The sequence below is a fragment of the Hydrogenophaga sp. 2FB genome (genome assembly GCF_005503365.1).
GTDB lineage: Bacteria > Pseudomonadota > Gammaproteobacteria > Burkholderiales > Burkholderiaceae_C > Hydrogenophaga.
The window spans coordinates 1-55,921 of sequence record NZ_SCML01000030.1; the positions used below are offsets into that span (position 1 = coordinate 1).

57 protein-coding genes (1 of these 57 cut by a window edge) are annotated in these 55,921 nt (G+C 64.2%); 33 read left to right on the forward strand and 24 right to left on the reverse strand.

Annotated elements, in window-relative coordinates:
* Positions 1 to 252: 252 nt before the first annotated feature.
* From xdhC to FFS09_RS17790, 7 genes are all read left to right on the forward strand, one after another.
* Positions 253 to 1,092 (forward strand): xanthine dehydrogenase accessory protein XdhC, encoded by an 840-nt coding sequence (gene xdhC, locus FFS09_RS17760; protein WP_137920232.1) that lies wholly within the window; start codon positions 253 to 255, stop codon positions 1,090 to 1,092.
* Between the two features lie 147 nt (positions 1,093 to 1,239).
* Positions 1,240 to 2,436 (forward strand): urate hydroxylase PuuD, encoded by a 1,197-nt coding sequence (locus tag FFS09_RS17765; RefSeq protein WP_137920233.1) that lies wholly within the window; start codon positions 1,240 to 1,242, stop codon positions 2,434 to 2,436.
* Between the two features lie 79 nt (positions 2,437 to 2,515).
* Positions 2,516 to 3,622 carry an S-(hydroxymethyl)glutathione dehydrogenase/class III alcohol dehydrogenase gene (locus tag FFS09_RS17770; protein WP_137920234.1) on the forward strand — a complete coding sequence of 369 codons (1,107 nt, stop codon included), beginning with the start codon at positions 2,516 to 2,518 and terminating at the stop codon, positions 3,620 to 3,622.
* Positions 3,622 to 4,464: an S-formylglutathione hydrolase gene (fghA, locus tag FFS09_RS17775; RefSeq protein ID WP_137920235.1), complete on the forward strand. Its 843-nt coding sequence runs from the start codon at positions 3,622 to 3,624 to the stop codon at positions 4,462 to 4,464. The genes FFS09_RS17770 and fghA overlap by 1 nt, the downstream gene beginning before the upstream one ends.
* 3 nt (positions 4,465 to 4,467) lie before the next feature.
* Complete coding sequence (locus FFS09_RS17780; RefSeq protein ID WP_137920236.1) at positions 4,468 to 5,127, forward strand: HAD family hydrolase; 660 nt, start codon at positions 4,468 to 4,470, stop codon at positions 5,125 to 5,127.
* Positions 5,128 to 5,133: 6 nt separating this feature from the next.
* Positions 5,134 to 5,514, forward strand: coding sequence for a Rieske (2Fe-2S) protein (locus FFS09_RS17785; RefSeq protein ID WP_137920237.1), 381 nt, complete (start codon positions 5,134 to 5,136; stop codon positions 5,512 to 5,514).
* A gap of 14 nt (positions 5,515 to 5,528) precedes the next feature.
* Positions 5,529 to 6,497, forward strand: coding sequence for a S49 family peptidase (locus FFS09_RS17790; protein ID WP_137920238.1), 969 nt, complete (start codon positions 5,529 to 5,531; stop codon positions 6,495 to 6,497).
* Between the two features lie 24 nt (positions 6,498 to 6,521).
* On the opposite strand, the gene galE is transcribed toward FFS09_RS17790, so the two are convergent.
* Both galE and FFS09_RS17800 read right to left on the reverse strand, forming a co-directional pair.
* Positions 6,522 to 7,553 (reverse strand): UDP-glucose 4-epimerase GalE, encoded by a 1,032-nt coding sequence (gene galE / locus FFS09_RS17795; RefSeq protein WP_137920239.1) that lies wholly within the window; start codon positions 7,551 to 7,553, stop codon positions 6,522 to 6,524.
* A gap of 10 nt (positions 7,554 to 7,563) precedes the next feature.
* Complete coding sequence (locus FFS09_RS17800) at positions 7,564 to 9,003, reverse strand: mannose-1-phosphate guanylyltransferase/mannose-6-phosphate isomerase (RefSeq protein ID WP_137920240.1); 1,440 nt, start codon at positions 9,001 to 9,003, stop codon at positions 7,564 to 7,566.
* 134 nt (positions 9,004 to 9,137) lie between these two features.
* Between FFS09_RS17800 and galU the strand changes: the two genes are divergently transcribed.
* Entirely contained in the window at positions 9,138 to 10,031 is an 894-nt protein-coding gene (gene galU, locus FFS09_RS17805) for a UTP--glucose-1-phosphate uridylyltransferase GalU (RefSeq protein ID WP_137920241.1), read from the forward strand.
* Positions 10,032 to 10,043: 12 nt separating this feature from the next.
* Here the strand turns inward: galU and FFS09_RS17810 are convergent, their stop codons facing one another.
* Together FFS09_RS17810 and FFS09_RS17815 are read right to left on the reverse strand one after the other, a co-directional pair.
* Positions 10,044 to 10,781: an SAM-dependent methyltransferase gene (locus tag FFS09_RS17810; protein ID WP_137920302.1), complete on the reverse strand. Its 738-nt coding sequence runs from the start codon at positions 10,779 to 10,781 to the stop codon at positions 10,044 to 10,046.
* 59 nt (positions 10,782 to 10,840) lie between these two features.
* Positions 10,841 to 11,455 carry a Maf family nucleotide pyrophosphatase gene (locus tag FFS09_RS17815; RefSeq protein ID WP_137920242.1) on the reverse strand — a complete coding sequence of 205 codons (615 nt, stop codon included), beginning with the start codon at positions 11,453 to 11,455 and terminating at the stop codon, positions 10,841 to 10,843.
* A gap of 1,019 nt (positions 11,456 to 12,474) precedes the next feature.
* Here FFS09_RS17815 and ltrA point away from each other — a divergent pair.
* The 23 genes from ltrA (at position 12,475) to nagZ (ending at position 33,935) form a co-directional block, all read left to right on the forward strand.
* A complete protein-coding gene (gene ltrA, locus FFS09_RS17820; protein ID WP_137920243.1) occupies positions 12,475 to 14,181 on the forward strand; it encodes a group II intron reverse transcriptase/maturase in 1,707 nt (568 codons plus the stop codon).
* 122 nt (positions 14,182 to 14,303) lie between these two features.
* Complete coding sequence (locus FFS09_RS17825) at positions 14,304 to 14,873, forward strand: YceD family protein (protein WP_137920244.1); 570 nt, start codon at positions 14,304 to 14,306, stop codon at positions 14,871 to 14,873.
* A 168-nt stretch (positions 14,874 to 15,041) separates the two neighbouring features.
* Positions 15,042 to 15,224: a 50S ribosomal protein L32 gene (gene rpmF / locus FFS09_RS17830; protein WP_005794249.1), complete on the forward strand. Its 183-nt coding sequence runs from the start codon at positions 15,042 to 15,044 to the stop codon at positions 15,222 to 15,224.
* 133 nt (positions 15,225 to 15,357) lie between these two features.
* Entirely contained in the window at positions 15,358 to 16,419 is a 1,062-nt protein-coding gene (gene plsX, locus FFS09_RS17835) for a phosphate acyltransferase PlsX (RefSeq protein WP_137920245.1), read from the forward strand.
* An 18-nt stretch (positions 16,420 to 16,437) separates the two neighbouring features.
* Complete coding sequence (locus FFS09_RS17840; RefSeq protein WP_137920246.1) at positions 16,438 to 17,415, forward strand: beta-ketoacyl-ACP synthase III; 978 nt, start codon at positions 16,438 to 16,440, stop codon at positions 17,413 to 17,415.
* A 44-nt stretch (positions 17,416 to 17,459) separates the two neighbouring features.
* Positions 17,460 to 18,410 carry an ACP S-malonyltransferase gene (gene fabD, locus FFS09_RS17845; RefSeq protein ID WP_137920247.1) on the forward strand — a complete coding sequence of 317 codons (951 nt, stop codon included), beginning with the start codon at positions 17,460 to 17,462 and terminating at the stop codon, positions 18,408 to 18,410.
* A 14-nt stretch (positions 18,411 to 18,424) separates the two neighbouring features.
* Positions 18,425 to 19,186 carry a 3-oxoacyl-ACP reductase FabG gene (fabG, locus tag FFS09_RS17850; RefSeq protein WP_137920248.1) on the forward strand — a complete coding sequence of 254 codons (762 nt, stop codon included), beginning with the start codon at positions 18,425 to 18,427 and terminating at the stop codon, positions 19,184 to 19,186.
* A gap of 118 nt (positions 19,187 to 19,304) precedes the next feature.
* On the forward strand, positions 19,305 to 19,544 hold the full coding sequence (gene acpP, locus FFS09_RS17855; protein WP_137920249.1) for an acyl carrier protein: 240 nt from the start codon (positions 19,305 to 19,307) through the stop codon (positions 19,542 to 19,544).
* Positions 19,545 to 19,551: 7 nt separating this feature from the next.
* On the forward strand, positions 19,552 to 20,796 hold the full coding sequence (fabF, locus tag FFS09_RS17860) for a beta-ketoacyl-ACP synthase II (protein ID WP_137920250.1): 1,245 nt from the start codon (positions 19,552 to 19,554) through the stop codon (positions 20,794 to 20,796).
* Positions 20,797 to 20,831: 35 nt separating this feature from the next.
* Positions 20,832 to 21,290 carry a hypothetical protein gene (locus FFS09_RS17865; RefSeq protein WP_137920251.1) on the forward strand — a complete coding sequence of 153 codons (459 nt, stop codon included), beginning with the start codon at positions 20,832 to 20,834 and terminating at the stop codon, positions 21,288 to 21,290.
* Between the two features lie 34 nt (positions 21,291 to 21,324).
* Complete coding sequence (gene rpoE, locus FFS09_RS17870) at positions 21,325 to 21,966, forward strand: RNA polymerase sigma factor RpoE (RefSeq protein ID WP_137920252.1); 642 nt, start codon at positions 21,325 to 21,327, stop codon at positions 21,964 to 21,966.
* Between the two features lie 70 nt (positions 21,967 to 22,036).
* Positions 22,037 to 22,699, forward strand: coding sequence for a sigma-E factor negative regulatory protein (locus FFS09_RS17875; RefSeq protein ID WP_137920253.1), 663 nt, complete (start codon positions 22,037 to 22,039; stop codon positions 22,697 to 22,699).
* 6 nt (positions 22,700 to 22,705) lie between these two features.
* Positions 22,706 to 23,800 carry a MucB/RseB C-terminal domain-containing protein gene (locus FFS09_RS17880; RefSeq protein ID WP_137920254.1) on the forward strand — a complete coding sequence of 365 codons (1,095 nt, stop codon included), beginning with the start codon at positions 22,706 to 22,708 and terminating at the stop codon, positions 23,798 to 23,800.
* A gap of 59 nt (positions 23,801 to 23,859) precedes the next feature.
* Positions 23,860 to 25,350: a DegQ family serine endoprotease gene (locus FFS09_RS17885; protein WP_137920255.1), complete on the forward strand. Its 1,491-nt coding sequence runs from the start codon at positions 23,860 to 23,862 to the stop codon at positions 25,348 to 25,350.
* A gap of 507 nt (positions 25,351 to 25,857) precedes the next feature.
* Positions 25,858 to 27,666 (forward strand): translation elongation factor 4, encoded by a 1,809-nt coding sequence (gene lepA / locus FFS09_RS17890; RefSeq protein ID WP_137920256.1) that lies wholly within the window; start codon positions 25,858 to 25,860, stop codon positions 27,664 to 27,666.
* Positions 27,667 to 27,677: 11 nt separating this feature from the next.
* A complete protein-coding gene (gene lepB / locus FFS09_RS17895) occupies positions 27,678 to 28,643 on the forward strand; it encodes a signal peptidase I (RefSeq protein WP_252374414.1) in 966 nt (321 codons plus the stop codon).
* 22 nt (positions 28,644 to 28,665) lie between these two features.
* Positions 28,666 to 29,019, forward strand: a complete 354-nt coding sequence (locus FFS09_RS17900) for a DUF4845 domain-containing protein (protein ID WP_502703742.1) — start codon at positions 28,666 to 28,668, stop codon at positions 29,017 to 29,019.
* A 43-nt stretch (positions 29,020 to 29,062) separates the two neighbouring features.
* Positions 29,063 to 29,785: a ribonuclease III gene (gene rnc, locus FFS09_RS17905; protein ID WP_137920258.1), complete on the forward strand. Its 723-nt coding sequence runs from the start codon at positions 29,063 to 29,065 to the stop codon at positions 29,783 to 29,785.
* Positions 29,786 to 29,789: 4 nt separating this feature from the next.
* The gene (era, locus tag FFS09_RS17910; RefSeq protein WP_137920259.1) at positions 29,790 to 30,815 is read left to right on the forward strand and encodes a GTPase Era; all 1,026 of its coding nucleotides are present in this window, start codon (positions 29,790 to 29,792) and stop codon (positions 30,813 to 30,815) included.
* 36 nt (positions 30,816 to 30,851) lie between these two features.
* Positions 30,852 to 31,670 (forward strand): DNA repair protein RecO, encoded by an 819-nt coding sequence (gene recO / locus FFS09_RS17915; protein WP_137920260.1) that lies wholly within the window; start codon positions 30,852 to 30,854, stop codon positions 31,668 to 31,670.
* Entirely contained in the window at positions 31,667 to 32,437 is a 771-nt protein-coding gene (locus FFS09_RS17920; protein ID WP_137920261.1) for a pyridoxine 5'-phosphate synthase, read from the forward strand. Before recO ends, FFS09_RS17920 begins: the two co-directional genes overlap by 4 nt.
* Positions 32,434 to 32,826, forward strand: coding sequence for a holo-ACP synthase (gene acpS, locus FFS09_RS17925; protein WP_137920262.1), 393 nt, complete (start codon positions 32,434 to 32,436; stop codon positions 32,824 to 32,826). Before FFS09_RS17920 ends, acpS begins: the two co-directional genes overlap by 4 nt.
* A 14-nt stretch (positions 32,827 to 32,840) precedes the next feature.
* Complete coding sequence (gene nagZ, locus FFS09_RS17930) at positions 32,841 to 33,935, forward strand: beta-N-acetylhexosaminidase (protein ID WP_137920263.1); 1,095 nt, start codon at positions 32,841 to 32,843, stop codon at positions 33,933 to 33,935.
* Between the two features lie 31 nt (positions 33,936 to 33,966).
* On the opposite strand, the gene FFS09_RS17935 is transcribed toward nagZ, so the two are convergent.
* The 20 genes from FFS09_RS17935 to FFS09_RS18030 form a co-directional block, all read right to left on the reverse strand.
* Entirely contained in the window at positions 33,967 to 34,653 is a 687-nt protein-coding gene (locus FFS09_RS17935) for an LON peptidase substrate-binding domain-containing protein (RefSeq protein ID WP_137920264.1), read from the reverse strand.
* Entirely contained in the window at positions 34,650 to 35,528 is an 879-nt protein-coding gene (gene accD / locus FFS09_RS17940) for an acetyl-CoA carboxylase, carboxyltransferase subunit beta (protein WP_137920265.1), read from the reverse strand. Before accD ends, FFS09_RS17935 begins: the two co-directional genes overlap by 4 nt.
* Positions 35,529 to 35,570: 42 nt before the next feature.
* Positions 35,571 to 36,380: a tryptophan synthase subunit alpha gene (trpA, locus tag FFS09_RS17945; protein WP_137920266.1), complete on the reverse strand. Its 810-nt coding sequence runs from the start codon at positions 36,378 to 36,380 to the stop codon at positions 35,571 to 35,573.
* Positions 36,377 to 37,645 (reverse strand): tryptophan synthase subunit beta, encoded by a 1,269-nt coding sequence (gene trpB, locus FFS09_RS17950; RefSeq protein ID WP_137920267.1) that lies wholly within the window; start codon positions 37,643 to 37,645, stop codon positions 36,377 to 36,379. The genes trpA and trpB overlap by 4 nt, the downstream gene beginning before the upstream one ends.
* A 45-nt stretch (positions 37,646 to 37,690) precedes the next feature.
* Positions 37,691 to 38,368: a phosphoribosylanthranilate isomerase gene (locus FFS09_RS17955; RefSeq protein ID WP_137920268.1), complete on the reverse strand. Its 678-nt coding sequence runs from the start codon at positions 38,366 to 38,368 to the stop codon at positions 37,691 to 37,693.
* The gene (gene truA / locus FFS09_RS17960) at positions 38,365 to 39,186 is read right to left on the reverse strand and encodes a tRNA pseudouridine(38-40) synthase TruA (protein ID WP_137920269.1); all 822 of its coding nucleotides are present in this window, start codon (positions 39,184 to 39,186) and stop codon (positions 38,365 to 38,367) included. The genes FFS09_RS17955 and truA overlap by 4 nt, the downstream gene beginning before the upstream one ends.
* A gap of 26 nt (positions 39,187 to 39,212) precedes the next feature.
* On the reverse strand, positions 39,213 to 41,837 hold the full coding sequence (locus FFS09_RS17965; protein WP_252374416.1) for a FimV/HubP family polar landmark protein: 2,625 nt from the start codon (positions 41,835 to 41,837) through the stop codon (positions 39,213 to 39,215).
* 299 nt (positions 41,838 to 42,136) lie between these two features.
* Positions 42,137 to 43,264, reverse strand: a complete 1,128-nt coding sequence (gene asd / locus FFS09_RS17970; protein WP_137920271.1) for an aspartate-semialdehyde dehydrogenase — start codon at positions 43,262 to 43,264, stop codon at positions 42,137 to 42,139.
* A 78-nt stretch (positions 43,265 to 43,342) separates the two neighbouring features.
* Entirely contained in the window at positions 43,343 to 44,431 is a 1,089-nt protein-coding gene (leuB, locus tag FFS09_RS17975; protein ID WP_137920272.1) for a 3-isopropylmalate dehydrogenase, read from the reverse strand.
* Between the two features lie 32 nt (positions 44,432 to 44,463).
* Entirely contained in the window at positions 44,464 to 45,114 is a 651-nt protein-coding gene (gene leuD / locus FFS09_RS17980; RefSeq protein WP_137920273.1) for a 3-isopropylmalate dehydratase small subunit, read from the reverse strand.
* Positions 45,115 to 45,128: 14 nt separating this feature from the next.
* A complete protein-coding gene (locus tag FFS09_RS17985; protein ID WP_137920274.1) occupies positions 45,129 to 45,290 on the reverse strand; it encodes an entericidin EcnAB in 162 nt (53 codons plus the stop codon).
* Between the two features lie 40 nt (positions 45,291 to 45,330).
* Entirely contained in the window at positions 45,331 to 46,752 is a 1,422-nt protein-coding gene (leuC, locus tag FFS09_RS17990) for a 3-isopropylmalate dehydratase large subunit (RefSeq protein ID WP_137920275.1), read from the reverse strand.
* A 29-nt stretch (positions 46,753 to 46,781) separates the two neighbouring features.
* A complete protein-coding gene (locus tag FFS09_RS17995) occupies positions 46,782 to 47,708 on the reverse strand; it encodes a LysR family transcriptional regulator (RefSeq protein WP_137920276.1) in 927 nt (308 codons plus the stop codon).
* Between the two features lie 173 nt (positions 47,709 to 47,881).
* Positions 47,882 to 49,177 carry a citrate synthase gene (gene gltA / locus FFS09_RS18000; protein WP_137920277.1) on the reverse strand — a complete coding sequence of 432 codons (1,296 nt, stop codon included), beginning with the start codon at positions 49,175 to 49,177 and terminating at the stop codon, positions 47,882 to 47,884.
* On the reverse strand, positions 49,174 to 49,488 hold the full coding sequence (locus FFS09_RS18005; protein ID WP_137920278.1) for an FAD assembly factor SdhE: 315 nt from the start codon (positions 49,486 to 49,488) through the stop codon (positions 49,174 to 49,176). The genes gltA and FFS09_RS18005 overlap by 4 nt, the downstream gene beginning before the upstream one ends.
* A 22-nt stretch (positions 49,489 to 49,510) precedes the next feature.
* Complete coding sequence (locus FFS09_RS18010; RefSeq protein ID WP_137920279.1) at positions 49,511 to 50,215, reverse strand: succinate dehydrogenase iron-sulfur subunit; 705 nt, start codon at positions 50,213 to 50,215, stop codon at positions 49,511 to 49,513.
* Between the two features lie 43 nt (positions 50,216 to 50,258).
* Positions 50,259 to 52,064, reverse strand: a complete 1,806-nt coding sequence (gene sdhA, locus FFS09_RS18015; protein ID WP_137920280.1) for a succinate dehydrogenase flavoprotein subunit — start codon at positions 52,062 to 52,064, stop codon at positions 50,259 to 50,261.
* A 4-nt stretch (positions 52,065 to 52,068) separates the two neighbouring features.
* Positions 52,069 to 52,434 (reverse strand): succinate dehydrogenase, hydrophobic membrane anchor protein, encoded by a 366-nt coding sequence (gene sdhD, locus FFS09_RS18020; protein WP_137920281.1) that lies wholly within the window; start codon positions 52,432 to 52,434, stop codon positions 52,069 to 52,071.
* 51 nt (positions 52,435 to 52,485) lie between these two features.
* Positions 52,486 to 52,917 (reverse strand): succinate dehydrogenase, cytochrome b556 subunit, encoded by a 432-nt coding sequence (gene sdhC / locus FFS09_RS18025; protein WP_137920282.1) that lies wholly within the window; start codon positions 52,915 to 52,917, stop codon positions 52,486 to 52,488.
* 153 nt (positions 52,918 to 53,070) lie between these two features.
* Positions 53,071 to 53,871, reverse strand: coding sequence for a GntR family transcriptional regulator (locus FFS09_RS18030; protein WP_137920283.1), 801 nt, complete (start codon positions 53,869 to 53,871; stop codon positions 53,071 to 53,073).
* A gap of 215 nt (positions 53,872 to 54,086) precedes the next feature.
* Here FFS09_RS18030 and FFS09_RS18035 point away from each other — a divergent pair, with 215 nt between their 5' ends.
* Positions 54,087 to 55,073, forward strand: a complete 987-nt coding sequence (locus FFS09_RS18035) for a malate dehydrogenase (protein WP_137920284.1) — start codon at positions 54,087 to 54,089, stop codon at positions 55,071 to 55,073.
* A 17-nt stretch (positions 55,074 to 55,090) separates the two neighbouring features.
* On the forward strand, positions 55,091 to 55,921 hold the 5' portion of the coding sequence (locus FFS09_RS18040) for an HpcH/HpaI aldolase/citrate lyase family protein (RefSeq protein ID WP_252374417.1). 171 nt of this gene lie beyond the right edge of the window; only the first 831 of its 1,002 coding nucleotides appear in the window; it begins with the start codon at positions 55,091 to 55,093; its stop codon lies off the right edge, out of view.

The window sequence follows — 55,921 nt, forward strand, 5'->3', positions numbered from 1 at the left end:
GTGCAGAGGCCCAGCCAGCCCCAGGTGGAGCGGGTTTTGGCCGGGCGGGGAGCGGATGCGGTTTGTCTCATGTGGGCGAACTTATGGGGCAGAACGGGCGTCGCGGCAAGGTCTTCGATGGGTGGACCATATGGCGAGGCGGATGGAGTCTATCGGCGGTTTCATCAAGGCCTCGGTACAGTAACGGCGGATACTCCTCCGTCTATACGGTGATTACGTATCCATACATATTTTTTGACGTTCACGCCACACATGTTTGCCGACCTTAATGCCTTTCTATTGCATCTGGCGACGCAGCGCGCCGTGCTGGTGACGGTTGGCGTCACGAAAGGTTCGGTGCCGCGCGAGTCGGGCGCGTGGATGGCGGTGTTTCCAGGCGCCGCCGACAGCCCCATCGGGACCATCGGCGGCGGCCATCTGGAGTGGGACGCGATGCGCCAGGCGCGCGACGCGCTGGCGCGGGCGCCGGCCGATGCGCCACCCGCGTGGGAGCAGTCCGTGGTGCTCGGCCCCAGCCTGGGGCAGTGTTGCGGCGGCGCGCTGGTCTTGCGGTTCGAGCTGGTCGATGCTTCGCACATCGCCGAGCTGCGCGAGCGGCTGAGCGCGGGACAAACGCCACTGGCCTTGTTCGGCGGCGGGCATGTGGGGCGTGCGATCGTGCAGGCGCTGGCGCCGTTGCCGTTCGACGTCACCTGGATCGACAGCCGCGACGAGGTGTTTCCGCAAGACCTGCCGGCCCACGTGCGCGCCGAGCACTCCGATCCGGTGCAGTCCGCGGTGCGCGACCTCACACCCGGTTCCTGCGTGCTCATCATGAGCTTCTCGCACGCCGAAGACCTCGACATCGTCGCCACCTGCCTGCAGCGCCTGCGCGAGCGCGCCGACCTGGGCTTCATCGGCCTCATCGGCAGCGCCACCAAATGGGCCACCTTCCGCAGCCGCTTGCGCCACCGCGGGTTCAGCGACGCCGAGCTGGCGCGCATCACCTGCCCGATCGGTCTGCCCGGCATTGGCGGCAAACAACCGGCGGTGATTGCGGTGTCGGTTGTGGCGCAGTTGTTGCTCGAAACTGCGGAAAACCCCAAGACGTGAACGCTTGAATGTTTCCAAAAACTGTATACACTTTGGCGACCGGTCGCAGCGGAGCAGGTGTTCCCACAACACCCAATCGCGGCCCTCAGACGACTCAGAGCGCCCGCGGTGGTGAGTCGCAAGTGTTGACCTTGCATTGAGGTGCTCATGGAAACGTATCTGCTCGACTGGGCCAATCTGCTGCTGCGCTGGCTGCACGTCATCGTCGCGATCGCCTGGATTGGCTCTTCCTTCTACTTCGTCTTTCTCGACAGCAGCCTCACGCCGCCCGAGGACGAGCAACTCAAGAAGGACGGCGTCAGCGGCGAACTCTGGGCCGTGCACGGCGGCGGGTTCTACCACCCGGTGAAGTTCGCGGTGTCGCCACCCAAGTTGCCGGATCACCTGCACTGGTTCTACTGGGAGAGTTATTCGACCTGGCTCTCGGGCTTTGCACTGTTCCTCATTTCCTACTTGTGGAGCCCGAGCGTCTACCTGATCGACCCCAAGGTGATGGATTGGAGCCCGGCCGCCGCGATCTCGGCGGCGCTGGCCTTCCTGGTGGTGTTCTGGTTGTTGTACGACGCGATCTGCCGCACGCTGGGCCAGACGAAGAACGGCGACGCCAAGGTGGGCGCGCTGGTGCTGGTGCTGGTCTGTGTGGCGGCCTGGCTGGCCACACAACTCTTCGCCGGGCGCGCGGCCTTCCTGCTGGTGGGCGCGATGATCGCCACGGCCATGAGCGCCAACGTGTTCTTCTGGATCATCCCCGGCCAACGCACCGTGGTGGCCGATCTCAAGGCCGGCCGCCCGGTCGACCCGATCCATGGCCAGCGCGGCAAGCAGCGCAGCGTGCACAACACCTACTTCACGCTGCCGGTGTTGTTCGCGATGCTGAGCAACCACTACAGCTTCACCTACACGCACGCCTACAACTGGCTGATCCTGATCGGCATGATGTTCGCGGGCGCTGCCATCCGCCAGTTCTTCGTCATGCGCCACGGTTTCAAGCTGGGCCGCAACAAGCACCCCTGGCCGTATGCCGCGGTCGGCGTGGTGGTGTTGATCGCGCTGATCGTCTGGCTCAAACCCGCGCCGGTGCAGGCCGTGGCCGTCCCCCAGACGGTGAGCTATGCGCAGCTCAAGCCGATCCTCGACCAGCGCTGCGTGATGTGCCATGGCGATGCGCTGCAGTCCAAGAACGTGCGCCTGGACACGCCCGACGCGGTCAAGCTGCACGCACAAGCGGTGTACCAGCAGGCGGTGGTCACGCGCGTGATGCCGATGAACAACGCGACCGGCGTGACCGAGGAAGAGCGTGCCCTGATCGGGCAGTGGTTCAAAGGTGGCGCACGGACGGATTGACACCGCCGCGGTGCGCGCCGGGGTATGTGATCTGCGGTAACCTCGTGACCGATTTCACCACTCCCGAGCAGAGCACACCATGAAGACGCAAGCCGCCGTGGCCTGGACAGCAGGCCAACCTCTCACCATCGAAACCGTGGACCTGCAAGGTCCGAAGTTCGGCGAAGTGCTGGTGGAGATCAAGGCCACCGGCATCTGCCACACCGACTACTACACGCTCTCGGGCGCGGACCCCGAAGGCATCTTCCCGGCCATCCTGGGCCACGAAGGCGCGGGCATCGTGGTCGACGTGGGCCCGGGCGTGACCACGCTCAAGAAGGGCGACCATGTCATCCCGCTCTACACCCCCGAATGCCGCCAGTGCAAGTTCTGCCTGAGCCGCAAGACCAACCTGTGCCAGCTCATCCGCGGCACCCAGGGCAAGGGCCTGATGCCTGACGCCACCAGCCGCTTCAGCCTGGACGGCAAGCCCATCTTCCACTACATGGGCACCAGCACCTTCAGCAACTACACCGTCGCACCCGAGATCTCGCTGGCCAAGATCCGCGAGGACGCACCGTTCGACAAGGTCTGCTACATCGGCTGTGGCGTCACCACCGGCATCGGCGCGGTGATCTTCACCGCCAAGGTGGAGGCGGGTGCGAACGTGGTCGTGTTTGGCCTGGGCGGCATCGGCCTGAACGTGATCCAGGGCGCGAAGATGGTGGGCGCGGACAAGATCATCGGCGTCGATCTGAACCCCGAGCGCGAAGCCATGGCGCGCAAGTTCGGCATGACGCACTTCATCAACCCGAAGAACACCGAGAACGTGGTCGATGCCATCGTGCAGCTCACCGACGGTGGGGCGGACTACAGCTTCGAGTGCATCGGCAACACCAAGGTGATGCGCGACGCGCTGGAGTGCACGCACAAGGGGTGGGGGCGCAGCATCATCATCGGCGTGGCCGAGGCCGGCGCCGAGATCAGCACGCGCCCGTTCCAGCTCGTCACCGGCCGCAAGTGGGAGGGCTCGGCCTTCGGTGGCGCGCGCGGCCGCACCGATGTGCCGAAGATCGTGGACTGGTACATGGAAGGCAAGATCAACATCGACGACCTGATCACGCACAAGCTCAAGCTGGCCGATATCAACGAAGGCTTTGCCCTCATGAAACGCGGCGAATCCATCCGCGCTGTTGTGGAGTTTTGATGAACCTGGAAACGCTTAGCGAGCACCACTGCTTCGGCGGTGTGCAGGGGTTTTACCGCCACGCCTCGACCGAGGTCGGTTTGCCGATGAAGTTCGGCGTGTTCGTGCCGGCACAGGCCGCGAAGGGTCCGGTGCCGGTGCTCTTCTACCTGGCCGGCCTCACCTGCAGCGAAGAAACCTTTGCCATCAAGGCCGGTGCGCAACGGATGGCGGCCGAACTCGGCCTCATGCTCGTGACGCCCGACACCAGCCCGCGCGAGACCGGCATCGCGGGTGCCAGCGCGGCCTGGGATTTCGGCTATGGCGCCGGCTTCTATCTGGACGCGACGCAGGGACCCTGGTCGAAGCACTTCCGCATGGAAAGCTGGATCACGAAGGAACTGCGCGCGCTGGTGCTCGCGCAGTTCCCGGCGCGCGCTGACCGCGTCGGCCTGTTCGGCCATTCCATGGGCGGGCACGGCGCGCTCACGCTGGCCTTGCGCCACCCGGGGCTGTACCAGAGCGTCTCGGCCTTCGCGCCCATCGCCGCGCCCATGCAATGTCCCTGGGGCGAGAAAGCCTTCACCGGCTATCTGGGCGCGGACCGCGCGGCCTGGGCCGCGCACGACGCCACGGAACTCGTGAAGGCCGGCCACAAGGCACCGCCCTTGCTGATCGACCAGGGTCTGGCCGACAACTTCCTGCCGACGCAGTTGCACCCGCACCTGTTCGAAGCCGCGTGCGCGCAGGCCGGCCAGGCGCTCACGCTGCGTCGGCATGAAGGCTACGACCACGGCTATTACTTCATCGCCAGCTTCATCGAAGACCACTTGCGCCACCACGCGCAAACCCTAGCCGCCTGACCCATGCGCCCGCGCCAATTCGACCTGATCGCCTTCGACTGGGACGGCACCCTGTTCGACTCCACCGCGCTGATCGCGCGCTGCATCCAGGCGGCCGTGATCGACGTGGGCGGCAACCCGCCCACGCGCGAAGCCGCCACCTACGTGATCGGCATGGGTCTCATGCAGGCCCTGGAGCACGCTGCGCCGGACGTGCCGCGCGAGAAATACCCCTTGCTGGGCCAGCGCTACCGCCACCACTACACGGCAGCGCAGAACGACCTGAGCCTGTTCGAGGGCGTTCTGCCCATGCTGACCGAACTCAAGCAACGCCACCACTGGCTGGCCGTGGCCACCGGCAAGAGCCGCAGGGGCCTGGACGAGGTGCTGGACACGGTGGAGTTGAAGGGCGTGTTCGATGGCTCGCGCACGGCCGATGAAACCGCGGGCAAACCGAGCCCGCTCATGCTGCACGAACTGATGCGCGAATTCGGCGTGCAGGCCGAGCGCACCTTGATGATCGGCGACACCACGCACGACCTGCAGATGGCCATCAACGCGGGCTGCGCGAGCGTGGGCGTGAGCTACGGCGCGCACGAGCCGGCCACGTTTGCGGAGCTCAATCCCTTGCATGTGGCGCACTCGGTGCGCGGGCTGCACGACTGGCTGAACCTGAACGCCTGAGCTGTCATGAACACACCCGCCGACGATCCGGTTTACGCGCTGTGCAACAGCCAGGACCTGGTCGACGGAGGGCGGGCCGTGTCGTTCGACGTGGTGTATGCCGGCCAGACCTGCCGCGCCTTCGCCATCCGCTACCAGGGCCAGCCACACGCGTACCTGAACCGCTGCGCCCACGTCGCCATGGAGATGGACTGGCAGCCCGACCAGTTCTTCGACGACAGCGGCCGCTGGTTGCTCTGCGCCACGCACGGCGCGGTGTACGACCCCGATACCGGCGCGTGCCGGGGCGGGCCGTGTCGAGGTGGGTTGGTGAAGATCGAGCTGGTGGAGCACGACGGGGTGGTCCACTGGCGGTCACAATACCACCTCAAACCTCTTGAATTCTGAGAACGCTTGACACCATGAACGACGATCCCTTGGGCCTGCCCGGTTCCAGCAACCCCGACCGTGGCTGGGAGCGCGCCACGATCGAAAAACTCGTTTTCGCGACCATCCGCGAGCAGCAGTCCGCGCGCCGCTGGAAGATCTTCAACCGGCTGTTCTGGCTGGTCCTCATCGGCGCGATCGTCTGGCTGGTCTACACCACCAACAACACGGCGGCCGTCAGCACGCCGCACACCGCGGTGGTCGACATCAAGGGCGAGATCGCCAGCGGTGCCGAGGCCAGCGCCGAGAACGTGGTGGCCTCGCTGCGCACGGCGTTCGAGGACGAGGGCGCGCAGGCCGTGGTCCTGCTGATCAACTCGCCAGGCGGCAGCCCGGTGCAGGCCGGCATCATCAACGACGAGATCACGCGCCTGAAGGGTTTGCACGAAAAGAAGGTGTACGCGGTGGTCGAAGAAACCTGCGCGTCGGCGGCTTACTACATCGCCGCCGCGGCGGACGACATCTATGTGGACAAAGCCAGTCTGGTGGGCAGCATTGGCGTGCTCATGGATGGCTTCGGGTTCACCGGCCTGATGGAAAAGCTCGGCGTCGAACGCCGCCTCATGACCGCGGGTGCCAACAAGGGCATGCTCGATCCCTTCAGCCCGCTGGACGACAACCAGCGCGCCTACATGCAGCAGATGCTGGGCGAGATCCACACCCAGTTCATCGACGTGGTGAAGAAGGGCCGCGGCGATCGCTTGAAGGAAAACGGCGACACCTTCAGCGGCCTGGTGTGGAACGGTCAGCAGGCCGTGAAACTGGGCCTGGCTGATGGCATGGGCAACCTTGACTACGTGGCGCGAGAAATCGTCAAGGCCGAAGAAATCGTGGACTACACACAGCGCGAAAACGTGGGCCTGCGCCTGGCCAAACGTTTCGGGGCGAGTATGGGTGAGGGCGTGTTCCACGCCGCTCGCGCCGCTGGTGTATCTCTGAGGTAACCCCCGCGCCGCCTTCGGCGGCGCTCAGCTTCTATAGCCGTTCGGGTTGCCGCTCTGCCAGCGCCAGGCGTCGGTGCACATTTCCTGCAGCGTGCGTTGCGCCTGCCAGCCGAGCAGGCGCCTGGCCAGCGCCGGATCGGCCCAGCACTGGGCCACATCCCCCGCCCGCCGGGCGGCGATCTGATAGGGCACGGGGCGACCGCTGGCCTGCTCGAACGCCCGCACCACTTCCAGCACGCTGTGGCCCCGGCCGGTGCCCAGGTTCACGGTGAAGCTTTCACCGCGCCCGAGCAGGGCCTTCATCGCGGCAACGTGGCCAGCGGCGAGGTCTTGCACATGGATGTAGTCGCGCACACCGGTGCCGTCGGGCGTGGGGTAATCGCCCCCGAACACATTGAGGTGCTCGCGCTGGCCCACGGCCACCTGCGCCACATAGGGCATGAGGTTGTTCGGAATGCCGGCCGGGTCTTCGCCGATCAGGCCACTGGGGTGCGCGCCCACCGGGTTGAAGTACCGCAGCGTGCCCACGCGCCACGCCGGGCGGGCCGCCACAAGTGCGCTGAGCATGTCCTCGATCACCAGCTTGCTGTGACCGTAGGGATTCGTGTGACTGCGCGGAAAGTCCTCAGTGATCGGCACCGTGGCAGGGTCACCGTACACCGTGGCGCTGCTGGAGAACACCAGCGTGGGAGCCCTGTCCGGGTCTTCCGCGTGCAGCGTTTCCATGGCGCGCAGCAGGCTGACCGCGCCGCCAATGTTGTTGTGGAAGTACTTCAGGGGCAGCGCCACGCTTTCGCCCACCGCCTTGTCACCGGCGAAGTGCACCACGCCGGTGGGGCGGTGGCGGCGCAACACGTCTTCCAGCCAGGGCGTGTCGAGTACGTCGCCGCGTTCCAGCGGCACCGCACGGCCAGTGATTTGCGCCAGCCGCTCCATCACTACCGGGTGGCTGTTGGCGAAGTTGTCCAGCACCACCGGCTCAAACCCGGCTTCGATGAGCGCCACGGCGGTGTGGCTTCCGATATAGCCGGCGCCGCCGGTGAGCAGAACTTTCATGGCTGCGAACTCACTTTTTCGGGGTGGCGTCGGACTGGCGGCCGTACACGTCCTCCAGTCGCACGATGTCGTCTTCGCCGAGGTAGCTGCCCGATTGCACCTCGATCATCTCCAGCGTCATCTTGCCGGGGTTGTGCAGGCGGTGCACCTCGCCAATAGGGATGTACGTGGACTGGTTTTCGGACAGCAGGTACACCTCCTGGCCGCGCGTGATCTCGGCCGTGCCCTTGACGATGATCCAGTGCTCGGCGCGGTGGTGGTGCTTTTGCAGGCTGAGCGACGCGCCCGGCTTCACGCCGATGCGCTTGACCTGGAAACGCTCGCCCATGTCGACGCTGTCGTACCAACCCCAGGGACGTGCCACGCGGCGGTGCATGGCGGCCTGTGGAATCTTGCGTTGCGAGAGGTGTGCGACCACGTCTTTGACTTGCTCGGCATGGTCGCGTTGGGCGACCAGCAAGGCATCGGGCGTGTCGATGATCAACAGATCCTGCGTGCCCAGGGCCACCACGGTGCGACCCGGCGCGTGAATGAAGGTGTTGCGCGCGTTCAGGGCATGGCCTTGGCCCGTGATGCGGTTGCCAGCGTCGTCGGCGGCGCTGAGCTCGGCCACGGCATTCCAGCTGCCCACGTCGCTCCACTGGCCCTGGAAGGGCACCACCGCCACGTTGTCGTGCGGCTCCATCACGGCGTAGTCGATGCTCTGGGAGCGGCAGGCGAGGAAGGACTCGGCTTGCGGGCGCACGAAATGGATCTGCCCGACGGTGTCCTGTTGGGGGGTGGCCATGGCCTTTTCGCAAGACTGCAGGATGTCGGGTGCGTGTTGCTTCAGTGCTGCAAGCAAGGTGCTGGCCCGGGTCAGGAAGATGCCGGCATTCCACAGCACGTTGCCCTGCAGCAGCAGCGCCTGTGCGGCGTCGGGCGCGGGCTTCTCGATGAAACGGGCCACCTTGCGGCTGCCATCGCTGCGGTCATCGCCTTGCTGGATGTAACCGTATGCGCTGCTGGGAAAGCTGGGCATCACGCCAAAGGTGACGATGGCGCCGCCTTCGGCTGCGGGCACACCCTGTCGGACGGTCTGGGCGAACGCGGCCGCATCGGGGATGTGGTGGTCCGAAGGGCAGAACAGCAACAGCGGATCGGCGTTGGCGGCGGAGCGCGCCAGCAACGCGGCCAGGGCCATGGCCGCCGCGGTGTTGCGCGCGGCTGGCTCCAGCAACACCTGCCCCGGGACGTGCTCCGCTTCGATGGCATCGGCCACCAGAAAGCGGTGGTCTTCGGCCGCCACGCAGATCACGGTGTTGTCGCACCAGGCCAGGCGATCGAGTGTGAGTTGCAGCAGGCTTTTGTCGCCCACGAGCGGTACAAACTGTTTCGGAAAACTTTGACGACTCAATGGCCACAGACGTGTGCCAGATCCGCCGCAGAGGATGACAGGAGTGATGCTCATGCGAGAGGGGCAGAAGGGTTGAAGGCCATGTCACACATGGTTGCGGGATGCGCGACCCAGTGTAGCGGCTGCGTACAAGCGATCGTTATTATGGACAGCTGTTTCACCTTCGCTGTTTCGGAGTTACCGCACATATGAAGACCATTCGAAAAGCCGTGTTCCCAGTGGGAGGGCTCGGCACCCGCTTTCTGCCCGCCACCAAGGCCATCCCCAAAGAGATGTTGCCGGTGGTGGACAAGCCGCTGATGCAGTACGCCGTGGAAGAGGCCTATGCGGCCGGTATCCGCGAAATGATTTTTGTGACCGGTCGTCACAAGCGCGCCATCGAAGACCATTTCGACACCGCCTACGAACTGGAGATGGAGCTCGAGGCCGCGGGCAAGAGCGCGCTGCTGGACCTGGTGCACTCGATCAAGCCCGACGACATGGACTGTGTCTATGTGCGCCAGCCGCGCGCGCTGGGGCTGGGCCATGCCGTGCTGTGCGCCGAGCGACTGGTGGGCGACGAGCCTTTTGCGGTGCTGCTGGCCGACGATTTGATGATGGGCAAGGACCAGGCAACCGGTGGCGCGACCGTGCTGCAACAGATGGTGCAGGCCTACGAATCCAGCCCGGGCACGGTGCTCGCGGTGCAGGATGTGCCGCGCGCCGAAACCCGCCGTTACGGCGTCGTGGACGTGCACGGCGCAGCACAGGCACTGGCCGAGGTGTTTGCCATGGTGGAGAAGCCCGCGCCCGATGTGGCGCCGTCGACGCTGGCGGTGGCGGGGCGCTACATCCTCACGCCCGCGGTGTTCGAGAGCATTCGCCAGCAGCCGCGTGGCGCCGGTGGCGAAATCCAGCTCACCGACGGCATCGCTGCCCTCATCGGCAAGGAAAAGGTGCAGGCCTTCCGCTACGAAGGCAAGCGCTACGACTGCGGCAGCAAGGAAGGCTTTCTCGAGGCCACGATCGACCTGGCGCTGGCCAATGCCGAACTCAGCGGCTCGGTGCGCGCCCACCTCAAGCGCTTGGCGCTGTCCTCCTGATCGCCTCTGCCTCTAACGCCCGAGCAGGAACACGCTCGGTGCGTCCAGGGGGAGGGACTCCTGCAGCCGCTTGTCCCGCTTCCACTCGCCGACCAATCCGCTGCGGCACACCTGCTGCGGCAACGTGAGCGCGCTGCATACCGCCAGGCGTGTGTGCGGGTGCAGCGTTTGCAATGCCGCCTGCAGCAAGGCGACGTTGCGGTAGGGCGTTTCGATGAACATCTGCGTCTGCCCGGTTTTCAGCGCCACCGCCTCCAGCTCGCGCAGGCGCTTGGCCCGCTCGGTGGTTTCTTGCGGCACGTAGCCGACGAAGGCGAAGTTCTGCCCGTTGAGCCCGCTGGCCGCCAGCGCCAACATGAGCGAGATCGGGCCGGTGAGCGGCACCACGCGCAAACCCATCGCATGCGCAGCCCGCACGATGGAGCTGCCCGGGTCGGCGATGGCAGGCATGCCGGCTTCGCTGACCAGGCCCACGTCGTGCCCGAGCAAGGCGGGCGCCAGGAGTGCCTGGGCTTCGGCGTCGTTGCCGGCTTGCGGTGCGTGGTCGCCCTTCTTGTGCGCCGCTCGCGGCAGTTCGGCGATCTGTTGCGCTTGCAGAGGCGCGGCCAAGCCGGACACCGCCTCCACCCGCTTGAGGAAGGCGCGCGTGCTTTTGGCGTTTTCGGTGATCCAGTGCGTGAGGCGGCTGGTCACCGCCATGGTTTCGGCCGGCAACCACTCGCCAGGCGGCATGGGCGTGTCCTGCGCCATGCCGAAATCCAGCGGCGTTGGCACCAGATAGAGGGCTCCCCGCTTGTCAGAGTGGGTGCTCACAATATCTGCACTCCAGCCGCGCGGACCATGCGGCAGGTGCGGATCAGCGGCAAGCCGACCAGGGCGGTGGGGTCGTCGTTGTCGATGCGCTCCAGCAAGGCAATGCCCAGGCCTTCGCTCTTGGCGCTGCCGGCGCAGTCGTAGGGCTGCTCCTTTCGGAGGTAGTGCTCGATTTCGTCGTCGCTCAGATCGCGAAACACCACGCGAACGGCGGCGATGTCGTGCTGCTCGAACCCGGTGGCCTGGCATACCACGGCCAACGCCGTCTGAAAAACCACCGTTTGGCCCCGCATGCGCCGCAACTGGGCAACGGCGCGCTCATGGGTGCCCGGCTTGCCCAGGGGCTCGCCGTGCAGGTCGGCCACCTGGTCACTGCCGATCACCACCGCCTGTGGGTGGCGTTGCGCCACGTTGCGCGCCTTCTCAATGGCCAGCCGCAAAGCCAGGGCGGCAGGTGCCTCGCCGGGGTGGGGGGTTTCGTCCACCTGGGGCGCAACGGCTTCGAATGGCAGCCCCAACCGGGAAAGCAGTTCGTGGCGGTAGCGCGAGGTCGAGCCGAGGATGAGTGCGCGCGTGGAAGGCGGCGGTAGCGTGTCGGAAGCTGGTGTCATCCCGGTATTTTCGGTGCAATCTTTTACACTGCCCGCATGGTGCGACTCGAAGTCGCCTCATAGTCGTCTACACGACGACATACAACGATAGCCCGTTTTCTCTATGGAGGACACGGGAAACGTCCTCTGAAATGGGGGCGAATTTGTGCAGCCGAAAGGCCCTCTCTCGGCTGCAACAGACGGACCCCCACAAGGGCATCCGAACGTTCGATCGGGCTCCTCCGGGACCTGATTCGTAGCCGAAAAGAGACACAAATCTCTGCTCGGAGGTTAAGTTGCGCGCGTTTTACAAACGGTTGCAATTTGCCCAACAGCAGAACTATCTATGAGCGGCACCGCTCAAGGTGTCTTGTTCTCAACCGAACCGCGTCTGGAACGACGCGTCCTCGTCCGCACATGCGTCTGGAGTAATCCGGGGGTGTGAAGCTGCGGGTAAAACATCCTGCGCCGCAAGGCACACAGGTCACGCGTGAGCGGGGCCGACCTTCGAAGCAAGTCAGAAGGAGGATGTCGAGGAAAAGGGTATGGGAAACGTAATGTGAACTCACGTCTGAACCGTCGCGAGCAGTAGTCAGCTTACGCTTGTGTCTCATCCCTAGGGATGGGGAGCTGCGGCCAAAAGGCACGATGCTGGGAGTCGGGTGTCATACAACTCGACTCGTTCCACACCTAGCATCCGGCGGATAGTGAGTCCCTAACCCCATCTGTCGGTCTGCCGACCGCCAGGGCATCTTGGGAAACGAGGTAAACCCGACGCACCGCCACAGCCCACCCGGGTCGTGGCAACCCAAGCGCAAGCGAGGGCCATGGTGTAGCGGGCAGAGGAAGTTGCAAAAAGCGAATGGTCGTCTGTAATGGGCGGCATAGGGGTTCAAGATTTGCCCCGGGGTGAAAGCCCGCTGACTTGCAACAGGTGCGACGGCGCGAGCCGTGAGCGTCTTTCAACAACCGACCCGGAGGGCATCTGTCCCTCCGGGGATGGGTGCCTTCAACCGGGTCCTAACCGAACCGGAGAAGGTATGGATTACATCGAGAGCGATTTCGATGCTGCGTCCCCGGACGAGGTGAGCGAGTGGCACTCCATTGACTGGAAGGCTGTTCAATACTTCGTAGGGAAAGCGCAATCGAGAATCGCGCAGGCAGAACTGGCGAAGGATTTCCGCAGGGTCAAACGACTTCAGCGGAGCCTGACCCGATCCTGGCAAGCCAAGGCATTGGCGGTCAGGAAAGTTACCGAGAACCAAGGGAAGCGGACCAGTGGCGTGGACCGCGAACTTTGGGATACGCCGCAGAAGAAATGGAACGCAGTCAGTCGATTGAGCGCCAACGGATACCGGGCCCTGCCGCTAAAGCGGGTCTGGATACCAAAGGCCGATGGAAAGGAACGCCCCCTGGGCATCCCGACCATGCGGGACCGTGCGATGCAAGCCCTGTGCTTGTTGGCCATGGAGCCCGCCGCAGAGTGTCATGCCGACCCGAACTCGTATGGGTTCAGAAAAGGTCGGTCCACGCACGACGCGCGGCAGCAATTGTTCCTGTCCCTCGCCAAGAAAGCCTCGGCTCGCTGGGTGTTGGATGCGGACATCACGGGGTTCTTCGACAACATCAACCACGACTGGTTGCTCGCCAACGTTCGTATGAACAAGCGGGTGCTGGGGGAGTGGTTGCGCTGCGGAGTGGTGGACAAACAGCAGCTCCAGAAAACGGAAGCGGGAACGCCCCAAGGGGGGATCATCTCGCCGCTGCTGGCGAACCTGACGCTGGACGGGCTCGAAGCGGGTCTCATGCGGTTCTTGCAGAACCAAATGGGAATCGCCAAAGCCAGAAAAACCAAGGTCAACTTGGTGCGGTATGCCGATGACTTCGTGGTGACGGGCGACTCGAAAGAGGTGCTTGAAACCGTGGTCCGACCGTGGGTGGAAGCATTCTTGCGCGAGCGAGGATTGCAACTGCACGCGGGGAAGACACGCATCGTGCATATCGACGAAGGGTTTGACTTCCTCGGGTGGAATTTCCGAAAGTACTCGGAGAAACTGCTCATCAAGCCAAGCCAGAAGAACGTGAAAGCGTTCTATGGCAAGGTCAGGGACGTCATTGCACAACACCTCTCGACACCAAAGAAGGTACTCATCGCGAAGCTAAACCCAATCCTTCGGGGCTGGGCTCGATACCATCAAGGTGCAGTGGCCAAGGCGACGTTCTCCAAGCTCGACCACCAGATTCTCTGGAGGTTGTGGCGATGGGGGATGCGCCGCCACCCCCGGTGGACACGAGGCAAAGTATTTCAGCACTACTGGAATCACGACTCGGGTCGCTGGGAATTTGAGGCCACAGCACTAAACAGATGGAACGAGGAAATGCGGCTGCGGCTGTACCTTCTCGCGGACACGAAAATTGTCCGCCACAAGAAGGTCAAGGGGGAGTACAACCCCTTTGACCCTGCATGGGAAGCCTACGGAGAACGCCTCAAACGCGACAGAATGGTGCAAGCCATCTGGAGCGGACAGCGGCTGGAACTGTGGATGAACCAGAACGGCAAATGTGCGCACTGTGGAACAGAGATGGACCACGAAGATAGCGGGCTCGACAACCACCACATCGTCCCAGTACGGTTGGGTGGCACGGACAGCCTACAGAATCGTGTGTTGCTACACCCATGGTGTCACCGGCGTATCCACGCCCTAGGTTTGGAGGTAGCCAAGCCGGTCCCAGCACGGGGACTTTAATCTGAAGTAAATGGGGTAGAGCTATGCAGCTCGCCGACCCCGTGGAAGCAGTGGTCGTGCATGAGCCGTATGCGTTGAAAGGCGCACGTACGGTTCTTCGGGGGGGATATAGTAGAAATACTATGTCCCTACCCTCCAAAACGAACCCCAAGACAGCCTGGAACCCGGATCGGCTGGATGTGCGCGCCTTCGCCCTGGCGGGCGCCCGCCTGGAGGCCGAGGTGCCGCTGCCCGCGTTCGAGCGGCTGTATGCCGAGGCGGCGCCGGCTGATGGCGCGCCTGCCTCGGTGCATTGGCAGGCGCAAGGTGAGATGCGGCCGGCCGCATCGGGCGGTGCTCCGGCGGTGTGGTTGCACCTTGAGGCCGACACCCATGTGCCTCTGACCTGTCAGCGTTGCCTGGGTGTGGTGGATACCGGTCTGACGGTGGATCGCTGGTTCCGCTTCGTGGCAGACGAGGCCGCCGCTGCCGCCGAAGACGACGATTGCGAAGAAGATCTGCTGGCCCTCGAACCCCGACCCCGCCTGCACGACGTGCTGGAAGACGAGTTGCTGATGGAGCTGCCGCTTGTGCCCATGCACGAGGTCTGCCCGGTACAGGTGCCCATGCAGGCCACCGACCCCGAGGTGGATGCGGGCGATACCGAGGTCCGCAAGAACCCGTTCGCGGCATTGGCCCGGCTGAAAAAGTAGATTGAGCGATGCCAGGCCGTTCGGGCTATAATGCTTGGCTTTGCGCCAACACCCATTTGCATCGTTGTCGATGTGCTCTGGTCAGGCGCACAAACCGGTTGAGCGGGGTTGCATCAGTGCTCCGTTTTTGCCACTCCGTTTGACCCTTACCGATTTCAGGAGCCCACCATGGCTGTTCAGCAAAACAAAAAGTCCCCTTCCAAGCGTGGCATGCACCGTTCGCACAACGCGCTGAACGTGCCCGGCATCGCCGTGGAACCCACCACCGGTGAAACCCACCTGCGCCACCACATCAGCCCCAATGGCTTCTACCGTGGCCGCCAAGTGCTGAAAAACAAGTCCGAAGCCTAATGCCGGGTTGCCAGGGGCCTCGCCGCGGTGTCGCGAACGGGGTCCGGTTGGCCATGAAGGACCAGGCCCGCATGCTGCATGCGGGCTTTTTTTATTCTTGGGGTGCGTTCGGCGCCCGATCCGGGGTGTTGTCATGATCACCATCGCTGTGGATTGCATGGGAGGCGATGTCGGGCCGGCGGTCACCGTGCCTGCGTGTACCGCCTTCCTGTCCAGCCACCCTCAGGCGAAATTGCTGCTGGTTGGCCAGCCTGAGGTGTTTGGCGCCTGGCCTCAACTGCTCAAGCATGCGCGTTGCAGTGTGGTGCCGGCGACCGAGGTCGTCACCATGGAGGACCCGGTGGAGGTTGCGTTGAGGCGCAAAAAAGACTCCTCCATGCGCGTCGCCATCAATCAGGTCAAGGATGGCGCGGCCCAGGCCGCCGTCTCGGCGGGCAACACCGGTGCGCTGATGGCCATCGCCCGCTATGTGCTCAAGACCATGGACGGCATTGATCGCCCAGCGATTGCCACCCAGATGCCCAACGCCAAAGGCGGTGCGACCACCGTGCTGGACTTGGGCGCCAACGTCGATTGTTCCGCCGAACACTTGCTTCAGTTCGCCGTGATGGGCTCTGCCTTGGTGGCCGCGGCCTCAGGGCAAAAATCCCCCTCCGTTGGCTTGCTCAATGTCGGTGAAGAAGTTATCAAGGGCAGCGAAGTCATCAAAAAAGCGGGCATCCTGTTGCGAAATGCTTCCAACGCCGGTGATCTGAATTTTTTTGGAAACATTGAAGGTGACGACATTTTCAAGGGCACGACCGACATCGTTGTCTGCGATGGTTTTGTCGGCAACGTGGCTCTCAAGGCCAGCGAAGGCTTGGCGTCGATGATCAGCGGCTTCATTCGGGAAGAGTTTTCCAAGAATATTTTCCGAAAAATAGGCGCCATTTGCGCTTATCCAGTGCTAAAAGCGTTTAAAAACCGTGTGGACCATCGTCGGTACAACGGCGCGGCGCTGTTGGGCCTGCAAGGCCTGGTGTTCAAGAGCCATGGATCTGCCGACGCGTTTGCTTTCGAACAGGCGCTTGCCCGCGCTTATGATGCGGCACACAACCAATTGCTGGACAACGTGCGAGAGCGCATTGCCCATGCCAAGTTGCTGAACTCGCCGGAATCGCTGCCGGGCGAGTTGAACAGCGCCCCGACCCACTGAAATTTCGATTCGCTTCGCATGACACGCTACGCCCGCATCACCGGCACCGGCAGTTGCCTGCCGCCCCAGCGTCTGACCAATGCCGACATGGTGGCCATGCTGGCCCCCCGCGGTGTGGAGACCAGCGACGAATGGATCGTCGAGCGCACGGGCATTCGTGCGCGCCATTTTGTGGCCGATGGCGTGTACGCCAGCGACCTGGCCGCCGATGCCTGCCGCAAGGCGTTGGAGGCCGCGGGCGCCGCGGCCAGCGAGATCGATCTGATCATCGTCGCCACATCCACGCCCGACATGGTGTTTCCGTCGACGGCCGCGATCCTGCAGCACAAGCTGGGCATTGCGGGTTGTCCGGTGTTCGACGTGCAGGCGGTCTGCAGCGGATTCATCTATGCACTGACCGTGGCGGATTCGCTCATACGCTCGGGCACCGCAAGCAAGGCGCTGGTGGTGGGTTCCGAAATCTTCAGCCGCCTGCTCGACTTCAACGACCGCACCACCTGCGTGCTGTTTGGCGACGGTGCTGGTGCCGTCGTGCTGGAAGCGTCCGACACCCCCGGCATCCTGGCCACTGACATCCACGCCGACGGCAAACATACGGGCATCCTGTGTGTGCCGGGTCACGTGTCGGGCGGCCAGATCCTGGGCGATCCGCTGCTCAAGATGGATGGACAGGCCGTGTTCAAGCTGGCGGTGGGCGTGCTGGAAGACACCGCCCGCACCGTGCTGGCAAAGGCGGGCAAGACCACCGAGGACATCGATTGGTTGATTCCGCACCAGGCCAACATCCGCATCATGCTGAGCACGGCCCGCAAGCTCAAACTGCCTCAGGACAAGGTGGTGGTCACCGTGGATGAGCACGGCAACACCTCGGCCGCATCGATCCCGCTTGCACTGGATCACGCGGTGCGCCAAGGCAAAGTGAAGCGTGGCGACACGCTGATGCTGGAAGGCGTGGGCGGTGGATTTACCTGGGGCTCGGTGCTGCTGGATTTCTGATCCGGCGCTGGTGCGCCTCCACTCTTCTCAGAAACAGATACCTCATGAAGAATTTTGCTTTTGTGTTCCCTGGCCAGGGTTCTCAAGCCGTGGGCATGCTCGATGCATGGGCCGATCACCCCGCTGTGGTGGAGACGCTGAAGGAATCCTCGGACGCCATGGGCGAAGACATCGGCAAGCTGATCCACGAAGGACCGGCTGACGTGCTGGCCATGACCGTCAACACCCAGCCGGTGATGCTGGTAGCGGGCATCGCCGCGTGGCGCGTCTGGCGTTCGGAGGGCGGCGCCTTGCCGGCGGCTGTCGCAGGGCATTCGCTGGGCGAATATTCCGCGCTGGTGGCGGCAGGCACTCTGACGCTGGCGCAGGCCGTTCCACTGGTGCGCTTCCGTGCGCAGGCCATGCAGGATGCCGTGCCCGCGGGAACGGGTGCGATGGCCGCGGTACTGGGACTCAGTGCCGATGCCGTGGCGGCCGGATGCAAAGAGGCCCAGGCGAGCTTCGGGCCGGGCAGTGCCGAGGTGGTGGAGGCGGTGAACTACAACGACCCCGTGCAAACCGTGATTGCCGGCAGCAAGGCTGCCGTCGACAAGGCGTGTGAAGTGCTGAAGGCGCAGGGCGCCAAGCGGACGCTGCCTTTGCCGGTTTCAGCGCCTTTCCATTCGAGTCTGATGAAGCCCGCGGCGGAAAAGCTCAAGGAAAAACTCGCTGCCACTGTGTTCCTTGCACCGCAGATTCCGGTGGTCAACAACATCGATGTGGCGGTCGAGTCCGACCCGGACCGCATCCGTGATGCCTTGTACCGCCAGGCCTTCGGGCCCGTGCGCTGGGTAGAGTGTGTGGGCGCGATCAAGGCCCGTGGCATCGATACGGTGGTCGAGTGTGGTCCGCGCAAGGTGCTGACCGCGATGGTCAAGCGCGTGGACCCGACGCTGACCGGTGCGGCACTGTTCGATCCTGCGACACTCGCAGAGGTCAAGGCCCTGCTGGCCTGACGCTTGGAGAAACCATGTCTGAAATCAAATTTGCGGGCCAGGTGGCCTTGGTGACTGGCGCCTCGCGCGGCATTGGCGCGGCCATCGCAACGGAATTGGCAGCCCGTGGCCTGACGGTGATCGGCACCGCCACCAGTGATGACGGCGCGGCCAAGATTGGCGCTGCGCTGGCTGCGGTGCCCGGTGCGGTCGGTGGTTGCCGTGGTGCGAAGCTGGATGTGAACGACGCGGCCGCCGCAGAGGCTTTGATCGACGAGATCGTCAAGACCCACGGAGGGCTGCAGGTGCTGGTAAACAACGCCGGCATCACGCGCGACATGTTGGCCATGCGTTTGAAAGACGGCGATTGGGATGCGGTGCTCGACACCAACCTCAAGGCCGTGTTCCGCATGAGCCGTGCAGCCATCCGCCCGATGATGAAGCAGCGCTATGGTCGCATCATCAGCATCACCAGTGTGGTGGGTGCTTCGGGCAATGCGGGACAGGCCAACTATGCGGCCGCCAAGGCCGGCGTGGCCGGCATGACGCGCGCGTTGGCGCGCGAGCTCGGCAGCCGCAGCATCACGGTGAACTGCGTCGCTCCCGGCTTCATCGAAACCGACATGACGGCTGCGTTGCCCGAAGAACAGCAAAAAGCATTGCTGGGGCAGATTCCGTTGGGCCATCTGGGCAAACCCGCGGACATTGCACACGCCGTGGCCTATCTGGCCAGCCCGCAGGCGGCCTATGTGACGGGACAGGAATTGCACGTCAACGGCGGCATGTTCATGTCCTGAATCCGCAGGCATTTTCGATTTTTGCGCCGCGTCAGCCGCCCGGCGGGCCGTCTGGAGGGCATTCACCCCGGCACGGCTAAAATGGCGGACTGTATTTCAACCACCCTCAGAGGGACCTATGAGCGATATCGAAGCACGCGTTAAGAAAATCATTGCCGAACAACTCGGTGTGGAAGAGGGGCAGGTCACGAACGAAAAGGCCTTTGTGGCCGACCTGGGTGCCGATTCGCTGGACACGGTTGAACTGGTGATGGCACTGGAAGACGAGTTCGGTATCGAGATCCCCGACGAGGAAGCCGAAAAGATCACCACGGTCCAGAAAGCCATCGACTACGCGATGGCCAACCAGAAAGCCTGAAGCCCCGATGAGCCGTCGCCGTGTCGTCGTGACCGGCCTGGGTTGCATCAGCCCCGTGGGCAACACGGTGGCGGATTCCTGGGCCAACCTCCTGGCCGGACAGTCCGGTATTGATTTCATCACGAGGTTCGACGCATCGAACTTCGCCTGCAAGTTTGCGGGAGAGGTCAAAGGGTTCAACCTGGATGAGTACCTCACCGCCAAAGAAGCGCGGACGATGGATACCTTCATCCATTTCGGCGTAGCCGCTGCCATGCAGGCGGTCGCAGACTCGGGGCTTCCCGTGGGCGACCAATTGGGCGACGAGCAGGCAACCCGCATCGGTTGCGTGATCGGCTCCGGCATTGGCGGCTTGCCGCTGATCGAGGAGACGCACACCGAGTTGACCAATCGGGGGCCGCGGCGCATCACGCCGTTCTTCGTGCCGGCTTCGATCATCAACATGATCTCGGGCCATGTGTCGATGAAGTTCGGGTTCAAGGGCCCGAACATCGCCATCGTCACGGCCTGCACCACCGGCCTTCACTGCATTGGTGAGGCGGGTCGCATGATCGAGTACGGCGATGCCGACGTGATGATCGCGGGGGGCTCCGAAGCCACGGTGTCGCCTCTGGGCATCGGCGGCTTTGCCGCGATGCGCGCCCTGTCGACCCGCAACGACGATCCGAAGACGGCATCGCGTCCCTGGGACAAGGACCGGGACGGTTTCGTTCTGGGAGAAGGTGCGGGCGTCATGGTGCTGGAAGAGTACGAACACGCCAAGGCACGCGGCGCGAAGATCTACGCAGAGTTGGGTGGCTTTGGCATGAGTGCCGACGCCGGTCACATGACGGCGCCGAACATGGACGGCCCTCGCCGAGCCATGGTGAGCGCGATGCGCAATGCGGGTGTCAACGCGGACCAGGTGGACTACCTGAACGCGCACGGCACCTCCACGCCGCTGGGTGACATCAACGAAACGAACGCCATCAAAGCCGCGCTGGGCGACCATGCCAAGAAGATGGTGGTCAGTTCGACGAAATCGATGACGGGCCACTTGCTGGGGGGTGCGGGAGGCATCGAATCGGTGTTCACCGTGCTGTCGCTCCACCACCAGAAGGTGCCGCCGACCATCAACATCTTCAACCAGGACCCGGAGTGTGATCTGGACTACTGTGCCAATACCGCACGGGACCTGAAGATCGACGTGGCCGTGAAGAACAATTTCGGCTTCGGCGGGACCAACGGCACGCTGGTGTTCCGGCGCGTCTGAACGCATCGCTGCTCTGATCAACCTTTTCGATTCGCATGACCAGCGCCCCGTCGGTGACATACCCGGTGGGGCGTTGCCGTTTTTACGCGTGGGTGTTGATGGTGCTGGCCGTGTCGGGTGCTGCGGTGCTTGGCGTGTGGATGGCCGGCGTTGAGCCGCGCCGTGTCTGGCCAGGCTGGTTGGGCGCCGTCGCGTGGTTGCTGTGGCTGGCCTTCGCCGCGTGGAGCTGGTGGCGCTCGCCGGTGGGGCAGTTGCGATGGGATGTGGCTGCCCCGACGCAAAAGGACGCAAAGCCCGGGGCCTGGTTGTGGCGCAGCGCGTCGTCTCCCGAAGGGACCCCGTTGCAGCGGGTGGAGAGCATGATCGATCTGCAAAACCATGTCCTGTTGTGTCTCCACAGCGCCGACGCGCTCACGCGCTGGGTCTGGGTGGAACGGGTTCGTGACCCCGTGCGCTGGCGTGACTTGCGCCGTGCGCTGGTGGCCCATACCTGAAGACCACAAACCCCTGGGTTATATTTCCGCGCGCATGACACCCGAAGACCACACCGCTCCTCAGCCGCCCGACAGCGACGTCATGCTGGTGCAGCGCACGCTCGCGGGGGAGCAGCGCGCGTTCGAAATGCTGGTCGTGAAGTACCAGCGCCGGGTGGAGCGCCTGATCGGGCGCATGGTGCGCGACGCGGACCTGGTGCAGGACATCGCCCAGGAAACCTTCATTCGTGCCTACCGCGCACTTGCCCAGTTCCGTGGCGATGCCCAGTTCTACACCTGGCTGTACCGCATTGCGGTCAACACGGCCAAGAAGCAGCTCCTGGAGCTCAAGCGCGATCCGCTGGTTTTCCAGTCGCAAATGAAATCCGGGGACGACGATGAAACTTCCGCGCCAGAACGCGAACTAAATTCTGGAGCGGCTGATTCCGAGACGCCCGAGGCGGTATTGGCCAGCAAGGAAATCGCCCAGGCGGTCAATGCCGCCATGGATGCGCTGCCCGAAGAGTTGCGCATGGCGATCACCCTGCGAGAAATCGAGGGCATGAGCTACGAAGAAATCGCTACCGCACTGGAATGTCCTATCGGCACCGTGCGTTCCCGGATATTCCGGGCGCGTGAGGCCATTTCGGGGCGCATCAAACCGATGCTCGAGCGCCAGACAGGTAAACGCTGGTAGGAGAGGCAGGGCGCGCCACGCACAATGGCCGCCACTGGCCCAGTGAATTTGGGAAGTTCAGGAAGTCATCATGAATGCCGTACAAGTCAGTTTGAATCCTCAGTCTCAGGAAGACGCTGGCAGTCGTTCGCCGGAGCATGTGTTGTCCGCATTGGTGGACGGCGAGGCCGACGACGAGCAGCTTGCAGCATGGTTTGCGTCGGAAACCGACACTGCGGAAGTGCTTGTGAAATGGCACAGCTACCAGGTGATCGGTGACGTGCTGCGTGGCGACAGCGCAGCGGCCAGCGTTGCACAAGCGCCCAGCGATTTCCTCTCCGGCGTGCGCGCGCGACTCCGATCCGAAGCGATGCCGGTCATGCTGCCCGCAGCACACTCGGTGCCTGCGCGCGAGCCTGCCGCAAACGATGCGGTCTTCCGTTGGCAGCTTGTGGCGGGCCTGGCTTCGCTGGCGGCGGTGATGGCGATCAGCTGGACGGTCTTGAGTGGTGCGCCTTCGGGTTCTGGCGCCGCCGCCCCGCAACTGGCGGCAGCGCCTGCCCCTGCCGCCGCGACAGCGTCGTCAGTGCCGCCGTCCACCACGGTGGTGGTGAACACGGGGCAAGGGCCCTTGATCCGAGACGCCCGCCTCGAGGAACTGTTGGCCGAGCATCGCCAGAATGGCGGTATGTCTGCGCTGCAGATGCCCACGGGATTCATTCGCAGTGCCACCTACGACGCCGCAGGACGTTGAGAATCCATGACGTTTGCCTTGCCCCTGTCCTTTCGCCACTCCGATGTCCGCTCGGCATTGCGGCACCTTCCGTTGCGTGAGCGGCCGGGTATTCGGCGCTGGAGTGCGGCGGCGCTGGTCGCGCTGGCTTCGGGATTCATGATTCCCGTGCATGGGCAGCAGAGCACCCCCGCAGCAACGGACCAGACACGCAGTGTCAACGAGTGGCTCACGCGTTTGCACGAGGCCTCGCAACGGCGCGCCTACGTTGGCACACTGGTGGTATCGGCGGGGGCGGCCATGTCGGCTTCGAAGATCTGGCATGTGTGCGACGGCTCGCAGCAGATGGAGCGCATCGACACACTCACGGGGACGCCCCGGACCACGATTCGCCGCAACAAGGAGGTCATCACCTTCGTGCCCGAATCAAAAACCGCGTTCGTGGAAAAGCGGGAGTCGTTGGGCATGTTCCCGGAGTTTCTCGGCAAGCCCGGCAACCAGATTGCGCAGTTCTACAGCGTGCGCGAGATCGGTGCGCAGCGGGTGGCGGGCCATCTGGCCGACATGGTGGAACTCCTGCCGCGCGACGATCTCCGTTTTGGTTACCGCATCTGGTCGGAGCAGCAATCCGGTCTAGTGGTGAAGCTGCAGACCCTCGGTGGACAGGGCGCCGTGCTGGAGCAGGTGGCGTTCTCCGAATTGCAGATGGACGCGCCGGTCAGCATGGACAAGCTCAAGCGGCTCATGAAAGACACGCGGGGCTACGACGTGCACAAGCCGGTTCTGAAGAAGACGACGGCCGAAGCGGAGGGGTGGCGCTTGAGCGAGCCCGTCCCGGGCTTCACGCCCATGAGCTGTCACACGCGTGAGGTCGCCGGAGCCGCTGCGCAGAGCCCGGGCACGGCGCCCATGCAATGGGTGTTCTCCGATGGCCTGGCTTCGGTCTCGCTGTTCGTCGAGCCTTTTGATCCGCAGCGCCACACAGCGGAATCGTCGGCGGTGGTGGGTGCGACGCACTCGGTCAACCGCCGCGTGGGCGACCATTGGCTGACCGTACTGGGGGAGGTGCCTCCCGCTACCCTGCGCCGTTTTGCCCTGTCGCTGGAGCGAACGCGCCCGTGAGGGCGTCACGCCAGCGGCGCGCTTGCTTTCCAGCATCTGTATTTGTGTAAAGGATCCACATGGCGCACATCCGCTCTGTCCGAACCCCGCTGATGGCCTTGCTGGTCGCTGTCGGCGGTGCTGGCTTCATGCTGCATTCACCCGCCGGGGCCCAGGTCGTGCCGACCGTCCCGCCGGCGGCCAGTGTGCGCGGCTTGCCCGACTTCACCGATCTGGTGGACGTGGTCGGCCCTTCGGTGGTCAACATCCGCACGCTGGAGCGTGCCAGCCGGGACGGCACTGGCGGTACAAGCCCCGACGAGCAGATGCTCGAGTTCTTCAAGCGCTTTGGCATCCCGATTCCGCCCGGCATGACACCGCGCAGCCCGCGCCCCGACCGCGCGCCCTCCGAAGAAGCGCAGCCTCGTGGCGTCGGGTCCGGTTTCATTCTGAGCGCCGACGGCCTCATCATGACCAACGCGCACGTGGTCGAGGGCGCCGACGAACTCATCGTCACCTTGCCGGACAAGCGCGAATTCAAGGCCAAGCTGGTGGGCGCGGACAAACGCACCGATGTGGCCGTGGTCAAGATTGACGTGACCGGATTGACGGCCGTGAAGATCGGCGACATCAATCGCCTGCGGGTGGGCGAGTGGGTCATGGCGATCGGCTCGCCGTTTGGCCTGGAGAACTCCGTGACCGCCGGCATCGTGAGCGCCAAGCAGCGCGACACCGGCGACTTCCTGCCTTTCATCCAGACCGACGTGGCCATCAATCCGGGCAACTCGGGGGGGCCACTCATCAACATGCGTGGCGAGGTGGTGGGCATCAACAGCCAGATCTATTCGCGCTCGGGTGGCTTCCAGGGTATTTCGTTCGCGATCCCGATCGATGAAGCGGTGCGCGTGTCGGACCAGCTCCGCGCCACGGGCCGCGTGACGCGTGGGCGCATCGGCGTGCAGATCGATCAGGTCAGCAAGGACGTGGCCGAGTCGATCGGGCTGGGCCAACCCAAGGGCGCGCTGGTGCGTGGTGTGGAGCCGAACTCCCCAGCCGCCAAGGCCGGCGTGGAGCCGGGCGACATCATCCTGAAGTTCGATGGCAAGGAGATCGACAAGTCGATCGATCTGCCTCGCTTGGTCAGCAACACCAAACCTGGCAACAAGAGCAGCATGACGGTGTTTCGTCGGGGCAGCCAGCGCGAACTGGCGATCACCGTGGCGGAGCTCGAGCCCGAGCGCTCTGCCGCCCGCACCACGACGCCCGAGCCGCCCAAGGCGCAGTCGAGCAATGTGCTGCAGACATTGGGGTTGAGTCTGGCTGAGTTGACCGCTGCGGAAAAGAAGGAGCTCAACCTCAAGGGCGGTGTACGCGTTGCGTCGGCCGAAGGCCCGGCCGCCCGTGCGGGTCTGCGCGAGGGCGACGTGATCGTGGCCATCGCCAACGCCGAGACCGCCAGCGTCAAGGACGTCGAAGCCGCACTGGGCAAAGTCGACAAGACACGCCCCATCAACGTGTTGTTCCGCCGCGGAGAGTGGGCGCAATATGCGGTGATCCGCGCACCACGCTGAGCCGCGTTTTGGGCCAATAACCCCCCGTCTCGATTGGGATTGGGGGTTTTTTCATGGGGGTGGCCTATTCGCCACACCGGGTTTTCCTGATCCTCAGGTGGCGATGACCGGTATTTTGTTAGTGATTGCTCACGACCATTGCGGATCTCATGACCGAATTCGCTAAAATGGCGCCCATTCTGAACAGATTCCCGTGACGACAAGCTCCTTCAACCCACGATGTGGGAGTGCCCGAAGAAGCCCCCAGGTCATCCACAGTCGTCTCACAGGTTGTTCAAAAATGCTGTGGATGATCTGTGTATAACTTGGCTGTTGCTGCGCTGCGACAAGGCAAATGCGGTGGTTCTGTGGTGTGCATTCCGGGCTTTTTGCCTACAATGAAACCCCAACTATCGCAGTTGCCATTGATTGTTGGTTACGGGCGCGTCAGCAGCTGACGCGCCCTTTTTTATGGCCGCGCGTTCCTTGTGAACCTGCGGTTTTTCCTGTGTCCGAGCCGTCTTCTTGATGAATCACATCCGCAATTTTTCGATCATCGCGCATATTGACCATGGCAAGTCCACGCTCGCTGATCGCATCATCTCTCTGTGCGGTGGCTTGACCGATCGCGAGATGAGCGAGCAGGTACTCGACTCGATGGACATCGAGAAAGAGCGCGGCATCACCATCAAGGCGCAAACCGCCGCACTGAAGTACAAGGCGCGCGATGGCAAGGTCTACAACCTCAATCTGATCGACACGCCCGGGCACGTCGACTTCTCTTATGAGGTGTCGCGCTCGTTGTCTGCTTGCGAAGGTGCCTTGCTCGTGGTGGACGCCAGCCAGGGTGTGGAAGCGCAGACGGTGGCGAACTGCTACACCGCGCTCGACCTCGGCGTGGAAGTGGTCCCGGTGCTCAACAAGATGGACCTGCCCAACGCCGATCCAGAGAACGCCAAGAGCGAGATCGAGGATGTGATCGGCATCGACGCCACCGACGCCATTCCGTGTTCGGCCAAGACCGGCATGGGCGTGGAAGACATTCTGGAAGCGGTGGTCGCGCGTATCCCGTCGCCCAAGGGCAGTCCCGATGCGCCACTGCGCGCCATGATCGTGGACAGCTGGTACGACGCCTATGTGGGTGTGGTGATGCTGGTGCGCGTGGTGGACGGCCGCCTGCTCAAGGGCGAGCGCTTCAAGATGATGGCGACCAACACGGTCTACAACGCTGACAACCTGGGCGTCTTCACGCCAGCGAACGAATCCCGTGAATCGTTGGAGGCCGGAGAGGTGGGCTTCATCATCGCCGGCATCAAGGAACTGCAAGCGGCCAAGGTGGGTGACACCATCACGCTGGAGAAAAAGCTGCCCAACAATGCCGGTCCTGCCGCCGAAGCCCTGCCGGGCTTCAAGGAAGTGCAGCCCCAGGTGTTTGCCGGCCTCTATCCCACGGAGGCCAACCAATACGACGGCCTGCGCGACGCGCTGGAAAAACTCAAACTCAACGACGCCTCGCTGCACTACGAGCCCGAGGTGTCGCAGGCGTTGGGCTTCGGCTTCCGCTGCGGCTTCCTGGGCTTGTTGCACATGGAGATCGTGCAGGAGCGACTGGAGCGCGAGTTCGACCAGGACCTCATCACCACCGCGCCCAGTGTGGTGTATCAGGTGGTCAAGCCCGACGGCGAGGTCATGATGGTCGAGAACCCGTCCAAGATGCCCGACCAGGGTCGACTCGAAGAGATCCGCGAGCCCATCGTCACGGTGCATCTCTACATGCCGCAGGAGTACGTCGGCGCTGTGATGACGCTGGCCAACCAGAAGCGTGGCTTGCAGCTCAACATGGCCTACCACGGCAAGCAGGTCATGCTGACCTACGACATGCCGCTGGGCGAAATCGTGCTCGACTTCTTCGACAAGCTGAAGTCGGTGAGCCGTGGCTACGCGTCCATGGACTACGAATTCAAGGAGTACCGCGCATCCGATGTGGTGAAGGTCGACATCCTGCTCAACGGCGAGAAGGTCGACGCCTTGTCCATCATCGTGCACCGCACGCAGTCGCAGTACCGCGGCCGCGCGGTGGTGGCCAAGATGCGTGAGATCATCAGCCGCCAGATGTTCGATGTGGCCATTCAGGCCGCCATCGGCGGCAACGTGATTGCCCGCGAAACCATCAAGGCGCTGCGCAAGAACGTGCTGGCAAAATGCTACGGTGGCGACATTTCGCGCAAACGAAAACTTCTCGAAAAACAGAAAGCAGGCAAGAAGCGCATGAAACAGATCGGCTCAGTCGAAGTGCCCCAAGAGGCGTTCCTCGCGATTTTGCAGGTGCAGGACTGATGCAGGCGGTCATGGGAACGGTCACTGCCGTGATCCTGGCGGCGCTGGCCGCTTACGCCGGCGCCTGGTACACCGGCTTGCTCGAAGGCAACTTCGCGGTGCTCCTGATGTTGGCCACCATCGTGACCGCCGTGTACTGGATCGCCGAAAAACTGGTGTTCCTGCCCCAGCGCCGGCGCGCCGCACAGCAGTTGCTGGAGGAGCACAACGTGCGCAAGGCAGCCCTGCTCAAGCAAGGCTTCACCCACATTGAAGGTGACGTGGACACGGCCCGCCAGAAACTGCTCGCGCAGCCCTGGTGGCTGGACTGGACCGCGGGTTTGTTTCCGGTGATTCTCGCGGTGTTCGTGCTGCGCTCGTTTCTGTACGAACCGTTCAAGATCCCGTCCGGCTCCATGATCCCCACGCTGCGCGTGGGGGACCTCATTCTGGTCAACAAATTCCACTACGGCGTGCGCCTGCCGGTGTTCAACACCAAGCTGATCGACAACCACAGCCCTCAGCGCGGCGACGTGATGGTGTTTCGCTACCCGCCACAGCCCAGCCTGGACTACATCAAGCGGGTGATCGGCGTTCCGGGCGACGAGGTGGCCTACCAGAACAAGCAACTCACGGTGAACGGCAAGCCAGTGCCGCGCGCAGCGCTGCCCGACTTCTTTGACAACGAGAGCATGCGCTACGCGCGCCAGTTCCGCGAAACCATCGGCACGCGCAGCTACAACACCCTCAACGACGACGATCGCGCCGCCTTCATCAACCGCACCACCGACTTTCCGTTCCTCGATCACTGCCGCTACTCCGTCGAGGGCGTGACCTGCAAGGTGCCCGCAGGTCACTATTTCATGATGGGCGACAATCGCGACAATTCCCTCGATTCACGCTACTGGGGCTTCGTCCCCGAGGCCAACATCGTCGGCAAGGCGTTCTTTGTCTGGATGAATTTCGGCGACCTTGGTCGAATCGGATCGTTTGAGTAAACCAGCGAGTCTCAGGAGAGTGATGGCTATGAAACTGAAGCGGCAACAACAAGGCCTGACGTTTGTCGGCCTGCTCATCGTGGGCGTGGTGATCGTCTACTCGGGTGTGGTGCTGGCGCAGGTGGCGCCTACCTACATCGAGTACCTCGCCGTTCAGAAGGCGGCCGAGAAAGCCGCCGCTGGCTCCACGGTGGCCGAGGTGCGCACCATCTTTGACAAAGCCGCCCAGATCGACGACATCCGAACCATCACCGGCAAGGACCTGACCGTGGGCAAAGAGGGCGACCGTGTGGTGGTGTCGTATGCCTACACCCGCGAAATCCATCTTGCGGGCCCCGCTCACCTGGTGATGAAGTACGAAGGCCGATCGAAATGACCCACGAGGCGGACCGGCAGCGTCCTGGCAGGCGCTGGCCCATTTGAGTCCCGAACTTCTGGCGCTGCAAAAGCGCCTTCAACACACCTTTGCCAATCCGCGTTTGCTTGAACGTGCGCTGACGCACCGGAGCTTCTCTGCCGATCACAACGAACGGCTGGAGTTTCTCGGTGATTCGGTGCTGAGTCTTGCGGTCTCCGGCTTGTTGTTCGAGAAACTCAGTCAGTTGCCCGAAGGCGATCTGTCCCGGGTGCGCGCGAACCTCGTCAAGCAGGACACCTTGTTCCAGATCGCTTCCGGCCTGGGGCTGGCGACCGGGCTGCGTCTGGGCGACGGTGAAAAGCGCTCGGGCGGGCACAAGCGGCCTTCCATCCTGGCGGACGCGCTGGAGGCGCTTATCGGTGCGGTGTACCTCGACGCGGGCTTTGAAGTCGCTGCGGCACTGGTGCACCGGATGTACAGCAACATCGAGCTCAATGCGCAAATGAGCGCCATGGGCAAAGACCCGAAGACCGAATTGCAGGAGTGGCTGCAGGCGCGCAAAATGAAGCTGCCTGTCTACCGTGTGGTGGCCACGCTTGGTGAGGCGCACAAGCAGACGTTTGACGTGGAGTGCACCGTCACCGAAACCGGGCACAGCGAACGTGGCATCGGTGCGTCGCGCCGGGCGGGCGAGCAGGCCGCTGCCGCCGCCATGTTCCAACACCTCACCGCCGCATCGGCGCCGTCCAGAAACGCTTCCTCAACCGACCAGCAACCGCGCTGAACACATGCCCGCCTCTCCCGTTCCCCCGTCCGCCAATCCCGATCTGGACGCCATGCTGGCGCAGGTGCTGGGCAAGGACGCTGCCAGTCCTGCTGGCCCAGCAGCCACCCCGGCCGAAGAGGCCGCCGCTGCCGAGCCTGTGGACGTTGCCGCACAGCGTTGCGGCTACGTGGCCATCGTCGGCAAACCCAACGTGGGCAAGTCCACCTTGCTCAACGCGCTGGTGGGGCAGAAGGTCAGCATCACCTCGCGCAAGGCCCAGACCACGCGCCACCGCATCACCGGTATTCGGACGCTGGGCGCCACCCAGTTCGTGTTCGTGGATACGCCGGGCTTTCAGACCCGCCATGGCAACGCGCTCAACCGGGCGCTGAACAAGACCGTGCTGGGCGCGGTGAACGACGTCGACCTGATTCTTTTCGTGGTCGAAGCCGGGCATTTCAATCTGGCCGATGCCAAGGCGCTGTCCATGTTGCCCGCCAACGTGCCCGCCATGCTGGTGGCCAACAAGTTCGATCTGGTGCACCGGCGCGGTGATCTGGCGCCATGGCTGCGTTCGATGCAGGAGCGCCACCCGTTTGCCGAGTTCGTCCCCATGTCGGCCAAAGCCTCCAAGGACATCGAGCGTCTTTTCGGCATTTGCGAAAAGTACCTGCCGCAGCAACCCTGGATGCACGATCCGGACGACCTGACCGACCGCAGCGAACGTTTCATGGCCGCGGAGATGGTGCGCGAAAAACTGTTTCGCCTGACCGGCGACGAGCTGCCCTACACCTCGACCGTGATCATCGACAAGTTCGAGGAAGAGGGCGCGCTCAAACGCATTGCCGCCACCATCGTGGTCGAACGCGAGGGCCACAAGGGCATGGTGATCGGCGAGAAGGGTGAAAAGCTCAAGCGCATTGGCACCGAAGCCCGGCAAGAGCTTGAGAAGCTCTGGGATTGCAAGGTGTTCCTGGAACTCTGGGTGAAGGTGCGTTCGGGCTGGGCCGACGACGATGCGCGCGTGCGCTCGTTCGGCTACGAGTAAGCTCCGCGTCCCCTCGACGCGCCCGCGCCGGACGCCATGGCCCTGAAACGTTTCTCCGACGAACCGGCTTTCGTTCTGCACCGCTACGACTGGAGCGAAACCAGCCTCGTGCTGGAAGTCTTCACCCGCAACCATGGCCGCATTGCCCTGGTGGCCAAGGGCGTGAAACGCCCCACCTCGCAGTTCCGCCCCGTGTTGTTGCCTTTGCAGCCGTTGCACCTTTCCTGGTCGGGTGACGCGGAGGTGCGAACGCTGAAGGCCGCGCATTGGCAAGGCGGCCACGTCATGCCCACTGGCGAGGCACTGATTTCGGGCAGTTACCTCAACGAGTTGCTCATGCGCCTGTTGGCGCGGGACGATCCGCACGAGCGCCTGTTCGACCACTTCACCACCGCCGTGCAGTTGCTGGCGGAGAAAAGCGATGCGCAGCAACTGGTGCTTCGCGCCTTCGAGCTGCTCTTGCTGCGCGACATTGGCTTGCTGCCCGACCTCGCGCACGAGAGCAGCACACTGACCGAGCTCGACCCGGAGCAACGCTATGTGCTCGGCCAAGAAAGCGGGCTGAGCCCTGCGCAGGAAGGCGACAGCCAGGCGCTCACCGGCGAACAATGGCTGGACTTGCAGTCGGCCATGGACCAGCCCGCGCCCTTCATTCCCACGCTGCGCGCCTGCGCCGCGTGTCTGCAGGCCTTGCGGCTGCCCTTGCGCAACCTGCTGCACTACCATTGCGGCGTGCGCGTGTTCAAGACGCGCCAGTTGATGCTGGACGTGCAGGCCATGACCCGGCAGCGTCCACCCACTGGCCTCGACGCGGACGTCCCTTCCGAACCCCAACCGACACCCACCGCACCATGACCGTGGCCCCCCGCACCCCGCAGCCTTCGACGACCGCGCTGTCGGTCAACCTCAACAAGGTCGCCCTGGTGCGCAACACCCGCCACCTGGGCATTCCGTCGGTCACGCGCGCGGCCACGCTGTGCCTGCAGGCGGGCGCGCACGGCATCACGGTGCACCCACGGCCGGACGAGCGCCACATCCGTGCGCACGATGTGCACGACCTGGCCGAGTTGCTCAAGGCCTGGCCGGATCGCGAATTCAACATTGAAGGCAACCCGTTTCACAACCTCATGGGTTTCGTGCGCGCGGTGCGGCCGCAGCAGGTCACCTTCGTGCCCGACAGCGAGGGCCAGTTCACGAGCGACCATGGCTGGAACTTTCCCGCCGACGCCGAACGCCTGCGCCCACTGATCGCCGAGGCCCAGGCGCTGGGCGCGCGCGTGAGCCTGTTCATGGACGCCGAGCCCGACCAGATGGCGGGCGCGAAAGCGGTCGGCGCCGACCGCGTCGAGCTCTATACCGAGCCCTATGCCGCTGCCTGGCACACGCCGCAACGAGACGCACAGCTGGAGCGCTTTCGCGCCGCCGCGCAGGCCGCGCTTGACTTCGGCTTGGGCGTGAACGCAGGCCATGATCTCAACCGCGACAACCTCACGGCCTTCGTGCGCACGGTGCCAGGTGTGAGCGAAGTGTCCATCGGCCACGCCTTGATCGCGGACGCGCTCGAGCTGGGCTACAGCGAAACCATCGCGGCCTACAACCACTGCATCAGCGCCGCCCGATGATCTACGGCATCGGCACCGACATCTGCGACATCCGGCGCATAGAGGCCGTGCTGCAGCGCCAGGGCGAACGCTTTGTGCGCAAGGTGCTGAGCGACGCCGAATTCGCCATCTGGCAAAAGCGCAGCGCGCGTTGGCCCCAGCGCGGCCTGCGTTACCTGGCCACCCGTTTTTCGGCCAAGGAAGCGTTCTCCAAGGCCGTCGGCATGGGCATGCGCCTGCCGATGACGTGGCGGCGCTGCGAGATCAACAACCTGCCCAGCGGCCAGCCCGTCATCGTGCTGCACGGCGACCTCAAGACCTGGTTCGAAGCGCAAGGGCTGCGTGCCCATGTGACCGTGACCGACGAAACCGACTACGCCGCGAGCTTCGTGGTGGTGGAACGCGACTGACCACTTTCTCCCCTATGCACGCACACGCTCCCCTCATCATCGACGTCGCCGGCCACAGCCTGACCACCGCAGACCGCCAGCGCCTCGCCCATCCGCTGGTGGGCGGTGTCATCCTGTTCGGTCGCAACTGGCAGAGCCGCGAACAGCTCACTGTTCTGTGCCGCCAGATCAAGACCGTGCGGCACGACTTGCTCATCGCGGTCGACCACGAAGGTGGGCGCGTGCAGCGCTTTCGCACCGATGGCTTCACCCACCTGCCGCCCATGGCCAGCCTGGGAGCGATGTGGATGCGTGCCGCGAAAGCCGGCGAATACGAAGGCGCCCCCGCACTCGAAGCGACCAACGCGGCGGTGGCCACCGGTTTCGTGCTCGGCGCCGAACTGCGCGCCTGCGGCGTGGACCTGAGCTTTGCGCCCGTGCTCGACCTGGACCACGGTGAAAGCTCTGTGATCGGCGACCGGTCCTTCGCGCGCGATCCGCGCGTGGTCAGCCTGCTCGCGCAGAGCCTGATGCACGGTCTGCTGCAAAGCGGCATGGGCAACTGCGGCAAACATTTCCCCGGCCACGGTTTTGTCAAAACCGATTCGCACCTGGCAATTCCCGTGGACCGGCGCAGCCTCAAGGCCATCCTCGCCGAAGATGCGGCGCCGTACGGCTGGCTCTCGGCCAGTCTGCAGGCCGTGATGCCCGCGCACGTGATCTACCCCAAGGTGGACAGCCGCCCCGCAGGTTTCTCGTCGCGCTGGCTGCAAGACATCCTGCGCGCGCGCCTCGGCTTCACCGGCGCCATCTTCAGCGACGACCTGAGCATGGCCGCGGCGCGTCAGATCGGTGGCCGCGAGGTGAGCTTTACCGAGGCCGCGCTGGCTGCGCTCGCGGCGGGTGGCGATCTGGTGCTGCTGTGCAACCAGTCGGTGGTGGAGGGTGGCGCTCCGATCGACGAAGCGATCGATGCCTTGTCGCAGGCGGCGCTCCAGGGGCATTGGCAGCCGAGCGCGGCAAGCGAAGAGCGGCGTCTGGCGCTGTTGCCACGCCTGGCTTCCCCCGGTTGGGATGCGCTGATGGTCAGCGAGCGCTATATGCAGGCGCTGTCGTTGCTGCCGGATTGACGATGTCTGTCGTGGCCCGCGTGGCCTCACGTCAGGGGCCGCCGTCGAGCCCCAGCTTCTCCAGCAGGTCCGACACCAGCTCCAGGCGCACCAAGGGATTGTCCAGCGTCATCAGGCGCTGTTTGAGTTCCACCGGCGCGGGCAGCAGCTCGGCCCAGCGGTTGGCGATCCAGCCGCTGTCGTCCCACTGATAGGGCGCTTGCAGCGGGAGTTGGTCCATAGCGTCCGGGTGGCGTTCCTGCAGGCTCAGCAGCAGGCGTTGCAGCGCGCTGCGGGTGTTGACGAGGTGCTCGGGCACCGGCACCACCGGCTCGGGCTCGTCGAGCTGCACATCGGCCATCCAGAGGCCATGCGGCAACTGGCTGCGGCGCGTCACCTGGAAGCGCTGCAAACCCCGGCAGCGGATCATCATCAAGCCGGGCTGAGGGCGCTCCAGGTGCTCGATCTGGGCCAGTGTGCCCACCGAGTGAAAGACTTCCTTGGCAAAACCGTCACCCGAGGGTGGTGCGGCCGGGTCGATCCGGCGCACCTCGCTGCCTTCGCTCAGGCAGACCACGCCGAAAGGCGCGCCAGCCTTGTGGCAGCGGCCGATCATGTCGAGATAGCGCACCTCGAAGATGCGCAGCGGCAACCAGCCTCCCGGGAACAACACTGTCTGCAACGGAAACAAAGGCAGTTGCGACAGCGTCAGGGCCTCGGCGGGCCGCGCGGAGTTCAATCGTTGACCACCGCGTCCGCGCTCTGGCGCTGCAACATCGCCAGGCTGTTGGCGATGGTGGAGCGAAGTTCGCGCCGGTCACAGATGAAGTCCACCGCGCCCTTGGTTTGCAGGAACTCGGCGCGCTGAAAACCTTCGGGCAGCTTCACGCGCACGGTGTTTTCGATCACGCGCGGGCCGGCAAAGCCGATCAAGGCCCTGGGCTCGGCCACCACGATATCGCCCAAAAATGCGAAACCCGCGCTCACGCCGCCCATGGTCGGGTCGGTGAGCACGCTGATGTAGGGCAGGCCCTTCTTGGCCAGACGGGTGAGGGCCGCATTGGTTTTGGCCATCTGCATGAGCGAGAGCAGGCCTTCCTGCATGCGCGCACCGCCCGTGGCGGTGAAGCACACGAAGGGCACCTTCTGCGCGATGGCTTCTTCCACGCCGCGCACGAAGCGCTCGCCCACCACGGAGCCCATCGAGCCACCCATGAAGTCGAACTCAAAACACGCCACGACCAGGCTGATGCCGTGCACCGCGCCGCCCATGACCACCAGCGCATCGGTTTCGCCCGTGGTTTCCAGCGCGTCTTTCAGGCGCTCGGGGTACTTGCGGCTGTCCTTGAACTTGAGCGCATCAACAGGCAGCACCTCCTGCGCGATCTCGTAGCGGCCTTCGGCATCGAGAAAGGCGTTGAGCCGGCCGCGCGCGCCGATGCGGTGGTGGTGGCTGCAATGCGGGCAAACGTTCTGGTTCTTTTCCAGGTCGTTCTTGTACAGCACGGCTTCGCAGCTCGGGCACTTGATCCACAGACCTTCGGGCACGCTGCGGCGCTCGGTGGGGTTGGTGGGGGTGATCTTGGGGGGCAACAGTTTTTCGAGCCAGGACATGGTTTTTCTCCGTGCGGCGGCGCCGGCGGGCGCCAACGCGAATTATGCGTCGAGCGCTTTTCGAATGGTGCGAAGGAACTGGATGGCGACCGCCACCACTTTTTCGTGCGGCTCGTTCTCGAGCAATTGAATGATCTTGCTGCCGATCACCACCGCATCGGCGGTCTGGCCAATGGCGCGCGCGGTTTCGGGGTCGCGAATGCCAAAGCCGACGCCCACCGGCACGCTCACGTGCGCCCGGATGCGAGGCAACATGGCCTCGACCTGACCGATGTCCAGGGTGCCAGCACCCGTCACGCCTTTGAGCGACACGTAGTACACGTAGCCGCTGGCCACACGCGCCACCTGCGCCATGCGTTCGTCGGTAGAGGTGGGCGCCAGCAGGAAGATCAGGTCCATGCCGTGCTCGCGCAGCGCAGCGGCGAAGTCTTCGCATTCTTCGGGCGGGTAGTCCACCACCAGAATGCCATCCACGCCGGCTTCGCTAGCGTCTCGCACGAAGGCGCCAGCGCCGTGTTTCTGGTCGTAGCGCTCCACCGGGTTGGCATAACCCATGAGCACCACCGGCGTGGTGGTGTTGCGCTCGCGAAAGCTGCGCACCATGGCCAGCACCTGCACCATGCCGATGCCCAGGGCCAGCGCGCGGTCGCCCGCTTTCTGGATCACCGGGCCGTCGGCCGATGGATCGGAGAAGGGCACGCCGAGCTCGATGACGTCAGCGCCTGCTTCGGCCATGCCGTGCATCAGGTCGGGGGTAATGTCGGCAAACGGAAAGCCGGCCGTCACGTAGGGGATCAAGGCCTTTCGGTTCTGGGCCTTGAGTTGGGCGAAGGTGTTTTCAATGCGGCTCATTTCGCGGAGCCTCCTTTGACGGTGTGTCCGCGCATGGAAGGGCGGTCGTAAAAGTCCACGCCCGAAAGGTCGGCCACGGTGCCGATGTCCTTGTCGCCGCGGCCTGAGAGGTTGACCAGAATCGACTGATCGGGTTTCATGGTCTTGGCGAGCTTGAGGGCGTAAGCCATGGCGTGGCTCGATTCCAGGGCGGGGATGATGCCCTCGGTGCGGCAGAGGTGGTGGAAGGCCGCGAGCGCTTCGGCATCGGTGATGCCGACGTACTCGGCACGGCCGATGTCCTTGAGGAAGGCGTGTTCGGGCCCGACGCCGGGGTAGTCCAGACCGGCGCTGATGCTGTGGGTCTCGGTCACCTGGCCGTTGTCGTCCTGCAGCACGTAGGTGCGGTTGCCGTGCAGCACGCCGGGGCTGCCCATTTGCAGCGAGGCCGAGTGCTTGCCGCTGTCCAGCCCTTCGCCGGCGGCCTCCACGCCGATCAGGCGTGTCTTTTCATGTCCGATGTACGGATAGAAGATGCCCATGGCGTTGCTGCCGCCGCCCACGCAGGCGATCACCGCGTCGGGCTGTTCGCCGACACAACCTGCGGCCTGGAGCATCTCGGGCATCTGCACCAGGCACTCGTCTCCGATCACGCTCTGGAAGTCGCGCACCATCATGGGGTAGGGGTGCGGTCCGGCCACGGTGCCGATGATGTAGAAGGTGTTGTCCACGTTCGCGACCCAATCGCGCATGGCTTCGTTCAGCGCATCCTTCAGCGTCTTGCTGCCGCTTTCCACGGGCACGACGGTGGCACCGAGCAGCTTCATGCGGTACACGTTGGGGCTTTGGCGTTTCACGTCCTCGCTGCCCATGTACACCACGCATTCCAGGCCGTAGCGCGCGCAGATCGTGGCGGTGGCCACACCATGCTGGCCCGCGCCGGTTTCGGCAATGATGCGCGGCTTGCCCATGCGGCGCGCCAGCATGGCTTGCCCGATGGTGTTGTTCACCTTGTGCGCACCGGTGTGGTTGAGGTCTTCGCGTTTCAGGAAAATCTGAGCGCCACCGATTTCACGGCTCGTGCGCGCGGCGTGGTAGACCGGACTGGGCCGGCCCACGAAGTGCGCGAGTTCGCTTTTGAATTCGGCGAGGAACTCGGGGTCGTGCTGGTACTTCGCGTACGCCGCCCGCAGTTCGTTGATGGCATGCGTGAGCGTTTCGCTCACAAAGCTGCCGCCGTAGATGCCGAAATGGCCTCGGGCGTCGGGTTGTTGGTAGGTCTGCATGGGGTGTCTCGGTTCGACTGCCATCCTGACCCCATGAAAAAGGGCTTAGGCCTGGCGGGGGGGCTGCGCATCGGCCGCGCGCACGGCGGCCACGAAAGCGAGCATCTTGTCGGGGTTCTTGATGCCTTTGGCGGCTTCGACCCCGGAGCTCACGTCAACGGCCCAGGGCCGTACGCGCGAGATGCCATCGGTCACGTTTGCAGGCGTGAGTCCACCAGACAAAACGAGGCGAGAGCTGGCGTTTAGAAGCGGATGTGACCAAGGGAATGCTGTCCAGTCGAAGGATTGACCACCACCGCCATAGCCCTCGACGTGAGCGTCGAGCAGGATGGCCTGGGCGGCCGAGTGGTCCGACGCGTATTTTAGAAGATCGAAGCCCGCCCCGGCAGGGCCCGTGGGGATGCGAGCTGCGCGCAGATAGGGGCGACCCGCGGCTTGGCAGTCGGCGGGTGTTTCATCGCCATGGAACTGCAGCAGGGCTTGGGGCACGGCGGCAATGCCACGCTGGATCTGTTCGTCGCTGGCGTTGACGAACAGCAAGACCGGTGTGACGAAGGCAGGCAAGCGCCTTGCCAGTTCGCCCGCGCGCGCGGCTGTGACATGGCGCGGGCTTTGCTCGTACAGCACGAAGCCGACGGCATCGGCGCCGGCGCGCACGGCCGCGTCGACGTCGGCCTCACGGGTAAGGCCGCAGATCTTGATGCGGGTGCGGTGGGGGTTCATGGAAGCCAGTCGAAGGTGGACGTGCGTTGCGGCAGACCCAGTTCGGCATCGTAGACCGGTCCGAGAAAGTACAGACCGTCAGGGGAAAAGGTGGGGGCGGCGACGTCGCGGCTGCGCGCCTGCAGCACCTCCGTTATCCAGGAGGAGGGGCGGGCGCCGCTGCCGATAGCGATCAGGCAGCCCATGATGTTTCGGATCATGTGGTGCAGAAAGGCGCTGGCTTCGAACTCGAAGTGCCAGTAATGGCCCCGGCGCGCAATGTCCAACCGCAGCAGGTTTTTCACAGGCGAATGCGCCTGGCATTGCGCCGCACGAAACGAGGTGAAATCGTGCTCGCCTACCAGGGCCTGCGCAGCCTGCAGCATGGGTTCGAGGGCGAGCGGGCGGAACACCCAGCCCACCTGGCCCGCGTCCACGCTGGGGCGAACCGGGGACTCAAGCACGATGTAGGCATACCGGCGCGAACGCGCACTGGCCCTGGCGTGGAAGCTAGCTGGCACCTTGCGTGCCCATTGCACGGCGATGTTGTCAGGCAAAAAACTGTTGGTGCCGCGCACCCAGGCGTTTTCGGCGCGGTCCACCGGCGTATCGAAGTGCACGACCTGCATGAGGCCATGCACGCCGGCGTCGGTGCGACCGGCGCACAGCGTTTTGATGAGATCCCGCGCGCTGAAACGGGACAGTGCCAACTCGAGTTGGTCTTGCACTGTGCGCCCGCTGGGTTGGCTTTGCCAGCCGTCATAGGCGCGGCCGTTGTAGCTCACGCCTAGCGCGATGCGGGCGTGTGAGGGATCGGACGCCGGGGACGGAAGAGGCAAAGGCGAAACCGGCGCAGCGAGGGGTATCAGGCCAGATCGGCCAGGAAGGTGCCCGCTTTGGTCTTGAGCGAGCCCGAGGCTTCGGCCAACACTTCTTCGGCCAGCGAGCGCGCGCCTTCGAAGTCACCAATGGCGCGAAACTCCTCGGCCAGCGACAACTTGGTTTCCAACGGGTTTTCCTCGGTCAGGTTGCCCGCAGAGGTGGCGTCTTCTGGTGCGGGTTGCGGGCTGAGGTCGAGGTTGATGTTGTTGAGATCGAACGAAATCATCTCTGGCTCAACAGCCGGTGGGTTTGCCGCTGGCGGGTTTTGCGTCCTGGATTCCGCTGTATCGATCGAATCCAGGTCCAGGATCGGGTCTTCGTCGAAGGGCAGGACCGAAGGCGTGCCGGAGGACGACTCCGCATGGATCGGGTCGGCTGTGGACAGCGGTGCGGGCCCGGAGGGGAAATCGAGGTCGAAGTCCATGGACATCGATGAAGGTGGGCCTTCCTGGGCGACTTCTGCGGGACTGTTCAGGGCATTGGTGACGTTGAGATCGTTCGTTCGGGCGGCGACGGGTGCGCTGGGCGTCTGAACCGGGGCAGGTTCCGAGGGCTCGTCGAGCGAGAAGTCCAGATCGAGATCCAGATCGCCCAAGCCAGCCAACGCGGCGGGTTTGCCGGGGTCGTTCATGGTGCTGCTGCCAAAGGGCATGGTGTGCATGACACCGGCGGCATCAACGGGTGCCGCCACTTTCACGGCCGGGCTGCCGCCGGGTTGGTACAGCGGGTTGGACGGATCGAGTTCCCTGCCGAGTTCGCAGGCATGCTCCCACTCCGCTCCTTGGCCCTGTGTGAGGCCGAAGGCCTCGGTGGCCACCACCTCGAACGCCCGCGCATCGCGGCGCTTGGCGTAGATCTCCAGCAGCTTGTTGTGAATGGCCACGCGCGTGGGCGTGCTGCGCATGGCTTCCTTGAGAATCTCCTCGGCCTGCAGGTCGCGACCATAGGCCAGGTACACATCGGCTTCGGCCACTGGGTCCACATCGCCCGCCGCATCCAGCTGGCTGGGTGAATAGACCATGGACGAACCGGATGCCACGGACTCGGCCGTGTCGATGCGCTGTCCACCGCTGGAGCCAAAGAACGAGTCGGGCTGCAAGCGGCTTTCGAGGAAAGAGCTGTCCACGTTGGAGTGGTTCTTGCGCTGACGCACCCGGTAGATGCCATAGCCCGCGAGCAGGGCGAGCAGGCCGCCCGCCAGGGGCAGCGCCAACGGGTTGTCGCGCAACTGATCGATGAACGAGGGCTCGTCGGGCAGAGGTGTGGGCACGGGGAGCGGCGTCTTGACCGGTGCCGGTGTGGTCGACGGTTCGGCCGTGGCGGCGGGTGCTTCTGCTGCGGGGGCCGGTGCGTCTGGCGCTGGTGCAGGGGTGGTTTCGGCAGCGGGGGCCGCCGGAGCCGGTGCAGGCGCGGCTGGCGCGGTGGGCACCGTGGCTGTGGGCGCGGGTACCACAGGAGCTTGCGCTGCGGGTGCAGCGGCAGGCGGCGTGGCAGGAACGGCCGCTGCCGGTGCGGGGGCTGTCCCGGGTGCGCCGCTGGATCCCAGCTTGGACAGTTCCTCGATGTTGCGCGAGAGTTCGGCCACGCGCGTGGACGCATCCTTGGCTTCGCGCTCTTTGGCGATCTTGTCTTCGTTGGCCGCCTGGCCAGGGGCCGTCGGCTTGGCCAGGGTCAACTTGTCGGTGGCGGGTGCAGCAGGCTTGGCCTCCTTCACCTCGGTCTGCACTTGCCCGGCGGCCTGGCGGTCGGCTGCCGACACGCCAGCGTCAGGTGCGCTGCCGGCAAGGCGGCGACGGAACTCGTTGAAGTCGCGGCTTTGCGCCACGATGGTCTGGCGGGCCTGAGCAGCGGAAACGGCATTGGCGTCGGCCGCTGTCGGGAGGTTCATCACCACCCCGGACTTCATGCGGTTGACGTTGCCGCCCATGAACGCGTTGGGATTCTGCTGCAGCATGGCCACGAGCATCTGGTCCAACGACACGTCGGCCGGTTTGTTGGCGGCCGCAATGCGGCCAGCGGTGTCGCCCGCGCGAACGCGAACCTGACCACCACCTTCGTTGCCAGCGGGGGCCGGGCTTGGTGCCGGCGCCTGGGCCACGGGAGCCGGCGCAGGCGCAGGCGCTGGCCTTGGTGGTTGGGTTTGCGGCAACGCAGCGCTGGGTGCGGCTGCAGGGCGAGGCGCTTGTTGCGCCGTGGAAGGCGCCGGGGCCGAAACGCTGGGGGCGACCGGCGCGGGCCGCGCTGCTGCGCGCTGGCTCGGTGGATCAAACAGCAGGGTGTAGTCGCGAACGAGGCGCCCGGACGACCAGTTGGCTTCGACGATCAGGTCAACAAAAGGCTCGGTGACCGGGCGTGTGCCGGTCAGGCGCAGATAGGCGCGGCCGTCTGCGCGGCGTTGCAGGGAGATTTGCAGCGTGGCGATGGCTGCATTGACTTCGGACCCGGCTGCTCGGAAGGTGTCGCCAGAAGCCAAACCCACACGCAGGCTAGCTGCTTCTTCGGGATTGATGTCCGGCACGTCGATTTCGGCGCGCAAGGGCTCGCCCAAGGCCGATTGAACGACCACACGCCCGAGTGCCAGGGCCTGCGCATCGGGATGCTGCGCCAAGCCCGCACACAGCAAAGCCGCCGCAGCGACCGCATGCAACCGCACGAGCCCTTTGAAACCAGCACTTTGTTGCACTTTTAGAGGCGGGTGGGATGGGGTGTTGCGGGAGTTGGATGGCACGTTGACCTCGACGTAAGAAACCGAGAATTGACCATAACATCAACGCATTACAGTGACAAGCTGAGAATCCGCTTGAGTTTCTCGGCCGACCTTTCGTCGTCGATGCGGCTGGTATTTACGTTGCAGAGGCGCAACGTAAATACCGCAGCTGTTTCCGCTTTCCCCTCATCGCTTTCCGTTCAGGCTTCCAGCAGGATGCGCAACATGCGCCGCAGCGGCTCAGCGGCGCCCCACAGCAACTGATCGCCGATGGTGAAAGCACCCACGTATTCCGGGCCCATGGCCAGCTTGCGGATGCGTCCCACTGGGATGGTCATCGTGCCGGTAACAGCCACGGGGGTCAGGTCCTGAACGGTCGCTTCGCGCGTGTTCGGTACCACCTTGACCCAGGCGTTGTCGGCCGCGATCATGGCTTCGATATCGGCCACGGGCACGTCCTTCTTGAGCTTGAAGGTCAGGGCCTGGCTGTGGCAGCGCATCGCGCCCACGCGCACGCAGAAACCATCGACCGGGATCGCCGGCACGTTGAAGCCTTCGCCCATGCCCAGGATCTTGTTGGTCTCGGCCATGCCTTTCCATTCTTCCTTGGACACGCCGTTGCCCAGGTCCTTGTCGATCCAGGGGATCAGCGAACCACCCAGTGGCACGCCGAAGTTCGCGGTTTCGGCGCCGTTCAGTGAGCGCTGCTTGGCGATCACCTTGCGGTCAATTTCCAGGATGGCGCTCTTGGGGTCGTCCAACAATGCCTTCACTTCTGCGTTAAGCGTGCCGTACTGCGTGAGCAGTTCGCGCATGTGCTGGGCGCCGCCACCGGAAGCAGCTTGGTAGGTCTGCGTGCTCATCCACTCCACAAGACCTGCCTTGTAGAGCGCGCCCACGCCCATGAGCATGCAGCTCACGGTGCAGTTGCCACCGATCCAGTCCTTGCCGCCGTGGGTGAGCGCGTTCTGGATGACGGGAAGGTTGACCGGGTCCAGGATGATGACGGCGTCCTTGTCCATGCGTAGCGTGGACGCGGCATCGATCCAGTGGCCGTTCCAGCCAGCGGCGCGCAGCTTGGGGTAGACCTCGCTGGTGTAGTCGCCGCCTTGGGCGGTGATGATGATGTCGCAGCGTTTGAGGGCCGCGATGTCGTGCGCGTCCTGCAGCTTGGTTTCGTTTTTCGCCATGGCAGGGGCTTTGCCGCCTGCGTTGGAAGTGGAGAAAAACAGCGGTTCGATCAGATCAAAGTCGCTTTCCGCGACCATGCGGTCCATCAGCACGGAACCGACCATGCCGCGCCAGCCAACGAGTCCTACGAGTTTCATGTCAACGCCCTTTGGTAAAAAAAACCGTTTTGCCCCGGCTCGTCTGGCCGGGGAGGGGCGTGACGAACCGGAGCTGGATCAGCCCTTGGTAATGGTTTTGGTAATGGCGGCCACGACGGCGTCACCCATGCCACGGGTGCTGACCTTGGTCGTGCCTTCCGACCAGATGTCGGTCGTGCGCAGACCAGACGCGAGCACGCTGCTGACCGCACGTTCAATGCGGTCGGCGGCTTCGGTCTGGTTGAAGGTGAATCTGAGCATCATGGCAGCGGACAGTATTGTAGCCAGAGGATTGGCCAGATTCTTGCCGGCGATGTCCGGTGCGCTGCCGTGGCTGGGTTCGTACAGGCCCTGGTTCTTCGTGTTCAACGACGCCGAGGGCAGCATGCCGATGGAGCCGGTGAGCATGGACGCCTCGTCGGACAGGATGTCGCCGAACATGTTGCCGGTGACCACCACGTCGAATTTCTTGGGCGCACGCACGAGCTGCATGGCGGCATTGTCCACGTACATGTGCTCCAGTTCCACGTCGGGATACTGGGCGTGCACTTCGGTGACCACGTCTTTCCAGAACTGGAAGGTCTCAAGCACGTTGGCCTTGTCGACGCTGGTCACCTTCTTGCCGCGCTTGCGCGCGGCCTGGAAGGCGACGTGGGCGATGCGCTCGATTTCGGGCTTGCTGTAGCGCATGGTGTCGAAGGCTTCTTCGGCACCGGGGAAGTGGCCGTCGGTGGCGGTGCGCCGGCCACGGGGCTGACCGAAGTAGATGTCACCGGTCAGCTCTCGGATGATCAGGATGTCCAGACCCGAAATGATCTCCGGCTTGAGGCTGGAAGCGCCCACCAACTCGGGATAGCAGATGGCCGGTCGGAAGTTGGCGAACAGGCCCATGTTCTTGCGCAGCCCCAGAATGGCCTGCTCGGGACGCAGCGGGCGGTCCAGCTTGTCGTACTTCCAGTCGCCCACGGCGCCAAAGAGCACGGCGTCGGCATCCATGGCCAGTTTCAGGGTGGCGTCGGGCAACGGATGGCCATGCGCCTCGTAGGCGGCTCCGCCCACCAGGGCGGATTCCATTTCGATCGGCAACTCGAGCGCCTGAAGAACCCGGACGGCTTCGGCCACGATTTCGGTGCCGATGCCGTCACCCGGAAGAACTGCGATTTTCATGTGATGTGAAGTTGGAGACGAGAAGAGGGGGCTCAGACGGGCATGGTGTGCGCCAGCCAGGGCTTGGTGGCCAGGCGCTCGGCTTCGAAGGCCGTGATCTTGTCCTTGTAACGCAGCGTGAGGCCGATGTCGTCCAGGCCGTTGAGCAGGCAGTACTTGCGGAATGCCTGCACATCGAACGGCAATTCTTCGCCTTGCGGCTTGATCACCACCTGGCGCTCCAGATCGATGGTGAGCTGGTAACCCGGGAAGGCCGCGACTTCATCGAACAGCTGTGCCACCTGCGCTTCGGGCAACTGGATCGGCAGCAGGCCGTTCTTGAAGCAGTTGTTGAAGAAGATGTCGGCATAGCTGGGCGCGATGATGGCGCGAAAGCCGTACTGGTCGATGGCCCAGGGCGCGTGCTCGCGGCTGGAGCCGCAGCCGAAGTTCTTGCGCGCCAGCAGCACCGAAGCCCCAGCGTAACGCGGCAGGTTGAGCACGAAGTCGGGGTTGGGCTTGCGGCTCGTGGGGTCCTGCCCTGGCTCGCCTTTGTCGAGGTAGCGCCATTCGTCAAACAGGTTTTGCCCGAAGCCGGTCTTGCGGATCGACTTCAGGAACTGCTTGGGGATGATCGCGTCGGTGTCGACGTTCTCGCGGTCCATGGGGGCCACGAGGCCCTTGTGGAGAGTGAATTTCTGCATGTGATGTGTGCCTGTTATTTGGCGACGTCTTGAACTTTTTCGCCGGCTTTTTCAATGCCCCGGCCTGCGGCCTGCCCGGCTTCCTTGGCGTCCTGCTTGACGCCAGACCATGTGTTGCATGCTGCCAGCGTCAGCGAGAGGGCGAATGCGATAGCGATGGATGCAATGCTTTTCATGGGAGCCTCCTGAGGGTGGTTGCGGGTGGGGGATGGGGAGTCAAGCAAAGGTGCGCACGTCCACGAAGTGGCCATGCACCGCGGCAGCAGCTGCCATGGCGGGAGAAACGAGATGGGTGCGGCCGCCCGCGCCCTGACGGCCTTCGAAGTTGCGGTTGCTGGTCGAGGCGCAGCGCTCGCCGGGTTCGAGGCGGTCGGCGTTCATCGCCAGGCACATCGAGCAGCCCGGCTCGCGCCATTCAAAGCCGGCGGCCTTGAAGATCGCGTCCAGGCCTTCGCGCTCGGCCTGCGCCTTCACGAGGCCGGAGCCGGGAACGACCAGGGCCAGTTTGATGTTCTTGGCCACTTTCTGCCCCAGCTTCTTCACCACCGCCGCCGCTTCGCGCATGTCTTCGATGCGGCTGTTGGTGCAGGAGCCGATGAAGACCTTGTCGACGAAGATGTCGTTGAGGGGCTTGCCGGGCGCCAGGTCCATGTAGGTCAAGGCGCGCTCGATGGCGCCGCGTTTGTTCGCGTCTTTCTCACGGTCAGGGTCGGGCACCGTGCCGTCAATGCCCAACACCATTTCCGGTGAGGTGCCCCAGGTGACCTGCGGCACGATCTGGGCAGCGTCCAGTTCGACGACGGCGTCGAATCTGGCGTCGGCGTCCGAGTGCAGCGATTTCCAGTAGGCGACGGCCTGGTCCCATTCCACGCCGGTGGGCGAGAGCGGGCGACCCTTGACGTACTCGATGGTCTTGTCGTCCACCGCCACGAGGCCGGCGCGCGCGCCGCCTTCGATGGCCATGTTGCACACGGTCATGCGGCCTTCCATGCTCAGCGCGCGGATGGCGGAGCCACCGAACTCGATGGTGTAGCCGGTGCCGCCGGCGGTGCCGATCTTGCCGATGATGGCGAGCACGATGTCCTTGGCGGTGCAGCCCTTGGCAAGCTGGCCATCCACGCGAATCAGCATGTTCTTGGCTTTCTTGGCCAGCAGGGTCTGCGTGGCCAGCACGTGTTCGACTTCGCTGGTGCCGATGCCGTGCGCGAGCGCGCCGAACGCGCCGTGGGTGGAGGTGTGGCTGTCGCCGCACACCACCGTCATGCCGGGCAATGTGGCGCCGTTTTCCGGGCCGATCACGTGCACGATGCCTTGGCGTTGGGACATGAACGGGAAGAACGCCGCCGCGCCGAATTCGGCGATGTTGCTGTCCAGCGTGGTGATCTGTTCCTTGCTGATCGGGTCGGTGATGCCGTCGTACCCGAGTTCCCAGCCATTGGTGGGCGTGTTGTGGTCGGCGGTGGCGACCACCGAACTCACGCGCCAGACCTTGCGGCCGGCCTGGCGCAGGCCTTCATAGGCTTGTGGACTGGTCACCTCGTGCACGAGGTGACGGTCGATGTACAGCACGGAGGTGCCGTCTTCTTCGGTGTGGACGACGTGTTCGTCCCAGATTTTGTCGTAGAGCGTGCGTGGCATGGTGGGGCTCGTCGTGGTGAAAAATGATTTTAGGCCGCTTGTCGAATGTCGTCGGCCTGCAGGTGTTCAACCAGCAGGCGTGCAGCGGTCGGCAGACTGGAGAAATCGCGGGCCACCAGCACCAGTTGGCGCTGGGCCCATGGATCGGTCAAGGGCACGGCTTTCAATGCGCCGCCCGTGTGCAGCAGTTCAAAGGCGCGTTCGGGCATCACGCCCACGCCCAGACCATTGGCGATCATGCGGCACATCGCATCCAGTCCGGTCACGCGGATGCGCACACGCACCGTGGTGCCGGCCCGGGTCGCGGCCTGGTGCGTGGCCAGGTAGATGGAGCTGTTGGCGTGCAGGCCCACGTGGTCGAAGGGCAGCGCGGCTTCGAAGGGCAGCGGCCCGCCGTCCGCCAGCGCATGGCCGCGGGGCACCACCAGCACAAGGCGATCGCGCCGGTACGGCAGGTTTTGCAGGCCGCCCATGCTGGCAGCGCCATTGCACAGGCCCAGGTCGGCGGCGCCCTCCTGCACGGCGCGCATCACCTCCGGGCTGAGGTGTTCCTCCAGATCGATCTTGATCTGCGGATGCAGCCTGGCGAAGGCGCCCAGGTCCTCGGGGAGGAATTGCACGATGGCCGAGATGCTGGCGTGCACACGCACGTGGCCTCGCACGCCGTCGGCGTATTCGGCCAGTTCGGTCTGCATCTGCTCCAAGCCGAACAACACGGCGCGGGCGTGGTGCAGCAGCCCTTCGCCCGCTGGCGTCAGGCGCACGCCGCGGGCGTGGCGCTGCAGCAGCGTGGTGCCCAGCGCGGCTTCGAGGTCCGACAGGCGTTTGCTGATGGCCGAGGCCGCAATGAATTCGCGCTCGGCCGCGCGGCCGATGCTGCCCAGCTCGCACACCGCCACAAAGAGCTGCAGCGAGGTGAGGTCGATCTGGCGGGCGAAGTTGCGTTCCGAGAGCATGGTGTGGACTTCTCGTTTTGAGATGCCGAACGGGAATTTTCCTCTATGAATGCCCTGTCTGCCATCTTTAACCGAGATGGCTTCCTTGCTCGAATGCGCAAGCTCGAGCGCAAAAAAGCCCGCGCGAAGGCGGGCTTCAGGAGATGGGCCCTCTCAGTGCGGAGGGCTCAGTCTCACTTCATGTCGCGGCGTGGGGAGCCGGTGAACAGCTGGCGTGGGCGGCCGATCTTGTACTCGGGGTCACCGATCATCTCGTTCAGCTGGGCAATCCAGCCCACCGTGCGGGCCAGCGCGAAGACGCCCGTGAACAGGTTGACCGGGATGCCGATGGCGCGCTGCACGATGCCGGAGTAGAAGTCCACGTTCGGGTAGAGCTTGCGGGAAACGAAGTACTCGTCTTCCAGCGCGATCTTTTCCAGTTCCTTGGCGAGCTTGAACAGCGGGTCGTTTTCCAGACCGAGTTCGGCCAGCACCTCGTTGCAGGTTTCCTGCATGAGCTTGGCGCGCGGGTCGTAGTTCTTGTACACGCGGTGGCCAAAGCCCATGAGCTTGACGCCGGAGTTCTTGTCCTTGACCTTCTCCATGAACTCGCCGACCTTGGACACGCCGCCCTGGCGCTGGATGTCTTCCAGCATGTTCAGGCAGGCTTCGTTGGCGCCGCCGTGGGCGGGACCCCAGAGGCAGGCGACGCCGGCTGCGATGGCCGCGAACGGGTTGGTGCCCGACGATGCGCACAGGCGCACGGTGGAGGTGGAGGCGTTCTGCTCGTGATCGGCGTGCAGGATGAAGATGCGGTCCAGCGCGCGTTCCAGCACGGGGTTGACCACGTACTCTTCGCACGGCGTGCCAAACATCATGCGCAGGAAGTTGCCGGCGTACGACAGGTTGTTCTGCGGGTACATGTAGGGCTGACCGGCCTTGTACTTGTACGACATCGCTACCAGCGTGGGCAGCTTGGCGATCAAACGGATGGCCGCAATGTCGCGGTGTTCCGGGTTGTTGATGTCGGTGCTGTCATGGTAGAAGGCCGACATGCCGCCGATCAAGCCCGTCAGGATCGCCATCGGGTGGGCGTCGCGGCGGAAACCGCGCAGGAAGAACTGCATCTGCTCGTGAACCATGGTGTGGTTCGTCACAAGCTTGTGGAAGTCGGTGCGCTGTTTGTCGTTGGGCAACTCGCCGTTGAGCAGCAGATAGCAGGTATCGAGGTAGTCGCACTTCGTGGCCAACTGCTCGATCGGGTAGCCGCGGTACAGCAGTTCGCCTTTGTCGCCATCGATGTAGGTGATGGCCGACTGGCAGGATGCCGTGGACAGGAAACCCGGGTCGTAGGTGAACATGCCCGACTGCGCATACAGCTTGCGGATGTCGATCACGTCCGGACCAATGCTGCCGGCGTACACCGGCATTTCCACGCTCGGGCTGCCGTTCGAAAAGGACAGGGTGGCTTTGTTGTCTACGAGTTTCATGCGGTTTCCTTTTGCGGCTGACTAGTGGTAAGCGGGGTTGCGCGCAGCAGACCCAGAAGGTGCGTGACGTCGTCACGCGCCAGGTCGCCCTCGGGTTCCTTGCGGGCCAACAGCAGATCGAGCAGATCGTTGTCGGACAAATCCATCAAGGCACCCAATGCCTCGGCCTGACGAACCGTCAAGCCAGAAGCATGCCTGGCAAAAAAACGCTCGATGAACAGGTCGTTCTCGAGCAATCCTCGGCGGCACCGCCACCGGAGCTTGCTCAGGGCACGCTCGTCCAGCAGGGTTTCGGTGGTGGTGACGTCCATGGGATTACGGGGTGGGCTCGGGTCAGACCGAGCGCATCACCATCATTTCCTTGATCTTGCCAATCGCCTTCGTGGGGTTCAGGCCCTTGGGGCACACGTCCACGCAGTTCATGATGGTGTGGCAGCGGAACAGGCGGTACGGGTCTTCCAGGTTGTCCAGGCGTTCGCTGGTGGCTTCATCGCGGCTGTCGGCGATGAAGCGGTAGGCTTGCAGCAGACCGGCCGGGCCGACGAACTTGTCCGGGTTCCACCAGAAGCTCGGGCAGCTCGTGGAGCAGCTCGCGCACAGGATGCACTCGTACAGGCCGTTGAGTTCTTCGCGCTCTTCGGGGCTCTGCAGGCGCTCCTTCTGGGGTGCGACGGTTTCGTTGATCAGGTACGGCTTGATGCTGTTGTACTGCTTGAAAAACAGCGTCATGTCCACGATCAGGTCGCGCACGACCGGCAGGCCCGGCAGCGGCTTGAGCGTGATCACGCCGGGCAGCGTGTTCATGTTGGTCAGGCAGGCCAGACCGTTCTTGCCATTGATGTTCATCGCGTCCGAACCGCAGACGCCTTCGCGGCAGGAGCGGCGGAACGAGATGCTGGGATCGACCGCCTTGAGCTTCATCAGGGCGTCGAGCAGCATGCGCTCGTGGCCGTCGAGCTCGACCTGGATGGTCTGCATGTACGGCTTGGCGTCCTTTTCGGGGTCGTAGCGGTAGATCTTGAAGGTGCGAAGTGCCATGGTGTTTTTTCTCCGTGCGTCGTGGGTGCGGGTGAAGGGGCTCTTAGAAGGTGCGAACCTTCGGGGGCACCGACTCCACGGTCAAAGGCTTGAGGTTGACAGGCTTGTAAGACAGGCTGTTGTCGGCGCTGTTCCACAGCGTGTGCTTCATCCACTCGGCGTCGTTGCGGCCCAGCGGGAACTGGGCGTCGTCGGCGGGGCGCTCGTAGTCGTTGACGGTGTGGGCACCGCGACACTCGCGGCGGGCCGCGGCCGAGGTCATGGTGGCCTGGGCGCATTCGATCAGGTTGTCCACCTCCAGCGCTTCGATGCGCGCGGTGTTGAACACCTTGGACTTGTCCTTGAGCGTGATGTTGGCCACGCGGGCACGCATGGCGTTGACCTTGGTCACGCCCTCGTCCATGACGACCTGTGTGCGGAACACGCCAGCGTGCTGCTGCATGATCGCGCGCAGGTCGTTGGCCACGTCTTGCGCGTATTCGCCGCTGGTGGAGTTGTCCAGCCGGGCCAGGCGCGCCAGGGTCTTGTCGGCCGCGTCGGCCGGCATCGGCTTGTGGGTCTTGTTCTTGTCGTTGTACTGCACGATGTGGTCGCCAGCGGCCTTGCCGAACACCAGCAGGTCGAGCAGCGAGTTGGTGCCCAGGCGGTTGGCGCCGTGCACGCTCACGCAGGAGCATTCGCCCACCGCATACAAGCCATTGACCACCTTCTGGTTGCCCTGGCCATCGGGGGTGACGACCTGACCATGGATGTTGGTCGGGATGCCGCCCATCTGGTAGTGGATGGTCGGCACCACGGGGATCGGCTCCTTCGTGATGTCGACGTTGGCGAAGTTGTGTCCGATCTCGTACACCGAAGGCAGGCGCTTCATGATGTCGGCGACGCCGATGTGCGTCATGTCGAGGTGGATGTAGTCCTTGTTCGGACCGCAGCCGCGACCTTCCTTGATTTCCTGGTCCATGCAGCGCGAGACGAAGTCGCGCGGTGCCAGATCTTTCAGCGTGGGCGCGTAGCGCTCCATGAAGCGCTCGCCTTCGCTGTTGCGCAGAATGGCGCCTTCGCCGCGGCAGCCTTCGGTCAGCAACACGCCCGCGCCGGCCACGCCGGTGGGGTGGAACTGCCAGAACTCCATGTCTTGCAGCGGGATGCCGGCGCGCGCCGCCATGCCCATGCCGTCACCGGTGTTGATGAAGGCGTTGGTGGAGGCGGCGAAGATGCGGCCCGCGCCGCCAGTGGCCAGCAGCGTGGTCTTGGCTTCGAGGATGTAGGTTTCGCCGGTTTCCATTTCCAGCGCGGTCACGCCGACCACGTCGCCAGCGGCGTCGCGGATCAGGTCCAGCGCCATCCATTCGACGAAGAAGGTGGTGCGGGCTTGCACGTTCTGCTGGTACAGCGTGTGCAGCATGGCGTGGCCGGTGCGGTCGGCCGCGGCGCAGGCGCGTTGCACGGACTTCTCGCCGTAGTTGGCGGTGTGGCCGCCGAACGGACGCTGGTAGATGGTGCCGTCGGGGTTGCGGTCGAACGGCATGCCGAAGTGCTCGAGCTCGTACACGACCTTGGGTGCTTCACGGCACATGAACTCGATCGCGTCCTGGTCGCCCAGCCAGTCGGAGCCCTTGATGGTGTCGTAGAAGTGGTAGTGCCAGTTGTCCTCGTTCATGTTGCCGAGCGAGGCGCCGATGCCGCCTTGCGCGGCAACCGTGTGCGAGCGGGTCGGGAACACCTTGGACAGCACGGCCACTTTCAGGCCGGCGCGCGCGAGTTGCAGCGAGGCGCGCATGCCGGAGCCGCCGGCGCCGACGATGACCACGTCAAACTGACGCTTGGGAAGGGATGCAGATGCGGACATGGCTTCAGAGCCTCCAGAGAACTTGAACAGCCCAGCCCAGGCAGGACAGGAGCCAGACGATGGTGAAGACGTGCAGCACGAGGCGAATGCCGGCGGGCTTGACGTAGTCCATCCAGATGTCGCGCATGCCGACCCACACGTGGTAGGCCAGGGCCAGGAACACGGCGAAGGTCAGGGCCTTCATCCACTGCGCGGCGAAGATGCCGGCCCAGCTTTCGTAGCCGATGGGGCCGCTGATGAACAGCACCTTCAACAGCACGATGAGGGTGAAGAGGGCCATGAGGGCCGCGGTGATGCGCTGGGCGAGCCAGTCGCGCAGGCCGTAGTGGGCGCCGGTGACGACGCGCTTGGAACCGTAATTGACGGACATGAGTCAGTTTTCCTAGTCAGTTGGGGTCAGAGCTGAAGATCTGACCCGCAATCAATACAAACCGAAAAGTTTCGCACCCAGCAGCAGCGTGAGGCCGATGCTCAACACCAGCGTGACGATGGCGGACGATTTGCCGAATTCCTTGCTGACCGCGTGGAACGCGTCCATGTACAGGTGGCGCACGCCGGCAATGAGGTGGTGCAGGTAGGCCCAGATGATGGCCAGCACCACGAGCTTGAACAGCCAGCCCGGTACAAAGCCCACGCCAACCGCGAAGGCCGCGCTGAAGCGCTCAAAGGAGATTTCTGATGACACCGAGGTGTCGAACAGCCAGACGATCAGGGGCAACAGAATGAACATCAGGCCGCCGCTGGCGCGGTGCAGGATCGACACCCAACCCGCCGGTGGCAGGCGGTAGGTGGTGAGATCCGTGAAGGCGTTGATGTTGCGGAACTCGGGCCGCTTCTTGGTCAACTCGGTCATGGTGGGGCTTTCTTCCGGGGGAGAGGGGGAGGTGTCGGCTTGGTAACCCGTTGGTAACTTTTGCCAAGGCGCGCCAAATTCTATTGCAATGCACCATGTCGCACCCCGGCAGTAGGATGCTTTTGGCAAAAACGGTCGTTACCGTAGGGGGTATCAGCTCAATTCATTGCGGTAGTGGTGGTCATCCGTGCGGTACAGACCGCGCCGCAACTCCATGGGTTCGTCGTTGTAGGTGAACGCGAGCCGCTCCACGCTGAGCAGCGGGTACCCGGGCGCGACACCGAGCAGAGTGGCCGCATCGTCGTCGGCGCTCACGGCCTTGATCTTCTCTTGCGCACGCACCATGCGAACACCAAACTGTGTTTCGAACAGTGCGTACATGGGGCCCTGGTCGTCCGACAGCGTTTCGAGTGTGAGTCCCTTGAACGGCCCCCCGGGCAGCCAGAGTTCTTCGACGATGGCGGGTGTGCCGCCAAACGCCAGCACGCGTTTGACTTGCAGCACGGCGTCGCCGGTGCGCAGCGCGAGCTGGCGCGCGATTTCGGCGGGCGCGCGCAGACGGCGGCATTCGACGATGCGGCGTTCGGCGGGGCCCTGTTCTTCCAGCGTGCCCGAGTCGGGCAACACGTGGAGGAAGCGGTACTGGGTGTGCACCTCGGCGTGCGTGGATACAAAGGTGCCCTTGCCCTGGCGGCGCACCAGCAGGTTGTCGGTGGCGAGCGCGTCGATGGCCTTGCGCACCGTGCCCTGGCTGACGCGGAAACGCGCGGCCAGGTCGAACTCGCTGGGGATCATGTCGCCCGGCTTCCACTCGCCCGCCTGCAGGCTGCGCAGGATCAAGGTCTTGATCTGCTGGTACAGCGGGCTGAACGCCGGCGCGGTGTTCTCGAGCGCGCCCGTGACACCGGTGTCTGCCGATGCCGCGTCGGTGGGATTCTGGGGTGGAGTGGGCATACTTTTTACAGCGTGGTTGAGCGGCGCTGTGTGCGCGAATCATATCTTATATAAGACATAAGACAAATTGACGCCTCAGGGTTTGCGAGGGTACACTCCATAGCTGACTTAGATCACCGGTTGTCGGTCGAACCGACCCAGCTGTCCCCTATGTCCTGAGGGTGCTTCCCTCGACATTTCTCTCTTTTCCAACGTCCTTTTCCGGAGTTTTCATCATGAACAAGAAGCCCGTTCGCGTTGCCGTCACTGGCGCCGCTGGCCAGATCGGTTACGCCCTGCTGTTTCGCATCGCCTCCGGCGAGATGCTCGGCAAGGACCAGCCGGTGATCCTGCAACTGCTGGAAGTGCCGGTGGAAGGTCCGCAAAAAGCGCTCAAGGGCGTGATGATGGAACTGGATGACTGCGCCTTCCCGCTGCTGGTGGGCATGGAAGCGCACAGCGATCCGATGACCGCGTTCAAGGACGCCGACTACGCCCTGCTGGTGGGCTCGCGTCCGCGCGGCCCCGGCATGGAACGTGCCGAGCTGCTGGCCGTCAACGGCGCCATCTTCACCGCGCAAGGCAAGGCGCTGAACGCCGTGGCCAGCCGCAACGTCAAGGTGCTGGTGGTCGGCAACCCCGCCAACACCAACGCCTACATCGCCATGAAGAGCGCACCCGACCTGCCGCGCAAGAACTTCACCGCGATGCTGCGCCTGGACCACAACCGCGCCGCCAGCCAGATCGCCGCCAAGACCGGCAAGGCCGTGGCCGATATCGAGAAGCTCACCGTCTGGGGCAACCACTCGCCCACGATGTACGCCGACTACCGTTTCGCCACCATCAACGGCGAAAGCGTGGCCAAGATGATCAACGACCAGGAATGGAACGCCAACACCTTCCTGCCCACCGTGGGCAAGCGCGGCGCGGCCATCATCGAAGCCCGTGGCCTGTCGTCGGCTGCTTCGGCTGCCAATGCCGCCATCGACCACATGCGCGACTGGGCCCTGGGCACCAACGGCAAGTGGGTCACCATGGGCATCCCGTCGGACGGCCAGTACGGCATTCCGAAGGACGTGATGTTCGGCTTCCCGGTCACCTGTGAAAACGGTGAATACAAGCTGGTCGAAGGCCTGGAGATCGACGCCTTCTCGCAAGAGCGCATCAACAAGACCCTGGACGAGCTCAAAGGCGAGCAAGACGGCGTCAAGCACCTGCTGTAAACGGCTGCCCTTCGCTTGTGAAAGACCACCCCGCTCGAATTCTTCTCGGTGCCCAGGCCGGCGCGTTCTCGCTGCCGGTGTGTGACCATTACAGCGGGGTGGAAGCGCGCATGCGCAAGAGCCTGGCGCTTCAAGCCGAGATGGCCGAAGAGTTCGGCACCTGCGTGTTCGATGTGACGCTGGACTGCGAAGACGGCGCGCCCGTCGGCGGCGAGGCCGAGCATGCCGCGCTGGTGACCGAGCTGGCCCTGGCCGCCGGCTCGCAAGCGCGCGTGGCGGTTCGGGTGCACCCGGTGGACCACCCGGCGTTCGACGCCGACGTGGCCACCATCGCCGGTCGCGCGGGGCAGCGTCTGGCCCACATCATGGTGCCCAAGGTCGAGTCGGTGGCGGACGTGCAGCGCGCCGTGGCCGCGCTCGACGCCGCTGGCGCCAACAACCTTCCCCTGCATGTGCTGATCGAGTCGCCCGCCGCGGTGCACCGCGCTTTTGACATCGCGGCCCATCCGCGCGTGCAAAGCATCAGTTTCGGCCTGATGGATTTCGTGTCCGCGCATGGCGGAGCGATTCCTTCCGCCGGCATGAGCGTCGCGGGCCAGTTCTCGCACCCGCTTGTGCTGCGCGCCAAGCTCGACATCGCGTCCGCCTGCCATGCGCACGGCAAGGTGCCTTCGCATTGCGTGGTCACCGAGTTCAAGGACATGGACGCCCTGCGTGCCGCCGCCCAGCAAGCCGCGCGCGAACTGGGCTACACGCGCATGTGGAGCATCCATCCCGACCAGATCCGCACCATCGTGGCCGCGTTCGCGCCCTTGGCCTCCGAGGTTGAAACGGCCGCGGGCCTGATC

Coding starts and splice junctions, on each gene's coding strand:
- FFS09_RS17800 (WP_137920240.1), bottom strand. CDS start 9,003: ATGAGCATCACTCCTGTCATCCTCTGCGGCGGATCTGGCACACGTCTG.
- FFS09_RS17785 (WP_137920237.1), top strand. CDS start 5,134: ATGAACACACCCGCCGACGATCCGGTTTACGCGCTGTGCAACAGCCAG.
- plsX (WP_137920245.1), top strand. CDS start 15,358: ATGATCACCATCGCTGTGGATTGCATGGGAGGCGATGTCGGGCCGGCG.
- FFS09_RS17780 (WP_137920236.1), top strand. CDS start 4,468: ATGCGCCCGCGCCAATTCGACCTGATCGCCTTCGACTGGGACGGCACC.
- FFS09_RS17825 (WP_137920244.1), top strand. CDS start 14,304: ATGTCCCTACCCTCCAAAACGAACCCCAAGACAGCCTGGAACCCGGAT.
- gltA (WP_137920277.1), bottom strand. CDS start 49,177: ATGAAACTCGTAGACAACAAAGCCACCCTGTCCTTTTCGAACGGCAGC.
- FFS09_RS18030 (WP_137920283.1), bottom strand. CDS start 53,871: ATGCCCACTCCACCCCAGAATCCCACCGACGCGGCATCGGCAGACACC.
- fabD (WP_137920247.1), top strand. CDS start 17,460: ATGAAGAATTTTGCTTTTGTGTTCCCTGGCCAGGGTTCTCAAGCCGTG.
- sdhA (WP_137920280.1), bottom strand. CDS start 52,064: ATGTCCGCATCTGCATCCCTTCCCAAGCGTCAGTTTGACGTGGTCATC.
- FFS09_RS17815 (WP_137920242.1), bottom strand. CDS start 11,455: ATGACACCAGCTTCCGACACGCTACCGCCGCCTTCCACGCGCGCACTC.
- rpmF (WP_005794249.1), top strand. CDS start 15,042: ATGGCTGTTCAGCAAAACAAAAAGTCCCCTTCCAAGCGTGGCATGCAC.
- fghA (WP_137920235.1), top strand. CDS start 3,622: ATGAACCTGGAAACGCTTAGCGAGCACCACTGCTTCGGCGGTGTGCAG.
- fabF (WP_137920250.1), top strand. CDS start 19,552: ATGAGCCGTCGCCGTGTCGTCGTGACCGGCCTGGGTTGCATCAGCCCC.
- rpoE (WP_137920252.1), top strand. CDS start 21,325: ATGACACCCGAAGACCACACCGCTCCTCAGCCGCCCGACAGCGACGTC.
- FFS09_RS18035 (WP_137920284.1), top strand. CDS start 54,087: ATGAACAAGAAGCCCGTTCGCGTTGCCGTCACTGGCGCCGCTGGCCAG.
- FFS09_RS17985 (WP_137920274.1), bottom strand. CDS start 45,290: ATGAAAAGCATTGCATCCATCGCTATCGCATTCGCCCTCTCGCTGACG.
- sdhC (WP_137920282.1), bottom strand. CDS start 52,917: ATGACCGAGTTGACCAAGAAGCGGCCCGAGTTCCGCAACATCAACGCC.
- FFS09_RS17955 (WP_137920268.1), bottom strand. CDS start 38,368: ATGAACCCCCACCGCACCCGCATCAAGATCTGCGGCCTTACCCGTGAG.
- trpB (WP_137920267.1), bottom strand. CDS start 37,645: ATGCAGACCTACCAACAACCCGACGCCCGAGGCCATTTCGGCATCTAC.
- leuD (WP_137920273.1), bottom strand. CDS start 45,114: ATGCAGAAATTCACTCTCCACAAGGGCCTCGTGGCCCCCATGGACCGC.
- FFS09_RS17875 (WP_137920253.1), top strand. CDS start 22,037: ATGAATGCCGTACAAGTCAGTTTGAATCCTCAGTCTCAGGAAGACGCT.
- FFS09_RS17790 (WP_137920238.1), top strand. CDS start 5,529: ATGAACGACGATCCCTTGGGCCTGCCCGGTTCCAGCAACCCCGACCGT.
- ltrA (WP_137920243.1), top strand. CDS start 12,475: ATGGATTACATCGAGAGCGATTTCGATGCTGCGTCCCCGGACGAGGTG.
- trpA (WP_137920266.1), bottom strand. CDS start 36,380: ATGAGCCGCATTGAAAACACCTTCGCCCAACTCAAGGCCCAGAACCGA.
- FFS09_RS18010 (WP_137920279.1), bottom strand. CDS start 50,215: ATGGCACTTCGCACCTTCAAGATCTACCGCTACGACCCCGAAAAGGAC.
- accD (WP_137920265.1), bottom strand. CDS start 35,528: ATGTCCTGGCTCGAAAAACTGTTGCCCCCCAAGATCACCCCCACCAAC.
- acpP (WP_137920249.1), top strand. CDS start 19,305: ATGAGCGATATCGAAGCACGCGTTAAGAAAATCATTGCCGAACAACTC.
- FFS09_RS18005 (WP_137920278.1), bottom strand. CDS start 49,488: ATGGACGTCACCACCACCGAAACCCTGCTGGACGAGCGTGCCCTGAGC.
- FFS09_RS17770 (WP_137920234.1), top strand. CDS start 2,516: ATGAAGACGCAAGCCGCCGTGGCCTGGACAGCAGGCCAACCTCTCACC.
- FFS09_RS17840 (WP_137920246.1), top strand. CDS start 16,438: ATGACACGCTACGCCCGCATCACCGGCACCGGCAGTTGCCTGCCGCCC.
- FFS09_RS17885 (WP_137920255.1), top strand. CDS start 23,860: ATGGCGCACATCCGCTCTGTCCGAACCCCGCTGATGGCCTTGCTGGTC.
- galU (WP_137920241.1), top strand. CDS start 9,138: ATGAAGACCATTCGAAAAGCCGTGTTCCCAGTGGGAGGGCTCGGCACC.
- lepB (WP_252374414.1), top strand. CDS start 27,678: ATGGGAACGGTCACTGCCGTGATCCTGGCGGCGCTGGCCGCTTACGCC.
- era (WP_137920259.1), top strand. CDS start 29,790: ATGCCCGCCTCTCCCGTTCCCCCGTCCGCCAATCCCGATCTGGACGCC.
- FFS09_RS17920 (WP_137920261.1), top strand. CDS start 31,667: ATGACCGTGGCCCCCCGCACCCCGCAGCCTTCGACGACCGCGCTGTCG.
- nagZ (WP_137920263.1), top strand. CDS start 32,841: ATGCACGCACACGCTCCCCTCATCATCGACGTCGCCGGCCACAGCCTG.
- asd (WP_137920271.1), bottom strand. CDS start 43,264: ATGAAACTCGTAGGACTCGTTGGCTGGCGCGGCATGGTCGGTTCCGTG.
- FFS09_RS17900 (WP_502703742.1), top strand. CDS start 28,666: ATGGCTATGAAACTGAAGCGGCAACAACAAGGCCTGACGTTTGTCGGC.
- FFS09_RS17865 (WP_137920251.1), top strand. CDS start 20,832: ATGACCAGCGCCCCGTCGGTGACATACCCGGTGGGGCGTTGCCGTTTT.
- xdhC (WP_137920232.1), top strand. CDS start 253: ATGTTTGCCGACCTTAATGCCTTTCTATTGCATCTGGCGACGCAGCGC.
- acpS (WP_137920262.1), top strand. CDS start 32,434: ATGATCTACGGCATCGGCACCGACATCTGCGACATCCGGCGCATAGAG.
- fabG (WP_137920248.1), top strand. CDS start 18,425: ATGTCTGAAATCAAATTTGCGGGCCAGGTGGCCTTGGTGACTGGCGCC.
- leuB (WP_137920272.1), bottom strand. CDS start 44,431: ATGAAAATCGCAGTTCTTCCGGGTGACGGCATCGGCACCGAAATCGTG.
- lepA (WP_137920256.1), top strand. CDS start 25,858: ATGAATCACATCCGCAATTTTTCGATCATCGCGCATATTGACCATGGC.
- FFS09_RS17810 (WP_137920302.1), bottom strand. CDS start 10,781: ATGGCGCAGGACACGCCCATGCCGCCTGGCGAGTGGTTGCCGGCCGAA.
- sdhD (WP_137920281.1), bottom strand. CDS start 52,434: ATGTCCGTCAATTACGGTTCCAAGCGCGTCGTCACCGGCGCCCACTAC.
- FFS09_RS17880 (WP_137920254.1), top strand. CDS start 22,706: ATGACGTTTGCCTTGCCCCTGTCCTTTCGCCACTCCGATGTCCGCTCG.
- galE (WP_137920239.1), bottom strand. CDS start 7,553: ATGAAAGTTCTGCTCACCGGCGGCGCCGGCTATATCGGAAGCCACACC.
- leuC (WP_137920275.1), bottom strand. CDS start 46,752: ATGCCACGCACGCTCTACGACAAAATCTGGGACGAACACGTCGTCCAC.
- FFS09_RS17765 (WP_137920233.1), top strand. CDS start 1,240: ATGGAAACGTATCTGCTCGACTGGGCCAATCTGCTGCTGCGCTGGCTG.
- FFS09_RS17995 (WP_137920276.1), bottom strand. CDS start 47,708: ATGCTCTCGGAACGCAACTTCGCCCGCCAGATCGACCTCACCTCGCTG.
- recO (WP_137920260.1), top strand. CDS start 30,852: ATGGCCCTGAAACGTTTCTCCGACGAACCGGCTTTCGTTCTGCACCGC.